Below are 56625 nucleotides of genomic sequence, written 5' to 3'. Positions count from 1 at the left end.
CGATATTGAGATCCGGATGTTGCGCTCCAGCGACGCCCGGAAAATGAAAGACGCCTATCTGCGGAACAGCGAGTACCTCACCCCGTGGGAGCCGGAACGCGCCGAGGATTTCTTTACCGTGGCCGGGCAGAATAAAACCATTGAAGCGCGCTTGGCCTCCTACACGGCCGGGTCTGAAGTGCCGTGGGTAATTCTTGATGGGGACCGCATTATTGGTGCCATAACGCTGACCGGAATTGTGCTCGGACCATTTTGCAGCGCCAATGTTGGTTACTGGGTAGACCACGAGTACTCCGGCAGGGGAATCGGCTCTGCTGCTCTCACCCATGTGCTGGGTTATGCCAAGCACATGATGGGGTTGCACCGCGTCCAGGCGGCAACCCTCCTGCACAACGCTGCGTCACAGAAGATTCTTCAACGTACCGGCTTCGAAATGATAGGAATGGCGCCGTCCTACCTGAAAATTGCCGGTGCGTGGCAGGACCACAACCTCTACCAGCGCATCCTCTACTAAAGGCTGAAGTGGTAGGCGTCAGTAACATTTGGTCGACACGCCGCTGGGCAGCCGGCCGGTTTAGGCTGGATCCACCACGCAGAGGTTCGCGTGACCTGGGAGCAGCGGGCAGGGTCGTAATGAGCTGGTTGGAACTGACCGCGACCGAAGGACATTGATGACAGCCTGCGAGCATACCCATGTCACGAAAGAGTTCCCGACGACGGGTGGCAGCGCCCGCACGTCCCGGCGGAAACGAAAACGGATCCGTCATCCCAAATTCACCATCGGTGAGCGTGTCCGTTTCGCTGACGGGACGTTTACCGGCACCGGCGTGGTGGATGCCGTCACAGCCGACTACGCGATCATCTGGCTCTGGACCGACGGCGGCACCGGCCGCAAAATGTTCCTCCAAGGTTCGGGAACCATCGTTAAGGCCATTGAGTCACCTGCAGAGGACACCGAGTGGTTACCGGTGCAAGCCACGCCTTCGCCGTTCTCACCCAATGGTCCGTGAGCGCGAAGTTGCCCAACGCTTTCGGTGAAGCGGGTCTGTCAGGACGAGGCACACAGATTTAGACTGGAGCATTCCGGGCGACCCCCACTGCTTCCGGTCCGCGTTGAGGGCCATCCAGCCAGGACAGGAGGAAACCTATAGAAGATCCGGGACAAGCTGATTCTCGCTGGCACCCAGGTCAGAGCAGACCTGCGGAAATTCAGGGACTTCATCGGACCAGGCGGCACAAAACCTGTCGCGGGGCGATGAAGTCCTAGGAACCCCCGGGACCGGGGAACTTCTCACGCCCGCTCGGGCGCAACCTAAGGAGAATGCCATGACCACAGCACGTGAAATTATGACCGGCGGCGTTGAATGCATCGGTGAAAATGAAACGCTGGAAGCAGCGGCGCGGAAGATGAAGGACCTGAACGTTGGCGCACTGCCGATTTGCGGTGAGGACAACCGGCTCAAGGGCATGATCACGGACCGGGACATCGTCATCAAGTGCTTCGCGGAAGGCGGCGATCCCCGTACTGCAAAGGCAGGGGATTTTGGCCAGGGCAAGCCGGTCACCATCGGTGCGGACGATTCCATCGAAGAAGCCATCAGCACAATGCAGGAGCATCAGGTGCGCCGGCTGCCGGTTATTGACGGCCATGATCTGGTGGGCATCCTTACCCAGGCAGACATCGCCCGCAACTACCCGGAGGACAGGGTCGGGGAACTCGTCGAGCTGATTTCCTTCTACTGAGGTTGACGACGCCAAGAAGCCCCGGAAAATCAGTGATTTTCCGGGGCTGTGGACCTGTGGCGTCGCTTCGGGCAGAAGACTGGTCCCGCTCGACCTGCAGGAAATGGCCCCATCCACGGTCCTTTGCAGCTCTTGACGGGAACCGCCATTGATGTGGTGTGTGGCCTGCCATCCTGAAGCTCTCCGAATTGTCCTAGTCCCCACCCGCACAATTGCGTACAATCCACAGTGTCCCTACCCGGATATACCGCGCTGTGGCATTGCTGGGGTGCAATGGCCAGGAATGACTAGCGGTCAGCGAAAGCGCCGAAACGCCCTGATCGCAGAATCAGGAGCGTGTGATGAACAAAGTTCGAAACATCACAGTCGGAGTGGCTATGGCCGTGGCCCTGGCGGGTGGCGGCGTTTATCTCGCCATGGCCGTTCCGGACGGTGCATCGACCTCCGCGGCAGTGTCTTCCACCGACCGCAAGGGGCCCCACCATGCCAACGGCATTACCGAGGAGCTTCTGACAGGTGACACTGCCGCCCGTGTCGAAGCGGCGGCGAAGGCCGCGCATCCAGGGGCCACGGTGTTCCGCGTCGAGACCGACGCTGACGGCGCTGTCTATGAGGCACATATAAGGAAAGTGGACGGAACGCATGTGACGCTGAAGTTCGACGCTTCGTTCAACATCACCGGGACTGAAGAAGGCAAGAGACGCTAAGAACCGGCTGGTCACCCGGAGAACCGACACAAAGAAGCCCCGGAAAATCAGTGATTTTCCGGGGCTTCCGTTTGTGCGCGGAGGGGGACTTGAACCCCCACCCCCTTTCGAGGACTAGCACCTCAAGCTAGCGCGTCTGCCATTCCGCCACCCGCGCAGGTGGTATTTCGGGAACCGTTTCCGCCTTTCGGCGTTTCGGGTTTCTCCGAAGCAGCGAGAAAAACTCTAACACGACTTTTCCCGAAACATCGAATCGGGCCAAGTGGGTAGGCTGAGGGCAGCAATCCAGCGCTGCAAACCCGTCATTCCCCAATGAGGAGCTCTCCATGCCTGATGTCCTGCCCGAGGATGAAGTTGTCCGTATCTGTCAGGAACTCATCCGGATTGATACTTCGAACTTTGGCGACGGATCCGGTCCGGGGGAGCGGGCTGCGGCAGAGTATGCCGCCGGCCTCATTGAGGAGGTCGGCATGGAGGCCGAAATCTTTGAGTCTGCTCCCGGGCGGGCAAACGTGGTCACCCGCATGGCAGGCGAGGACCCGTCCGCCAGCGCTCTGGTGGTGCACGGCCACCTCGACGTCGTACCGGCGCTGCGGGACCAGTGGTCGGTGGACCCGTTCGGCGCTGAACTGAAGGACGGGCTTATCTGGGGCCGCGGCGCCGTGGACATGAAGGACATGGATGCCATGATCCTGGCGGTCCTGAGGAGCTTCGCCCGCACGGGCAGGAAGCCCAAGCGGGACATCATCTTTGCCTTCTTCGCGGACGAGGAAGCCGGCGGCGCCTACGGAGCGCGTTACGCCGTGGACAAGCGCCCGGAACTCTTCGAGGGCGCCACCGAAGCCATCTCGGAGGTCGGCGGGTTCTCGGCAACCATCGGCGGGCAGCGCACCTACCTGCTGCAGACTGCCGAAAAAGGCATCTCCTGGCTGCGCCTGGTAGCCCATGGGAGGGCAGGCCATGGCTCACAGATCAACACCGACAACGCGGTAACCCGCCTCGCGGCGGCAGTGACCCGGATCGGCGAATACAAGTGGCCGATCGAACTGACGCCCACCACGAGGCAGTTCCTGGACGGTGTGACAGAACTCACCGGGGTTGAGTTCGACGCCGACAATCCCGACCTCCTGCTGAACCAACTGGGGACGGTGGCGCGGTTCGTGGGAGCAACCCTGCAGAACACCACGAATCCCACGCTCCTCAAGGGCGGCTACAAGCACAACGTCATCCCGGAATCCGCGGAGGCGCTCATCGACTGCCGCACGTTGCCCGGGCAGCAGGAGCACGTCCTGGAAATCGTCCGGGAACTGGCGGGAACAGGCGTGGACGTGAGCTACGTCCATAACGACGTGTCCCTTGAGGTGCCCTTCGCCGGCAATCTGGTGGATTCCATGATCGACGCCCTGCATTCCGAGGACCCCGGCGCGAAGGTGTTGCCGTACACATTGTCCGGCGGCACGGACAACAAGTCGCTCAGCAGGCTCGGCATCACCGGCTACGGCTTCGCGCCCCTGATGTTGCCCGATGAGCTGGACTTTACGGGGATGTTCCACGGCGTGGACGAGCGCGTTCCCGCCGACTCCCTCAAGTTCGGCGCCAGGGTGCTCAACACCCTCCTCACCAACTACTGAGCAGGATGCCATGACCCTCGAAGAAATCCTGCCGGACGCCCTCCTGGAACGGATCCGCGGCCGGGCCGCCGGATACGACACTGACAATTCGTTCTTTCATGAGGACCTGCAGGAACTCGCCGGGGCTGGTTACCTGAAGCTTTTTGTCCCCGCGGCCGACGGCGGGAAGGGACTCGGGCTGGAAGCGGCGGCACAGTGCCAGCGGAGGCTGGCAACGGCTGCGCCAGCCACCGCCCTGGCGGTCAACATGCACCTGGTGTGGACCGGCGTCGCGCACGTGCTTCAGGCAAGAGGGGACAACTCCCTGGATTTTGTCCTCAAGGAAGCCGCGCAGGGCGAAGTCTTTGCGTTCGGCAACTCCGAAGCAGGCAACGATTCAGTCCTGTTCGACTCCCGCACCGTGGCCGAGTCGCAGCAAGGCGGTGGATACACCTTCACCGGTACAAAAATCTTCACCAGCCTGTCGCCGGCGTGGACCAGGCTGGGCATCTTCGGTAAAGACCCGTCCGCAAGGGAAGGTGATGGTGAACTCGTCCACGGCTTCATCACACGGGAAACACCCGGCTACAGCATTCGGGACGACTGGAACACCCTGGGAATGCGCGCCAGCCAGTCCAACACCACGGTCCTCGAGGGCGTCCACGTCCCCGAAAACCGGATTTTCCGCAAACTCCCCGTGGGGCCCAGCCGCGATCCCCTGATCTTCGCCATCTTCGCGTGCTTCGAGACGCTGCTGGCCGCTGTCTACACGGGAGTGGGGGAGCGTGCGCTGGAGGTCGGCGTCGAAACCGTGAAACGCCGGACTTCCTTCAAAAACGGGGGACGGAGCTACGCCCAGGATCCGGACATCCGCTGGAAGGTGGCGGAGGCCGCGATGGCCATGGACAACCTGTACCCGCAACTGGCATCGGTTACGGCGGATGTCGACGCCCTCGCCGATCACGGCCCGCAGTGGTTCCCGAAACTCGTGGGCCTTAAGGTCAACGCCACGGAGACCGCACGCCGCGTTGTAGACCTCGCCATCCGCGTCAGCGGCGGATCGAGCTACTTCCGCGGATCGGAGCTTGAAAGGCTGTACCGGGACGTTCTGGCCGGGATGTTCCATCCGTCCGACGACGAATCCGCCCACAACACCGTAGCCAACGCCTGGCTGGGGCCCCTCGAGGATTAGACGGCCCCCTGGACCTGACTCTAGACGGTCCGCTGGACCTGCATCACCCGGCGGCGGAGCCAGAACCGCCTGCCGCCGCCGACGTACAGCTTGCTGCGCTCCAGCTCCCACTTGCCGTATTCGGAGTGTTCCACCAGGCGGCGCCGGGCTTCGTGCAGTGAATCGACAGGGCTGACTGTCAGTACAAGGTACTCGTACTGCTTCGCATAGTCCCGTCCCCGCTGGACCGAGCTGGTGAGAAATTGTTCCTTCATTTGCTCTCCATTTTCGTCCTTTTCCGGCTAACGTGAAGGCATGAGCATCGATCCGCGTGTCGCGCTTCAGTCCTTGACCACCGCTTTGGAAGAACACCTTATAGCAGCATCCAACCGCCGCGGAGATGGTGACCCCTCCGTGGAGGCGGCGTTTTTCGCAGTAGCCGATGCTTTTGAAGTCTACGAGGATGCACTCTACGAGGCCTACAACGAGGTCACGCCGCTTCAGGTCTTTGATGACGAGGATGACGAGGAAGAGGAAAGCGACGTGGATGACGAGGACCTCGAAATCGTCGAGGACCGTAACGTCTGACAGAAGGCGCCGCGGGCCTGCCCGCAGGGGAGGACGCTACTGGATGGCTGAAGCGTCTTCCAGGGCGCAGGCTATTTCCGGCGGCAGCGGCGTCAGTTGGGCGTCCACGATTTCCTTGAGCTGCACAGGCGTGCGCGGGCCGACTATCGCCGTGGCGACACCGTGCTGGGAAAGCAGCCAGCTCAGCGCCACGTCCTGTGGCGTCCGGCCCAGACCCTTGGCCGCCATGCACACGGCCTCGACCGTCCTGGAGGCTTTCCCGTCAAGGTAGGTTTCGACATACTTAGCTTCCGTGGCGGACGCTCCCCGTGAACCGGCAGGAATACTGCCCCGGTACTTCCCGGTCAACACCCCACGGCCCAGGGGTCCCCACGCCATCAGGCCCAGGCCCGCATCCTCAATTGCCGGAATGAGTTCCGCTTCCGGCCGCCGCTGCAGGAACGAGTACTCGGCCTGGGCGGCCACGAGGGGAAACCCGGCAATGGCCGCGGCCTTGGCCGTCTGCCAGCCGTTGAAGTTCGAGACCCCGGCGTACCGGGCCCTTCCGGTCCGTACGGCAAACTCCAGCGCGGACAGCGTTTCGTCCAGGGGCACGTTGCCATCCCAGGCCTGTGCAAACCAGATGTCCACGTAGTCGGTGCCCAGCCTGGCCAGGCTTGCCTCCAGGCCGGTGAGCATTGCGTTCCGTGACGTGTCCACACCCCGCCGGCCATCCGGCGTCGTCATGCCCGCCTTGGTGGAGATGGAGATCTCGGTGCGGGCAACCACGTCGCCCAGCATCGACCCAACCATGGCTTCCGACCGTCCATCTGCATAGGAGGCGGCCGTATCGACATGCCGCCCGCCGGCGTTCAGGAAGGTGCGCAGCAGCTCCGCGGCATCCTGCTCGTCAGTCTCGCCGGCCCACGACATGGTGCCTAGGGATAAAGCGGAAACTCGCAATCCACTGTTGCCGACGTAACGCTGCTGCATAGCAGCAAGCTTACGGGCAGAACCAGTACTGCCCATGCCGTAGGGTCTTAGCGTGAACTGGTTTGAGGCGGCCCTGCTGGGCCTTGTGCAGGGACTGACCGAATTTCTACCGATTTCATCAAGCGCCCATCTGCGGATTGTGGGGCAATTCCTGCCTAACGCCGCAGACCCCGGAGCCGCTTTCACCGCCATCACCCAGCTGGGTACCGAAACCGCTGTCCTGATCTATTTCTGGCGGGACATCGTGCGGATCGTGAAGGCGTGGACCGGTTCCCTTACCGGAAAAGTCTCCAGGCAGGACCCTGACGCCAGGATGGGCTGGCTTGTCATCCTGGGCAGCCTGCCCATCGTGGTGCTGGGCCTGCTGTTCCAGGACCAGATCGAGTCGGTGCTCCGCAGCATGTGGATCGTGGCCACCATGCTGATCGTGTTCGGCTTGTTCCTGGCCGTCGCGGACGCAGTGGGCAAGCAGGAACGGGACCTCAGCCGGCTGACGTACAAACACGGCATCCTCTTCGGCTTTGCCCAGGCCATGGCGCTCATCCCCGGCGTGTCCAGGTCCGGCGGCACCATCACCGCAGGCCTCCTGATGGGCTACACCCGCGAAGCGGCCGCACGGTACTCGTTCCTGCTGGCCATTCCCGCGGTGTTCGGCAGCGGGCTGTTCCAGCTCTACAAGACTGTGTCCAATGAGGGCATTACCGGCCCCTACGGACTCCCGGAAACAGCCCTGGCCACCGTGATCGCCCTGGTGGTGGGCTACATCATCATCGGCTGGTTCCTGAAGTTCGTCTCCACCCGGAGCTACCGCCTGTTCGTCTGGTACCGGATCTTCCTCGGCCTGGCCCTGTACCTCCTTCTCGGTTTCAATGTCATCAGCGCCTAGCACTAGGCTTGGCGTGTGAAATCCTGGATCTCCCGCCCTGTTCCCGACGTGCCCGGCAGCATGCCTGCCATCCGGTTGTTCGACACCGCTGTGGGCCGCGAGGTGGCCCTGGAAACAGATGGCCGGCCCTCCATGTACGTTTGCGGCATCACGCCCTACGACGCCACGCACATGGGCCATGCCGCGAGCTATGTTGCGTTCGACCTTCTCAACCGCGTTTGGCGCGATGCCGGCCATGAGGTGTCCTACGTCCAGAACGTGACGGACGTGGATGATCCGCTGCTGGAACGCGCCACAGCCACCGGCGTTGACTGGCGGGACCTGGCGGCAAGCCAGATCGAGCTGTTCCAGACAGACATGGAAGCACTCAACGTACTCGCGCCGGACCACTACGTGGGCGCCGTGGAATCCATCTCCCTGATCGTGCCCGAGGTGGAGCGGCTGGTCAGCCTGGGCCTTGCCTACACGGTGCAAGGCACCAACGGCGAGCCGGACGGGGACGTCTATTACGACGTCGAGGCCGCGGGAAAGCAGTCCACAGCGCCGGACGCCTGGTCCCTGGGGTCCATATCCGGTCTTGCCGAAAGCGAGATGCTGGAGCTCTTCGCCGAACGCGGCGGCGATCCCGGCCGGTCCGGAAAGCGCCAGGCGCTGGACCCGCTGCTGTGGCGGGTCGAGCGCGAAGGCGAGCCCAGCTGGCCCGGCGGAAGCCTCGGCCCCGGCCGGCCCGGCTGGCACATCGAGTGCACGGTCATCGCACAGAAATACCTGCCCTCGCCCTTCACCGTCCAGGGCGGCGGCTCGGACCTGATCTTCCCGCACCACGAGATGGGAGCCGGCCACGCATTCTCCCTGGCCGGTGTCCCGCTTGCCAAGCACTACGCCCACGCCGGAATGGTGGGACTGGACGGCGAAAAGATGAGCAAGTCCAAGGGCAACCTGGTGCTGGTGTCGAAGCTGCGCGCCGCGGGGGAGGACCCGGCAGCCATCCGGCTCGCCATCCTGGCACACCACTACCGGTCGGACTGGTCCTGGACGGACGAAGGATTCGAGGCCGCAAAGTCAGACCTTGCATCGTGGCGAAGTGCACTGGCGCACGCTCCCGCAGGTTCGGCCCCGGCCCTCATCGCAGAGATGCGAGCTGCGCTGGCTGCCGACCTTGACGCCCCCGCAGCCGTTATGGCGGTCTCCAGCTGGGCAATGCAGGCCAACGACGCCGGCGCTGCCGCCAGCCCTGCAGACCAGAGCCTGGTAAGGGACGCCTTGGACGCCCTGCTGGGCATCCGGCTCTGAACTGTCAGTCCCCGGCGTAACGCCGGGAACTGACACCTACATGGAACCCGCCGTTACGGCCTGTCCTGCCCGCGACGTTTAAGGTAACGCTCAAACTCGCGGGCAATGGACTCGCCCGTTGCTTCCGGAAGGTCCGCGGTGTCCTTTGCCTCCTCGAGCTGGCGGACATAAGCCGCGATTTCGGGGTCCTCAGTGGCCAGTTCGTCCACGCCCCGCTCCCAGGCATCTGCTTCCTCAGCCAGCTCATGGGTGTCCAGGGGAACCTGGAGCAGCTCTTCTATCCTGTGGAGGAGGGCCAGCTGTGCCTTCGGCGAAGGCGCCTGGGCCACGTAGTGGGGGACGGCGGCCCAGAGCGACACGGTGGGGATACCTGCCAGGAGCGCGACCTCGGAGAGTACTCCAACAATCCCCACCGGGCCTTCGTACTGCGAGGCTTCAAGGTTCATTCGCTCCCGCAACGGTGCGTCGTCCGAGGACGTGCTCACCGGGATGGGCCGGCTGTGCGGCACATCTGCCAGCAGGGCGCCCACCAGGACGACATAGTCAACATTCAGTGCTTCGGCATGTACCAGGAGTTCTGCCGTGTAGGCCCGCCATTTATAGGACGGCTCCGTGCCCTGGACAAAAATGACGTCCACGTTCGAGCCAGGTGCGCTGGCCTTGTAGATCCGCGTGGAGGGCCACTTGATCTTGCGTTCCCCGGCAGCATTCCTGCGCACGGTGGGCCTGGTGAACTGAAAATCGTAGTATTCGTCAGCATCTATGGACGCCACTTTCTTGCCGCCCCACAATTTGTTGAGATAGCGCAGCGAATCGCTTGCAGCCTCTCCGGCATCGTTCCAGCCCTCAAAGGCGGCCAGCATCACTGTGACACGCTGCCCGTCAGCCACAGGCTGCAGGAACCGCTCACGGGCGGGTCCGGCACCAGGTTCGGTGGTGTCTCCCTCGAAGCTATTCATTTCTTCACCCTACGTCCAAGGGGCGGGGTCATGCATTGAATGAAGCGCCGAAAAATGCCTCCCAATTTCCTCAAAAGGCAGTAAACCCGGCCTTATTCGCCAAGGGCGTAGCCACAGCCCCCGTCCAGACAGTCCCCGTAGACTGGGGACATGCGACTGCCAGCCACCAGTTCCCCGCTCAAAGCCGTCCTCTGGGATATGGACGGCACCATCGTGGATACGGAGCCCTACTGGATAGCTGCTGAACATGCGCTGGTGGCAGCCCACGGCGGAACGTGGTCCCATGAACAGGCCATGCAGCTCGTAGGACAGTCTTTGACGTTTTCCGCCGGCCTTCTCCAGCAGGCCGGCGTCGATCTTGAAGTCCGCGAGATCATTGACACCCTCACCGCCCAAGTGGTGGCCGGCGTAAGGCAGCGGGTGCCGTGGCGCCCCGGTGCGCGGGAGCTCCTGGAAAACCTCCACCGTGCCGGTGTGAGATGCGCCCTCGTAACCATGTCCGAGGGGCCGCTTGCCCGGGAGGTGGTGGCCAGCCTTCCACGCCCCTACTTTGAAGTGGTGGTTACCGGGGACACCGTGGCGCAGGGAAAGCCGCACCCGGAGGCTTACCTGAAAGCAGTGGAACTGCTCCAGGAAACGGACCCGGACCTTGCCATCCACCACTGCGTCGCGCTTGAAGACTCGGAACCGGGCGTGGCTGCGGCCGTGGCGTCCGGAGTGGCCACGGTTGCCATTCCCCATATCGTCCCGCTGCCTGAGGACGATGGTTACACGTTATGGGAGTCCCTGGCGGGACGCTCGCTGGCTGATCTTGAGGACCTGGTGGTGTCCCGGTCGGCAGTGCCGTCCGCTGCAATACCGACCGGACTCTTGGAGCTCCCATGACTGAGACAGCGGCCCCGGTCCGCCGCGAGGGAATTCCGCTGGGCCGGATCGCCGGTGTTCCCGTTGTCCTGGCCTACTCGTGGTTCCTCATCGCGGCCTTCACCGTGATTGTTTACGGGCCGGTGCTTGGCCGGAACAACCCTGCCCTCGGTGCCAGCGCCTACGTCATCGCTTTCGCCTACGCTGTCCTGCTGCTCGTCTCCGTCCTGGTCCACGAACTGGCCCATGCCCTGACGGCCAAGATCTATGGGTGGCCAACCCAAAAAATCGTACTCAACCTCTGGGGCGGGCATACGCAGTTCGAGAATTTCACTGCCACCCCGGGACGATCCGTGCTGGTGGCCCTTGCCGGCCCCGCCGCCAACTTTGTCCTGGCAGCAGGAGCCTGGCTCCTTCTGACCGGTGCAACTCTGGGCAGCGTCGCCGAAATCCTCACCAACATCTTTATGTGGGCAAACTTCCTGATTGCCGTCTTCAACGTCCTGCCGGGGCTACCGCTGGACGGAGGCCGGCTGGTGGAATCGGTCGTCTGGAAGGCCACGGGGAGCCAAGCCAAGGGGACGGTGGCGGCAGGTTGGGGCGGCCGCCTCATCGTGGTTGCGCTGGGCTACTGGTTCATCCTGCGTCCGCTGCTTGCCGGTGATTCGCCCGAGTTCAGCCTGCTTATGATTACGGTGCTGGTGGGCGGCTTCCTGTGGATGGGGGCCTCGGCCGCCATCCAGCAGGGGACGCTGCGCGGACGGCTTCATCTGGTCAGTGCTGCAGGGCTGTCGACGCCCGCCGTCGGCCTGCCTGCCACGGCATCCGTTCAGGACGCACTCCGGCTTGGCGCACCGGACAAAACGTCAGTCGTGGTTTACGGCCACGGCGGACGGCCCGAGGCCGTTGTTGATCCTGCAGCGCTGGTTTCGGTTCCGGCCGCTGCCGCAGGCGCAACTCCCATCACTGCTGTGTCCTATGCCCTTGCCGCCGGCGCCTACGTGCCGGAATGGTCAAAGGGCCAGGAACTTCTCCACTTCCTGTCCCAGCTCGAAGGACGGGACTACGCCGTAGTGGACCACAACGGCAAGGTGACCGGGCTGCTCTCACAGGACGCGGTGCTGTCCGCCATTACAGGCAGGCGCCAGCAATCGGGTAGGCACCCCCAGGGCAGGAACCGGTAGAGTTACCTGCCGGTCGTGCATTGCCGCCGCAGAAGCCACAATGTCTTTAAAGGACATTGGCGCGGGGGCACCACAGTTTTACAGGAGCGAGGAAAATCATGAGCAGCGAAACTGCCGTCAACGAAGCCACAGCAGCAGCCCAGCCGGGTGTTGCCGCCAGCGGCTCGCAGCCGGTGGGAGCTGCCCGTCGCCGCGGCCCCTTCCGCGAAGGTGAACGCGTCCAGCTGACCGACGAGCGGGGACGCATGAACACGATCACCCTCGAAAGCGGCGGCGCTTTCCATACCCACCGCGGTTTCCTGAACCACGATGACATCATCGGCAAGGTTGACGGCTCGGTAGTTGTCAACAACGTTGGCCAGCAATACCAGACCCTGCGCCCGCTGCTCTCCGACTTCGTCCTTTCCATGCCCCGCGGCGCTGCGGTGGTGTATCCCAAGGATGCCGGGCAGATCGTCACCATGGCTGACATCTTCCCGGGTGCGCGGGTAGTGGAAGCGGGAGTTGGCTCCGGTGCCCTCTCCATCTCGCTGCTCCGTGCCGTGGGAGACAACGGCTACCTGCACTCCTTTGAACGGCGTGAAGAATTTGCGGACATCGCCCGTGGCAACGTGGAGACGATCTTCGGCGGCCCGCACCCTGCCTGGCAGATCTCACTGGGCGACTTCCAGGAGGAAGTGGTACGCAGTGAGGCCCCGGGCTCTGTGGACCGCGTAGTCCTGGACATGCTTGCGCCCTGGGAGTGCCTCGACGCCGTAGCTACCGTCCTTGCCCCGGGCGGCGTATGGATCAACTACGTGGCAACGGTCACCCAGCTCTCGAGGACGGCAGAAGCCATCCGCGCCGACGGCCGGTTCACTGAACCAGACGCCTGGGAGTCCATGGTCCGGGGCTGGCACCTGGAGGGCCTCGCCGTCCGCCCCGACCACCGCATGGTGGCCCACACCGGCTTCCTGCTGGTCACCCGCCGGCTGGCTGACGGCGTCACAGGCATCTCCGTCAAGCGGCGCCCCTCAAAGACAGACTTCAATGAAGAGGACGTCAACGCCTGGACCCCGGGCGCGGTCGGGGAGCGGCTGGTCTCGGACAAAAAGCTTCGGCGCGCCGCCCGTGATGCCATCGCAGGCACGAACGTCAAGGACACACCGGACATCACGAACTAGTCCATATTTCGGGAGTCTCCCTCCCTACCTGCCATCTTGGGGCTAAGGTCTTAATAGAAGCGCAGGAAGGGGCTGATACATCATGGAGACGCCAAACCAGGACTCCGGACGTACACCGGCAGAGCAGTCTGCCGCCAACGACCTCTCGGTTGCCGACCGCCAGGTCAACATCCTCAGGGACAAGCTCAGGCACATCGACCGCCAGCTGGCTGCGGCAACGCAGAACAATACGAAGCTGGTCACGATGCTTGAGGCGGCGAAGGCCGAGATTCTCCGGCTGAAGAACGCGTTGGACCAGGAAGGACAACCTCCCTACAGCTTCGGCACCATTCTCCAGCTGAACCCGCGGAGGCAGCCTTCGCCGGGCAGCAGCGGGCAGGCGGCTACTGAAGAATCAGTGGACATCTTCAACGCCGGCAGGAAAATGCGTGTGGGCATCAGCCCGCTGGTAAACATCAACCAGCTGGCCGTGGGGCAGGAAGTCCTCCTTAACGAGGCACTCCTCGTCGTCGCCGGACTCGGTTACGAGCGGGCAGGCGAACTGGCCACGCTGAAGGAAATGCTTGGCTCCGACCGCGTTCTGGTGGTGGGGAGGGCCGATGAGGAGCGGGTGGTCCGGCTTTCCGGCGCGCTGCTCGCAGAGAAGCTCCGGGTGGGCGATGCCCTCTCCATCGACTCGCGGACAGGCTACGCTCTCGAGAAAGTGCCGCGGTCCGAGGTGGAGAACCTGGTCCTGGAAGAGGTCCCGGACATCACCTACGAAGACATCGGGGGATTGGGACCGCAGATCGAACAGATCCGCGACGCCGTCGAACTGCCTTTCCTGCACCCGGATCTTTACCGGGAACACGGCCTGAAGGCGCCCAAGGGCATCCTGCTTTACGGCCCTCCCGGCTGCGGTAAGACCCTGATCGCCAAGGCCGTGGCCAATTCACTTGCTGCCCGCGCCGCGGAACGTTCGGGGAACGTGGACCTGAAAAGCTACTTCCTGAACATCAAGGGCCCCGAGCTCCTGGACAAGTACGTAGGCGAAACGGAACGCCATATCCGGCTCATCTTCTCCCGTGCCCGCGAAAAGGCGTCGGACGGCAGCCCAGTCGTGGTGTTTTTCGATGAGATGGATTCGCTGTTCCGTACCCGCGGCACAGGAATCTCCTCCGACGTCGAAACAACCATCGTGCCCCAGCTGCTGAGCGAGATCGACGGCGTGGAGCGGCTGGACAACGTCATCGTGATCGGCGCATCCAACCGTGAGGACATGATCGACCCGGCGATCCTTCGGCCCGGCAGGCTTGACGTCAAAGTTAAGATCCACCGCCCGGATGCCGAGGCTGCTGCCGACATCTTCAACAAGTACATCACCACGGACCTGCCGTTCCACGAGTCCGACCTCGCCGAACACGACGGCGACGTCCAGGCCACGGTGGACGCCATGGTCCAGCGCACGGTGGAAGCCATGTACTCCACGGACAAGTCCAATGAGTTCCTGGAAGTCACCTACGCGAACGGTGACACCGAGATGCTGTACTTCAAGGACTTCAACTCCGGTGCTGTGGTGCAGAACGTGGTGGACCGGGCGAAAAAGTACGCCATCAAGGATTTGCTGACCACGCACCAGAAGGGGCTGCGGATCGAGCACCTGCTGCGGGCCGTGGTGGACGAGTTCCGCGAACACGAGGACATGCCCAACACCACCAATCCGGACGACTGGGCCCGGATCTCCGGCAAGAAGGGTGAGCGGATCACGTACATCCGCACCATCGTGCAGGGCAAGGCCGGCCAGGAGCCCGGAAAGTCGATCGAAACAATGCCGACCACAGGGCAGTATCTATGACGGCTTCGCAGGAACCCGCTGCCGGGGGAGCCCTCCCCGTGGGCGGGGCCTTGCGGGTCATGGGAGCAGAAACCGAATACGGCATCCATGCCCCGTCCGCCCCGTCGGCGAACGCCACCATGATGAGTGCAAGGGTGGTCCAGGCATATGCCCAAGTGACCCGTCAGCGCGCCGCGGGCGGGGCGGAAACGCGGTGGGACTACACCGACGAGGAACCCCTTCACGACGCACGGGGCTGGACGGTGGACAGGGCGTCCGCCCATCCCAGCCAGCTGACCGACCAGCCGCCGGTGCTGGACGCGGAAGCTGTTGCGCTGGCCTACGGCCGTGAGGAACTGGAACTCGACGGGCAGGATGAGTCCGGTACCCTGCTGATGAACATGGTCCTGGGCAACGGCGCAAGGTTGTACGTGGACCACGCCCATCCCGAGTATTCAAGCCCGGAGGTGACAAACCCGCGTGACGCCGTCAAGTGGGACGCCGCGGGTGACCTCGTGGCGTTGGCCACCGTACGCAGGCTGGCCGCTGACCCCGACCTGCCGCCGGTGAACCTGTACAAAAACAACACTGACAACAAATCGGTGTCCTACGGGTCCCACGAGAACTACCTCATGCCCCGCTCCGTTCCCTTCGGGGATATCGTCCGGGGTCTGACACCGTTTTTCATCAGCCGCCAGATCCTCTGCGGATCCGGCCGGGTGGGGATCGGTCAGGACGCTTCCACCCCCGGCTACCAGATCAGCCAGCGGGCTGATTTCTTCGAAGCCGAAGTGGGCCTCGAAACCACCATCCGGCGTCCCATCATCAACACCCGGGACGAGCCGCACTCCACGGCGGACAAATACCGGCGCCTCCACGTCATCATCGGTGATGCCAACCTCAGCCAGGTTTCCAACTACCTGAAGTTCGGAACCACGGCAATGGTCCTCAGCCTCATCGAGGCCGGGCTCGCACCAAAGATCGAGGTCTACGAACCCGTGGCCGCCCTCCAGGCAGTCAGCCACGACACCTCCCTCACCGCGACACTGCGGCTGCTGGACGGCAGGCGTGTCACCGCCCTTGACCTCCAGTGGATATATCACGAAGCCGCGGCCAAGCTGGCACAGGATACCGGCGTCGGTGATGCCGTGGACGGCGATGGGCACACCCATGACGTCCTGGACCGGTGGGCCACCGTCCTCACCCAGCTGGACAGTGACCGTGCTGCCGCTGCCCGCTCGGTGGAGTGGGTCGCCAAGCTCTCGCTCCTTGAGGGGTACCGCGAACGTGACGGGCTGGCGTGGAACGACGCCCGGCTTGGACTGGTTGACCTTCAGTGGGCCGACATCAGGCCGGAAAAGGGCCTCTACTACCGCTTCCTGGCCAGGAACCGCGTGGACAGGATTCTCGACGACGGCGCCATCGCGGCTGCCGTGGGCGAGCCGCCGCCGGACACCCGCGCGTTCTTCCGCGGCAAGTGCATCAGCAACTTCGGCAAGGACGTCGTAGGGGCCAGTTGGGACTCTGTCATTTTCGACGTCCCGGGCTACGGCAGGCTTCAGCGCGTCCCTACCCGGGAGCCCCTTCGGGGAACCAAAGCGCTGACCGGAGCGTTATTCGAGCGCTACCGGGAAGCGGGCCCATTCCTCGCGGAACTCCTGGGACACAACAGGACTCCGCCTGCGGCATAAACCGCGCCGGAAGGCCGGCATCGTGGCAGGATTGGCATATCGGAGGATCCGCCGGATCCGACGGCAGGAAGGGAGAGGTAACAATGGCAGGCCAGGAGCAGCAGCAGCCGCAATCGCGCGACAGCCAGGTCGACGAGGACATTCCCGAGGCCCCGCCCGCGCCCCCCGAAGCGCAGGCATCAGCATCAACCGAAGGCGTGGATGACCTCCTCGACGAGATCGACGGAGTGCTGGAATCCAACGCCGAGGAGTTCGTGCGCGCCTTCGTCCAAAAAGGCGGCCAGTAACCCGGACCCGATGGGTGGCGGAAGCCGCGGACGGCCGGAATCTGTACCGACGTTGAAGAACTACGTTCAAGGAGTGCATGAGTGCAGGAATCAACCGCCAACCAGGTAGCCGCCAACGCCACCTCGTCCTTTACGGAACATCTGCAGCGGGACCGGCCCGAACTCCTGCCGTACAACAGGGGAGTTCAGGCCGGTGCCCCCGGGGCCGCGCCGCTGCAGGTTCCGCACGCCACCACCATTGTGGCCATGAGCTACGCCGGTGGCGTCCTGATGGCGGGGGACCGGCGGGCCACCATGGGCAACGTGATAGCCAGCAGGCATATCGAAAAGGTCTTCCCTGCCGACCGCTTCTCCGTCCTGGGCATCGCCGGCACCGCCGGCATAGCGATTGACCTCACCCGGCTGTTCCAGGTGGAGCTGGAACACTACGAGAAGATTGAGGGCACCCTCCTCAGCCTGGAAGGCAAAGCCAACAGGCTGGGAGCGATGATCCGCGGCAACCTTCCCCTCGCCATGCAGGGACTCGCCGTGGTGCCGCTCTTCGCCGGCTTCGACACCAGCGCCGGGGTGGGAAGGCTGTTCTCCTACGACGTCACGGGCGGCCGGTACGAGGAACACGAACACCATACGGTCGGTTCCGGCTCGGTCTTTGCCCGGGGCGCCCTGAAAAAGCTGTGGCGTCCAAACCTGAACGAGGCTGAAGCAGTCTCGGTCGCCGTCGAAGCGCTCTACGACGCCGCGGACGACGACTCCGCTACCGGAGGACCGGATACCGTCCGCCAGCTTTGGCCGGTCATCTACACCGTGGACAGGTCCGGTGCACGGCGGGTAGCCGAGAACGTGCTCGCGGCGACCGCCGGAAACATCATCGAGGCCCGCACCAACGCCGGACGGGAGGCCTGAGATGACCCAGCAGTTTTACGTATCGCCAGAGCAGCTGATGAAGGACCGTGCGGATTTCGCACGGAAGGGAATAGCCCGGGGAAGGTCAGTTGCTGTCATCAGCTGCGCCGACGGAATCGCGCTGGTCGCTGAGAACCCGTCGCCGTCCCTGCATAAGATCGGCGAGATTTACGACAAAATCGCGTTCGCGGCCGTAGGGAAGTACAACGAATTCGAAAGTCTCCGGCAGGCCGGCGTCAGGTACGCGGACGTCCGCGGCTACTCCTACGATCGCGAGGACGTTACAGCCCGCGGCCTGGCCAGCGTCTATGCGCAAAGCCTCGGTGCGGTATTCACCGCCGAGCAAAAGCCCTTCGAGGTTGAACTTGCGGTTGCGGAGGTGGGGCCCACCCAGGCAGAGGACCACCTCTACCGCCTGACTTTTGACGGTTCCATTGCCGACGAACACCAGTTCGTCGTGATGGGCGGCCAGGCAGACAAGGTCTCCTCAGCAATCGAGGAGGGCTGGCGCAGTTCACTGAGCTTTGCGGACGCCCTGCGGCTTGCCATCGGAGCGCTGGTTCCGGCGACCGAGACAGGCGAACAGCCGAAGGCATTGCCGGTAAAGGCAGTGGAAGTTGCCGTCCTGGACAGGTCGTCAGAGAGCTCGCGGGGCTCGCGGCGCGCCTTCCGCCGGCTTGACGACGCGGATATCACTGCACTGCTGGCCTAGGAGGACACATGGACAAGAGAATCTTCGGTATCGAAACGGAATTCGGGATTTCGTATTCCAGCCCCGACTCGAGGCCTCTTGCCCCGGAGGAGGTGGCCCGGTACCTTTTCCGCAAGGTGGTCAGCTGGGGCCGTTCATCCAACGTCTTCCTCACCAACGGCTCGAGGCTGTACCTCGACGTGGGGTCCCATCCGGAATACGCCACGGCCGAGTGTGACGACCTCGCGCAGTTGATCGCCCACGACAGGGCCGGGGAGTTGATCCTCGACGACCTTGTGGACGAAGCGCAGGCCCGCCTGGCGGCCGAGGGCTTTAACGGCACTGTCTACCTGTTCAAGAACAACACCGATTCCGCCGGAAACTCCTACGGCAGCCACGAGAACTACCTGATTCCCCGGCGCGGTGAGTTTTCCCGGCTGGCCGAGATCCTGATTCCCTTCCTGGTCACCCGGCAACTCATCGCCGGCGCCGGGAAGATCCTGAAGACCCCACACGGGGCAACCTTCGCTTTCTCCCAACGGGCAGACCACATCTGGGAAGGGGTTTCCTCCGCCACCACCAGGTCCCGCCCCATCATCAACACCCGGGACGAACCGCACGCGGATGCTGAGTTCTACCGCCGGCTGCACGTCATCGTGGGCGATTCGAACATGTCCGAAGCCACGGCCCTGATGAAAGTGGGCACGGTCGACCTGGTCCTGAGAATGATCGAGGCAGGGGTGATCATGCGGGACATGCGGATGGAAAACCCCATCCGCAGCATCCGCGAGATCTCCCACGACCTCAGCGGCCGCGCTCTGGTCCGCCTCGCCAACGGGCGCCAGCTCACCGCATTGGAGATCCAGCAGGAGTACCTCACAAAAGTCACTGCCTTCGTCAAGGAGCACGGCGCCCACAATTCCCACGTCCCGGTGATCCTCGACCTTTGGGAACGTACGCTGAAAGCGATCGAAAGCGGTGACACCCGGGGCATCGACACCGAGATCGACTGGGCCATCAAGAAGAAGCTGATGGACAACTACCGCAAACGCCATGGGCTCGGCCTGGACGCCCCGCGGATAGCCCAGCTCGACCTGACCTACCACGACATCTCCCGAAGCCGCGGCCTCTACTACCTGCTGCAGGGCCGGGGGGCCGTCCGGCGGATTGTTGATGACACCGTGATCAAGGACGCCGTCGACGCGCCGCCGCAAACAACCCGCGCGAAGCTTCGCGGCGACTTTGTCCGGCGTGCCCAGGAGTTGGGCCGGGACTACACCGTGGACTGGGTGCACCTGAAACTGAACGACCGGGCGCACCAGACCATACTGTGCAAGGATCCGTTCCGGAGCGTCGATGACCGTGTGGATGCCCTTCTCGACTCTATGGGCTGACACCCAGCTTCAGGGGCTATTCTGGATAAGGTCCTTTAAAGGGCCTGTCGCGGTGCCGCCCGCCGAGTTGCGGACCACCGACTCCATCTTGCCCCGACGAAAGTTCTCTTACGTGCGCCGACTACTAGCAATCCTTCTTCCAGCCCTGCTGCTGTTGACCGCCTGCGGCGGATCAACCGCAGAGCCGGAACCCACCAGCAAGTCCGCTGGCGAGACTGCAAAGTTCGACTCCCTCAAACTGACCGACAACGGGGACAAAAAAGCTCCCAGTGTGGAGTTCGCCAAGCCGCTGGAAGTGGCGGAACCCACTATTAAAGTGGTTACCGAGGGCGACGGCGAAATAGTGAAGGCGAACCAGATTGCCAACATCTCCATCCTCGCCCTGAACGGTACGGACGGATCTACCCTTGAGGACACGTTCCCCAGTGAGCCAGAGCCCCTGGAACTCAACGAGGAATTGAAGACCGGCAGCGAGGTCATCTACAACGCGTTTGTGGGCGCCAAGGTGGGCTCCAGCCTTGCACTTGCCGTTCCCGGCCAGGCCGCTGCTGCCGGCGGCGAAGCCCAGCCTACCCAGCTGCTGGTGATCAAGGTCCTTTCCGCTTCCGACGTCACCCCTGTGCTGGAGAAGCCCGAAGGGGAGACGGTCACCCCGCCGGCCGGCCTGCCCACCGTTACCGAGAAAGACGGCATTCCCGAGATCTCCGTCGAAGGTGTTGCGGCTCCCACGGCGCTGGTGTCACAGGACCTCATCAAGGGCAACGGCGCCACCGTCAAGGAGACCGATACCCTCACCGTGAACTACGTGGGCGTCAACCTGGTGGGCGGAACCAAGTTCGACTCGAGCTTTGACCGTGGCGAGCCCGCCTCCTTCCCCCTTACCGGCGTCATCAAGGGCTGGACCCAGGGCCTGGCCGGCAAGACCGTAGGCTCACGCGTCCTGCTGGTGATCCCCAAGGACCTGGCCTACGGCGACGCCGGCCAGGGCGAAGCCAAGGGCGATCTTGTCTTCGTAGTGGACATCCTCGGAGCCAAGTAGCAACAATGGCAACAGGCCCGGCCCCCGCCGAGGCATCCAAGCAGCACACCATCTACAGGACACCAAGGAGCAACCATGTCTTTTGGACAGCGGGAATTTGACCGCCAGAAGCCCGAAATCGACTTCCCCGAGGGCGACGTCCCCACGGAACTCGTCATCACCGACCTCATCGAGGGGGACGGCCGCGAAGCCAAGGCCGGCGACACCGTTTCCACCCACTATGTCGGAGTTGCCTGGTCCACCGGCGAAGAATTTGATGCCTCGTGGGGCCGCGGCGCCCCGTTGGACTTCCGCGTGGGCGTCGGACAGGTCATCCAGGGCTGGGACCAGGGCCTCCTGGGCATGAAGGTAGGCGGCCGCCGCCGCCTCGAGATTCCCTCCGAGCTCGCCTACGGTTCCCGTGGCGCCGGTGGAGCCATTGCACCCAACGAAGCCCTGATCTTCGTGGTTGACCTCGTGGGCGTCCGCTGACCCCAGCCGTACCACATCCCGGCGAAGCGCGGCAGCAACAGGACCATCACATCCTGTCGCTGCCGCGCTTCCTGCGTTAGGGCACGGAGTTTAGTAACGTAGCGAGGGTGTCCGCATCCCGTACTGAACGCCTCCTGAATCTGTTGATCGCCCTGCTCAACACGAAGTACGGCCTGCGCCGGAACGAACTGCGCGAAACGATCTACCGCGACACCCCGGGCAACGAGGCGTCCTTCGGCCGCATGTTCGAACGGGACAAAAGCGATCTTCGCAAGTTCGGGTTCGATGTCGAAACGCTGACGGACCTGGGCTGGAGCGAGGACGATCCCGCCACCACACGCTATCGGATCGGCAAGGAATCCAACCGCCTCCCGGACGTCCAGCTCGGTCCGGAGGAGTGGACGGTACTTCTCCTGGCGTCCCAGCTGTGGGAGCGCGCAGCGCTCGGCACAGCCGCGCAGAGCGCACTGCGGAAGCTCCAGGCGTCCGGCGCAATGTCCGACGTCCAACTGCCCGCGGGTGTCCAGCCCAGGATCAAACCCGCGGGGCAGGCCTTCGACGACCTTGTTGCCGCGATGCACGCCAAGCACCCCGTCACGTTCACCTACCTTGCAGGCAGTACCGGAACGGAGGAACAACGGACGGTTGAGCCCTGGGGGCTGGGAAGCCGGTTCGGGCACTGGTACCTTGCAGGCTATGACAGGGCCCGGAAGGCACCCCGCCATTTCCGCCTCTCCCGCTTCACCAGTGCGGTGACCACCCTTGAGCGCGAGCAATTCACGCCGCCGCGCGACTTCAACATCAGGCAGGAACTGGACCGCCTGCCGGAGCTGCCGCTGCGCACCGCCGTCGTGGACGTCCGAAAAGGGCGGTTGTTGGCCCTCCGCCGCCGGGCTGTCGCCCAGGACTTTGCACTGGACCATGCACCCGGCAGCGGCGCTGCAGAACCACCCGAATCGGGCTATGAGCGGATCACTCTGGAGTACCGGGACCCCGAGGTCCTGGCCGAAGAGCTCGCTTCCTACGGGCCGGACGCTTTGGCAGTGGCACCCGCCGAGCTGGCCGACGCCGTCCGCCGCAGGCTTCGTGCCGCAGCAGAATTCAGCGCCACTCCCGTCCCCGCATTCCGCTTCGCCAGCGCTCCCTCGCGGCCCGCCCGCGCGCGCACCTCGGAGGACCAGCTCAAGCGGATGCTCCAGCTGGTGCCCTTCCTGGTGCACAACCAGGGCCTGCATATCCAGGACGTCGCAAACCGGTTCGGCATCAGCAGGAAGGAACTGGAGGACGATCTGCAGATCCTGATCTGTTCAGGGCTTCCGGAGGGTTACCCCGATGACCTCCTGGACATCCAATGGGAAGACGACCACGTCTACATCACCCAGGATCTTGACCTCACCAAACCGGTCCGCTTCACCGTGGAAGAAGCGTGCGCCCTCCTGACCGGGCTGGAGTCGCTCAACGGGCTGCCGGAGGTAGCAGAGGGCGGCGCCCTGGAATCAGTGACGCTCAAGCTCCTGGCGGCCGCCGGCGAGGAGGGGCTCCGGGCAGCTTCACTTGCCGGACCGGAAATGGCACCGGCAGATGCGGCGGCCCACGCCACGGTACGGCAAGCCATCGAGTCGGGATTCCAGCTGCGCCTGGCGTACCTGGCCCCGCAACGGGACAGCGTCTCGGAACGCGACGTTGACCCGCTCCGCCTCTATTCGCTGGACAACATCTGGTACTTCGAGGCCTACTGCCATTCGGTGGAAGGGCTGCGGAACTTCCGGCTGGACCGCGTCCAGGACCTCCGCCCGAACGGCCGTCCGGTGCCGGCCGGAACAACCCCGGCCGAGGGGGTTCCCGCGAAGCTCTTCACAGCCAGGGACGACGATACGATCGTCACCGTCCAGCTCACCCGGCAGGGCAGGGGGCTGGCCGACGACTATTACGCGGAACGTACGGCCGAGCTTGACGACGGCGGGCTGGTTGCTGAGATCCGGTTCGGGAATACCGCGTGGCTTCCGATGTTCGTGGCCCAGCACGGCGGTTCCGCCCGCATCCTGGCGCCGGCGGGGCTGGCCGACGCGGCCCGCACCTGGCTGGTGGCGTCCCTGGCCAGGTACGGCGGCTAGACTTCTCAGCATGCCTTGGTGGTCCTGGATCCTGATATGGGTAGCGCTCGTTGCGCTCTCGTTGCTCCTTTATGCCTTTTTGGGCTTCCGACTGTTCCGCCAAATCATGGCCACCCTCAAGGACCTGGGGGCAGCCGGTGAAAAACTGGGGCGATTGGGCCCCATGGAGCAGCCGGACGCATCCCCGGATCCGAGGAAGCCGCAGCCGGGTTCCGCAGTTTTTGCCTCCCCGACCGTCATGCGACATGATTACGAGGCATCCAAGTCGTCCCGACGGGAAGAACGCCGCCTCAAACGAGTGCAGCGCAAGACGGACCGGGGTCAGCCGCAGGCGCTCGGCGATCTGGACTTCACATAGAAGTAAAATGAATTGAGACGAAAGGATTTCCCGTGGGAAGACTGTTTGATGGCCCCTGGCCCATCGTAATTATCATCGTTGTTGCTTTGCTTCTGTTTGCCGCGCCCAAACTTCCGGCCATGGCGCGCAGCCTCGGTCAGTCCATGCGGATCATCAAATCCGAAGTCAAGGAAATGAAGAACGACGGCAAGACCGACACCACGGACGCTTCCGGTCCGGTGGAGGGCACCATCGTCAACCACCCTAAGGCGAAGCCCGGCGAGCCGACAGACGGCACTGACGTTCCGCCGTCGAACCGCGCCTGACCCCCAGTGGCACTATCGCGGGCCCGTAAAGCCAACCCCGAGGGGCGCATGGCTCTTTGGGACCACCTCAAAGAGCTGAAAAACCGGCTGATCAAGTCGGCTATCGGCGTCGTCATTGGCGGCATCGGAGGCTGGATACTTTACGATCCGCTGCTGAAGGCGCTGGCCGATCCGGTCAACCGTATCTCCCAGCAAACCGGCGGGCTCTCGGCGATCAACTTCGGAACCATCGCCTCCCCATTTGATTTCAAGCTCCAGATGTCGCTCCTCATCGGGGTGGTCATTTCCAGTCCTATCTGGATCTACCAGCTGTGGGCGTTCATCACCCCCGGCCTGACCTCCAAGGAACGTCGTTACACACTGGGCTACATGGCTGCTGCCGTCCCGTTGTTCCTTGCCGGTATCTGGGCGGGATGGCTCGTGGTGCCACAGGTGGTCCGGGCACTCACCCAGTTCACCCCTGACGGCTCCTCCAGCGTGATTGATGCGCGCACCTACATCGAGTTCGTCACGCGGATGGTCCTGGTGCTGGGAATCGCCTTCCTGGTCCCCGTGGTGCTGGTGGGTATCAACATGGCCGGTGTTATCTCCGGCCAAACCATCCTCAAGGCCTGGCGGATCACAGTGTTCCTGGTGTTTGTCCTGGCGGCCATAGCGGCCCCCGGCGCCGATGCCATCTCCATGTTCATGCTTGCCGGCCCGCTGCTGGTGCTCTTTTTCGCAGCCATCGGGATCTGCCTGATGAATGACAAGCGCAGGGAGCGCCGCCAGGCAAAGCGCCTGGCCGAAACTGATGCCACAGCAGACATCGCCACCCCGGGAAGTGAGCTGAAGAACCTCTAGGCTCCTATTAGGCTTGGTGTATGTCCTCCAACGACGGTTCGTTCCAGCCCAGGCCATTCTCTACCGGTCCCAGCGATCCCGAAGAGCTCTCCCCGGCCGAGAGGTATCGCGCCAGCGCTGAACGAAGGGCAGAGGCGGCCACCTACCTCGGTGCCTTCTCCCGAACCCTGGACTTTGAACTCGACGACTTCCAGCGGCAGGCCTGCCGCTCCCTGCAGGAGGGCAGGGGCGTGCTCGTTGCAGCCCCTACCGGGGCCGGAAAAACCATAGTTGGCGAATTCGCGATCTACCTTGCCCTCCAGCGCGGCCTGAAAGCCTTTTACACCACACCCATCAAGGCGTTGAGCAACCAGAAGTTCACCGAGCTCAGCGACAAGTATGGAGCAGACAGCGTGGGCCTGCTGACCGGTGACACCAGCATCAACGGTGATGCTCCCGTGGTGGTGATGACCACCGAAGTCCTGCGCAACATGCTCTACGCCGATTCGGCAACCCTTGGCGACCTGGGCTACGTGGTGATGGACGAGGTGCACTACCTTGCTGACCGCTTCCGCGGCGCCGTCTGGGAAGAGGTCATCATCCACCTCCCCAGCGAAGTGCAGGTGGCCTCCCTGAGCGCCACCGTCTCCAACGCCGAGGAATTCGGCGCGTGGCTTGATACCGTCCGTGGCGACACGGACATTATTGTGTCCGAGCACCGGCCGGTACCGCTGTGGCAGCACGTCATGGTGGGCCGCCAGATCATGGACCTCTTTGCCGGGGAAACCACTTTCGACGAGATCGCTCCACCTGTGGATTCCGACCAGGCTCAAGAGAATGGCAGCAAGGACAGGGCGAAGAGCCGGGCCTTCGACGTTAACCCCGACCTCCTCACCGTGGCCCGCAGCGAAAGCATGCAGAGCTTCCGCGCCAGGTCTGCCCCCAGCGGCCGGGGCCAGCGCGGCAGGCGCGGAAACGACCGGCCGGGCCGGGGCGGAGACGAACGGGGCGTGCGCCCTGCCAGCCGGCCTCAGGTGATCGCAAGCCTTGACCGCATGGACCTCCTGCCGGCCATTACCTTCATCTTCTCCCGCGCCGGTTGTGACGCTGCCGTTGCCCAATGCGTCGGTTCCGGGCTGTGGCTGACAACGGAGAAAGAGCAGCGGATCATCGCCGAGCGCGTGGACGAGGCCGGCCATGATATTCCACCGGACGATTTGGACGTGCTGGGCTTCTGGACCTGGCGGGACGGCCTGCTTCGGGGTTTCGCGGCGCACCATGCCGGCATGCTGCCCACCTTCAAGGAGGTGGTGGAGAAGCTCTTCGCGGACGGCCTGGTAAAGGCCGTTTTCGCCACCGAGACGCTTGCCCTCGGCGTCAACATGCCGGCCCGCTCCGTTGTGCTCGAAAAGCTGGACAAGTTCAACGGCGAAGCGCACGTGGACATCACCGCGGGGGAGTACACGCAGCTGACCGGACGAGCAGGCCGCCGCGGCATCGACGTCGAAGGCCATGCTGTGGTGCTGTGGCAGCCTGGTACGGACCCGACGGCGGTCGCCGGCCTCGCTTCACGGCGTACCTACCCCCTGAATTCCAGCTTCCGGCCCACGTACAACATGAGCATCAACCTCCTGGCCCAGTTCGGCCGGGTGAGGGCCCGCGAGATCCTGGAGTCCTCCTTCGCCCAGTTCCAGGCGGACCGCTCGGTGGTCGGACTGGCACGGCAGGTCCGGAGCCGCGAGGAATCGCTGGCCGGCTACGCGAAATCCATGACCTGCCACCTCGGGGACTTCACAGAGTACGCGCGGCTGCGCCGGGAGCTGTCCGACGCCGAAAACGCCACCTCCCGTACAAAGTCGCGGGCCCGGAAGTCGCTCAGCGATGATTCGCTGGCGCGCCTGCTTCCGGGCGACGTTGTGCACGTTCCGGGCGGGCGGGCCCCTGGCCCCGCGATTGTGCTGAGTTCGGACCACAGCAGCCGGGAGCCGCGTCCCGCCGTGCTGACGCTGGACAACCAGTTGCGCCGGATCGGGACCGACGACCTGGAAGGTCCCATCGCCCCGGTCACGCGCATCCGCATCCCCAAGTCGTTCAACGCCAAGGTTCCCAAGTCCCGGCGCGACCTCGCATCCTCGGCCCGGAACGCACTGCGGGAAAACCGCCCGCCTGCCCCCGGCAACAACCGCAACAACGACTTCGGCCTCGCTACCGCCTTACCGAACCAGGAAAAGCGCATCGCTGACCTCCGACGCGCACTCCGCGCCCACCCCTGCCACGGGTGCAGTGAACGGGAGGACCACGCGCGCTGGTCTGAACGCTGGTGGAAGCTCCGGCGGGAAACGGATGGGCTGGTCCGGCAGATCCAGGGCCGCACCAACACCATCGCCAAGACCTTTGACCGGGTCTGTGACGTCCTGTCCTCCTACGGCTACCTCGAACCGACCACCGACGGCAGGCTGGTCATCAGTCCAGACGGGCAGAGGCTGCGGAGGATTTACGGCGAGAAGGACCTGCTGATTTCCCAGTCGCTCCGGCTTGGCGCCTTCGAGGATCTTGACGCCGCGGAAGTTGCGGCCCTTGCCAGCGTCCTGGTGTACCAGGCCAAGCGCGAGGACCGGGGGCTGCGCCCGCGGATGCCCAGCGTCTCCCTGGAGACCTCGGTGGACATCGTAGTGCGCGAATGGTCCGCCCTGGAGGATACGGAAGAGGAATACAAGCTTCCGTTGACCGGCGAACCCGAACTGGGCCTGGTCTGGCCGATCTACAAGTGGGCGCGGGGCCGGCACCTGCAGGACGTCCTGAGCGGTACCGACCTCGCGGCGGGAGACTTTGTCCGCTGGGTGAAGCAGGTGGTTGACCTGCTGGACCAGCTCGCAAAGATTCCCGGCCTGGATCCCCGCCTCGCGCGCCTTTGCTCTGACGCCATCTCGCTGATCCGCCGCGGCGTTGTGGCCTACTCTTCCGTTCTCTGACCCACCGCCCGCTGCTGCCGGCCGTCCTATCTCCAGGAGTACTGCTTACCTATGCCCCGTCCCGAAGACCTGCCCGGATCCCGTGCCAAGACCAACCCGGTGCTCTACCGGAACGGCTCTGTCTACACAGCCGCTGACCCCTTTGCCACCGCCATGCTTGTGGACGGGGACACGGTGGCGTGGGTGGGATCCGAACAGGCAGCTACTTCCATCGCGGACAGGTCCATGGACATCATCGACCTCCGGGGCGCGCTGGTTGCCCCGGGTTTCGTGGACTCCCACATGCACCTGACGGAAACAGGAATAGCCTTGGACTCCCTGGCGCTGCAACATACCAGCTCGGCGCGTGAGCTTTTGGACGCCGTAGCCGCTGCGCCCGGTGACGGTCCGGTCCTGGGCCACGGCTGGGATGAGACCACCTGGGCCGATGCCACCCTGCCAAGCGCAGAGGAACTGGAACGGGCTTCGGGAGGCCGTCCGGTCTACCTGTCCCGTGTCGACGTCCACTCAGCCTTGGTCTCTGCGTCCCTGGCAGGCTCGGCCGGGCTTCGCGGCCTTGATGGTTTCGACGGCGGTCCCCGGGTGAGGCGGGCTGCGCACGCGGCAGCGCGGCAGGCGACCCGTCGGCTCCCCGACGAGGTGCTCAGGCGGCACCAGCGCCGGGCCCTCACGGAGGCAGCCGCCAACGGCTATGTGGCAGTGGCGGAGATCGGGGCTCCGCACATAGGCGGTACCGCCGATCTCAGGCTGGCAGGAAGCTGGAACAGCAACAACGGGGGAGTACCGGCGCCGGAAGTACTGCCCTATTGGGGCGAACTGGCGTCATCGGAAGATCACGCGCGCAGCATTCTCGGCCAACTGGGGGTTGGGGTCAGGGGCCTTGCCGGTGACCTGAACATCGACGGCTCCATAGGATCACGGACGGCGGCGCTGAGGTCAGATTACAGCGACGCCCCGGACGAGTCCGGCAGCCTGTACCTGAGCGTCGAGGAGGCGGCAGCCCATCTTGCAGCCTGTTCCCTGGTGGGGATCCAGGGCGGTTTCCACGTGATTGGGGACGCCGGACTGGACGCCGCCCTGGAGGCTTTGGAGCTGGCGGCCTCCGAGGTGGGAGAGCAGCGGGTCCGGGCGGCAGGCCACCGGTTTGAGCATGTGGAGATGGTGGATGCAGCAGCCATCGCAACACTGGCACGCTACTCCGTGACGGTGAGTGCCCAGCCCGCGTTCGATGCCGCCTGGGGAGGCCCCGGAGGACTGTATGAGAAGCGGCTGGGGGAGCGGAGCAGGCCCATGAATCCGTTTGCCAGCCTCTACTCTGCCGGAGTTCCCGTGTGCTTCGGCAGCGACAGCCCCGTGACACCGCTGCGCCCCTGGTCCAGCGTCCGGGCCTGCCTGGAGCACCACAATGAAGATGAGCGGATCTCGGCGCGCGCGGCTTTCCTGGGCCACACCCGGGCTGGATGGCGGGCAGCAAAGTATCACAATCCCATGGCGGGACAGCTCGTCCCCGGAGCTCCGGCCAGCTTCGCTGTCTGGGAAGTTGAGGAACTGATGGTCCAGGTGGCTGACGGCAGGGTTCAGTCATGGAGCACCGATCCGAGGGCACGGACGCCGTTACTGCCTGCGCTGGACACCGGGTCGGACCCGGTTTGCCTGCAGACGGTACGGGACGGTTCCGAGCTGTATGCCAGCCCCGCCCTGCGTTCCTGACCTGCGTTCCTGGCCCCCGCGCCGCCCGCCCTATAATGGGTAGCTGCGCCTGCCAGCGATTCGCTCGTCCGCGGGTGCACCGACCGTTCCCACCAGGAAGGCTCTCTGTGCGCGTCCTTACCATCATCCCTACCTACAACGAGCTGGAATCGCTGCCTATCACCCTGCAGCGGCTCCGCGCAGCCGTACCGGCCTCGGACGTGCTGGTAGTGGACGACAACAGCCCTGACGGCACCGGCCGGCTGGCCGACGGGATCGCGGCCGAGGACGCCCAGGTGCACGTCCTGCACCGCAAGGGCAAGGAAGGCCTGGGCGCGGCCTATATTGCCGGGTTCAAGTGGGGCCTGGACGCAGGTTACGACGTGCTGGTGGAGATGGACGCGGACGGTTCACACCAGCCCGAACAGCTTCCCCAGCTCCTTGAGGCCATCGACCAGGGTGCTGACCTTGCCATGGGTTCGCGCTGGGTCCCCGGCGGAAGCGTGGTGAACTGGCCGCTGTACCGGCAGGCCATCTCCCGGGTGGGAAGCACCTACGCCCGCCTCATGCTGGGCCTGAAGATCAAGGACGTCACCGGCGGCTACCGCGCGTTCCGCAGGACCACCCTTGAGAAGCTGAACCTGGACCAGGTGGATTCTGTGGGCTACGGCTTCCAGGTTGACCTCGCCTGGCGGGTTTCCCGTATGGGCCTGCGGATCGAGGAACGGCCCATCACTTTCGTGGAGCGCGAGCTGGGAGCCTCCAAAATGAGTGGCAACATCGTGGTGGAGGCAATGATCAACGTCACGAAGTGGGGGCTCCAGGCCCGCTGGAACACCCTCACCCGCAGGAAGTCGCCGGCTCAGCCGTAACTGCTTTAAGCGGGCCGTTTAGGAAGCGGCAGCGCGGCAAAAACAAGGGCCGTCCCCCACGGAATGGGGGACGGCCCTTGTTGCACATTCGGAGGTGCTAGGCGGAGCGGCGCTCTCCGCGGCGTTCGCGCAGGATGGTCAGCCGATCCTCGAGGATCTGCTCCAGCTCCGGAAGCGAGCGGCGTTCCAGCAGCATGTCCCAGTGCGTGCGGACGGCCTTGTCATTGCTGGTGTCCGGGCGTTCGCCGTCGACCAGGAGGGCTTCCTTGCCGGTCTTGGAAACCCAGACCGGAGGAATCTCCGCCTCGGAAGAGAACGTTACGAAGACCTGCTCGCCGTCCTCGCACCGGTACTCGACGCGCTGACGCGGAGCCGGCTCGACTCCGGACTCGGTCTCCATGCTCTGCGCACCAAGGCGCATGCCCCGCAGGCTGCGATCGCTCATGTTTTCTCCCTCTGATCGGTTCGCGGAGTAAAACCCCGCGCAAGCCGGTGGCTAAGAAGCACCTCCGGACTACTCTGTGCTCTGTGCTGCATCTTAAGATTCAACGCATCGCGAAGCTCGGTTGTTCCAGCGGATCTGCTCCTGCCGGACAAATACCCAATTATACGGGTGTCATGCCATCCGGGCCAAAATAGAGGGGATCCGCAATTACTGCGGATCCCCTCGAGGTGCCTTCCCAGTCTGGATTTAAGGCTCGGAGGTCTTGGCTCCCACTTCGTCGAACAACCCGGCCGCGGTGGGGTCGGGGTTGGTTCCCCCGAGCGCGTTGCCGATTCCCTTGAGGGCTTCGCCGACTTCGCTTGGGATGATCCACAGTTTGTTGGAGGAACCCTCCGCAAGCTTCGGAAGGGTCTGCAGGTATTGGTATGCCAGCAGTTTCTGGTCCGGGTTGCCCTTGTGGATTGCGTCAAAGACTTTTTGGATAGCCTGCGCTTCGCCGTCGGCGCGCAGGATGGCGGCTTTGGCATCGCCCTCGGCCGCCAGGATGGACGCCTGCCGCTGGCCTTCGGCAGTCAGGATGGCTGACTGCTTGGTGCCTTCGGCCGTGAGGATGGCGGCACGCCGGTCCCGCTCCGCGCGCATCTGCTTCTCCATGGAGTCCTGGATGGAGTGGGGCGGATCGATCGCCTTGAGCTCCACGCGGGAAACACGGATGCCCCAGCGGCCGGTTGCTTCGTCCAGGACGCCGCGCAGCTGGCCGTTGATCTGGTCGCGGGAGGTGAGTGCTTCTTCAAGGTTCAGGCCACCCACGACGTTGCGCAGCGTGGTGGTGGTCAGCTGCTCGACTGCCTGGATGTAATTGGCGATCTCGTAGGTGGCAGCCCTCGGATCAGTGACTTGGAAGTAAACCACGGTGTCGATGGAGACCACCAGGTTGTCCTCGGTAATAACCGGCTGCGGAGGGAACGACACCACCTGTTCGCGGAGGTCGAGCAACGGCAGGAGCCGGTCCACGAACGGGATCAGGATGGTCAGCCCTGGATTAAGCGTCCGCTGGTACTTGCCCAGCCGTTCGACCACGCCTGCGCGGGCCTGCGGAATAATCCGCACCGACCGGACCAGCACGATTATCACAAACACGATCAGGACCACCAGCACAATGGCCAATGCAGTTCCTCCTGCGTTATCCATACATCTCCTTGTTCCCCATTTGTTCAGGCTGTATCAGGACTGGCCAGCTGCTTCCGGCGGCGCTGACACCACGGCCGTAGCCCCATCGATGGCGGAAACCACTACTTTTTGGCCGGCGGTAAGGACGCCCCCTGCAGAACGGGCTGTCCAGATGTCTCCGCCGATCTTGACCAGGCCGCCGTCGGATGTCACCGGTTCCATTACAACGGCCTGCTCACCAATGAGCCGGTCGATGTTGGTGCGCTGCTCTGACGGACCGTTCTTCAGGTGGGCCAGGGCCACGGGCCGGACAAAGGCAATCATGAGCAGTGACACCACGCAGAAGACCACGATCTGGAGCCAGAGGTCGGCTCCTGCGAAGTCCGCGACCAGTGCGGCGAGGGTGCCTCCGCCGAGCATGATGAAAAACAGGTCAAGGGTGATCATCTCGATCACTGCAAACGCCAGGAAGGCCGTGAGCCACAACGCCCACCAGTTTTCCCCAAGCCATTCGAACAACGTTCTCCCCCTTCGCTACGGGGAGCACGCACGCGCGCACCCGCCAGTAACTTTGTTTCAATCTTAGTGCTGGCCCGTCCGCTGTGGGCAGGCTCACGCCAGTCGTGCAGGGATAGTGGCCAAGTCGTTACGTCGCAGCTGGTTCCTTGGGCCGGAACACCATCAGCCGGAAGTTCGCTTCGGCCCGGACCGGCTCGGGCATAGCGAGCAGCCGTTCACACAGGTCCAGCCGGTTGAGGTGGTGGCCCGCCGGGCCCATATAGGCGAGGTCCGCGGCTTCCTTGCGGGTCAGTGCCAGGGGAATTTCAACGCCGGTACTTGTCCCGGCGTCGAAATGGCTGCCCATTGCTTCGGCCAGCCGGGCTTCCTTGCCTTCCTCGATGCCAAGCATCCCGGTAGCGGCGGCGATGGCAGCCAGGTGCCCGCTCCCGGGCGTGACCACCACCAGCCGCCCGCCCGGCCGCAGGACGCGGGCAAACTCGGCGGCATTGCGCGGCGCAAAGATGACTGTGATGGCGTTCACCGAGTTATCTGCCAACGGCAGTGGCTGCCAGACATCGCACGCCAGGTTCACGGCCTCGGGGTTGAGCCGCGCGGCCCGGCGCAAGGCAAATTTGGAAATGTCCAGGCCCAGCGCAGCCACGTGGCGGCGGTTCTGCGCCGCAGCCTGATCGAGCACCGCCCTGAGGTAATGGCCCGTTCCCGTCCCGATGTCAAGGACGGCGCTGCGCTCTTCAGGCAGGCAGGGCACGACGGCGGCTGCCACCGCAGCTGCCAGCGGCCGGTAATGCCCGGCCGCCAGGAAGTCGGAGCGTGCCTGGACCATGTCCGCCGTGTCGGCCTCGAAGGCAGTGCCCTTCCCGACCAGCAGGTTGAAGTAGCCCTGGCGGGCGGCGTCAAAGCTATGCCCGCCAAGGCACACCAGGTGGCCCTGGTCCAAAGGGGCGGCCGCCCGGAGTTCCAACGGATTCCGGCACACCGGGCACAACAGCGGGAGGTCAGTCGTGGAGGGCATGGGAACCATCCTATGGCTCCGGCATCCGGTTCTTCCTTGGATGGGAAGTGGCGCCGGAAGGTCAGAGGCTGATACCGGCTGGTCCGGCGCCGAAACCGAGCCCCTGCTGCGCCTTGCCAATGCCTGGCTCTACCCAGTTCGCGGCGTATTCGGCGTTGCTGCTCAGGGACCTGAGCTGGGCCCGGTCCACATACAGCACACCGTTCAAGTGGTCGGTCTCATGCTGCATAATCCTGGCCTGCCAGCCGGAAAACTCCCGCTGGATCCTGGCGCCATCCGGTGTCTGGAACTCAAGAAGCACGTTCTCATGCCGGGCCACCACAGCCTGGAGGCCGTTGAGGGAAAGGCAGCCCTCATAGAAAGACGCCAAGCCATGACCCAGAGGCGTGTAGCCGGGGTTCAGGACCGCAAGGAAATCCAGGGGGCTCCGGTGACGCAGGGCAGCGGCCTCAGGATCGACGTCGAACTGGTCCTCAACAACGGCCAGCTGCAGCGGTATGCCGAGTTGGGGCGCGGCCAGCCCCACGCCCGGAGCTTCATGCATCACCTGGCGCATGAGGGTTATCAGGCGCCCGAGCTGGTCGTCGGACAATTGGCCGTCAAAAGCGGCGGCGCGCTGCCTGAGCGCGGGGTGACCTGCCTGCACGATGGGCGGGAGCGCGCCTGCTTCAAGGATCCGCTCCACAGTGTCACGGATTTGCTCTGCGGTGTGTGCGGTTTCCGGCGCGCCTTGGTTCATGGGGAAAGCCTAGCGGCCGGGCGGCGGGGCGGCCCTCGGCTCGGCTAGTGTCTATCCCGTGCCTCAATACTCCTCCTTGCAGACCCCGCCGCTGGACCGTGTCCTTGATTTCATCCGCGTGCTGGAGGCCGGTGGGGGAGCGGCAGCCATCAGGCCTTTCCTCGCTGACTCCTTTGTCCTGGTGGAGGCCCCGCACCTGCTGGCCCCGGAAGGCTCCACACGCACCCTGGCGGAGGTCCTGGCCGGCGCGGACCAAAGCCCGGAAGTGGTGGCCGACCAGAAGTTTGTGGTCAGGCGGACCACCTGTGAGGGCGGTCGGGTGGCGGTGGAAGCGGATTGGTCCGCGACTGTCCTGATGGACCTGCGTTACTGGGACAGAGGGGAGACTATCCGGGCCAGGACGTCGTCCGTGTTTGAAGTCACCAAGGGGCTGATCGTCAGCCAGGACAGCTACGACTGCTACTTCAGGTAAGCCTGCTAGGTCAGGTAAGCCGACGCGCCGCCCATGCTGGCTGCGTGTCCAGCTCCTGCATGGTGAAGCGCCGTGCCACCCACTGGTTCACTGACGGGGTGGCAGCTGCCGCGCTGATCCCCAGGTTTCGAAGGTCCAGCAAGGGCCGGAGCAACGGCCGCCCCAGCAGCATGTTGATTTCGGACTGCCGCTGAGCCAGCCTCGCGGCACGTTGCCGGTTGGCCTGGAACTCCATGAACCGCAGGTCCACCTGGTCCTGGTCTGCGGCAGCCAGGGCCAACTGAAGGAGGGGAGAGAGGGCCCGGGCGTCCAGCCACCCAAGGTTCATGCCCTGGCCGCCGATGGGGCTGATCTCGTGGGCCGCATCGCCAAGCAGGATCACCCTTCCGGCCACCATCCGCCGCGCCATGGTGGACCGGACGCTGAACGCGCTCATCATGGTGTTGGTGCCGGCGTCAGGACGGATTCCGGTACGCCCCAGGACCAGCTGGGCCAGCTCAGGGGGCGTGGCGGCACCGGCAGGCCGGCCAAGCCGCACCACCCAGCGCCGGACCGCACCGGGCAGCGGAAAAGACTCAACGATACCGCCCGGTTCAAGGAACAGGACCGCCCGTTCTCCGTAAAACCCTGCGTCCTGGAAATCGCCCATCAGGTAGTGGTCCGGATATTTCTTTCGGCGCACGGGCACACCCAGGAGGTCGCGCATCCGGGACCGCGCGCCGTCGGCCGCAACAACGAAGGATGCCGTCCAGGTGGATTCCCGGCCGTTGCCTTCCCCGGCAGGTCCGGCAGCAACGGTGACCCGGCCGCCGTCGTCCTTCACCCTCCTGACGTGCACACCCCTGACCAGGGCGGCGCTGTCCAGTTGGCGGACGCGCTCTTCCAGGAGCTCTTCGGTGCGGAACTGGGGCAGGGCCAGCACGAAGGGGAAAGCGTCCGAGACTCCGGCGAATGACATGGTGCCCACAGTCTTTCCGCCACTGACTGCCAGCCCTTCCCGGATGTGTACGCCTTCCTGCACCGCTGATGACGCGATGCCGATCTGCTGCAGAGCCTCAAGGGCGGGGGGATGGATGCCGATGGCCCGTGAATGCAGGTTCCTTGCTTGCCTCTGTTCCAGGACTTTGACGCTGACGCCGTCCTGAAGCAACAGGGCGGCAAGGTACAGGCCCACCGGGCCCGCGCCGATAATCAGGACATCTGTCTCCGCTGCCATGTCAGTTCCTCCGCAGGGCGAGAACCTGATGGAACGTGGCGGTGGTTTCGGCGTTCCAGCCCGGGGGAGCGAGGGCTGCCAATTCGGCCGGGGTGTAGCTCCTGCGGATGGACGTCAGCCCGTCCGCCCGGATGAAGGAACGGCGGAACGGCAGGGCGGCCGCGGAGAACAGGGCGTAGGCGGCGGGGCTTCGCCTCAGGTCGTTGTGCAGGGCTATTTTGGTGCTGAGAGCCGCTGAATCGGCGAGCAGCTGCTGGAGTTCGTTCGCCGAAAGGTGGTGCAGGACGTGGTTTGAAATGACGAAGTCGAAGCGCCTTCCTTCCCGGACAAGATCGGCGCTGTGCGCCTGCCGGAACTCCACGCCAGGCATGGGCGGACGCCCCCGTGCGTAGGCGGCGGCCCTGGGATCGGGGTCTATTCCGGTAATCCGCAGCGGAAGACTGTCACGGCGGGCCCAGCCTGCCAGCGAATACGCGAGGTCGCCTCCACCGGAGCCGATGTCCAGCAAGGTGGCCGGGGCGTTGTTCGCGGCCAGGGAGGGACGGAGCTCCCTGATGTAGAGCCTCCGCCACCCGGCAAGCGCGCGGTTGACCACTGTGAACTGGCGGTACGTGTTCTGGAGGAGCCGGGTGTCGCAGTCAGGCTGGTCCATGAGTTCGACGGCGTCCACGGCGCGCTGCCGCATCAGCAGGTCCAAGGGGCTCAGGATACGGGGACTTCTGCCGCTGCATGGCGCGGCACCTGGCCCGCGGCCCCGGTGACGGGAGCCTGGCGCAGTTTGGTGAACAGTGCGGTCTCCACCGTGAGTCCCGGGCCGAAGGCCATGGAGCAGATGCGTTCGTCCCCATCCTCCGGGTCCTGTTCCAGGATGTGCTTGAGGACAAAAAGTACTGTGGCGCTGCTCATGTTGCCGTAGTTCCGGAGCGTCTCCCGGGCGGGCACCAGTTGCTCGTCGGTGAGGCCCAGGCGGGACTGCACTTTGTCCAGGATGCTCCGGCCGCCCGGGTGGATGGCCCAGTGCCGGATGGAGGTGTAGGGGAGTGCCTCCAGCTCCGGGTCCCGGGCCAGGAGGGGCTGCAGGGCACCCACAATATGGTCATCGATGATGTGCGGCACGTAGTTCCCCAGCACCATTTCGAATCCGTGGTCCCCGATGTTCCACGCCATGGAGTCCTCGCCAACCGGCGTGAGGACTGTTTCGAAGTGGTCAAGCTGGAGAAGCGAGGTTTCTGCAGACCCGCTGCGGGCAGTGACGACGGCGGCAGCCGCACCGTCGGCGAACAAGGCTGAGCCCATGATCGTGTCCGGATCATTTGAAGTGCGGACGTGCAGGGAGCACAGCTCGGCGCACACCACCAGGACAACGGCCTGCGGATCTGCCTCACAAAACAGCTTTGCGGCGCGCAGTGCAGGGAAAGCTGCGTAGCAGCCCATAAACCCGAGGTGGTAACGCTGGACAGCCGGATCAAGGCCCAGTTCCCGGACGATCTTGTAGTCGGGGCCCGGATTGAAGAACCCGGTGCAGGAAACGGTGACGAGATGAGTTATGTCAAGTAAATCGAGTTCAGGGGCAGCATTAACGGCGGAACGGGCAGCTTCCACAAAGAGCTTGGTTGCCTCGCGGCCGAAGATATCGTTGCGGACCTTTGTGCTGGGGTTCAGCAGCAGGCCGGTCTGCGGATCGAAGAACTGCGGATTCTCGGAACGATGGTCCATGGTGAGTTCTTCCACGGCGGTGAAGCGCGTATCAATGGCAGCCGAGTCAAAACAGGTATTCACCAGCCGCGAGCCAAGCCTGGACAACCCGGGTTGGGCCCCAAACACGTCGCGGGCTTCTGTCTGAATCAGCATCGTTTGTGGGACTGCAGTTTCAAGTGATCGCACGTAGACCGTCATTGACTCATTCTTAACGAGCGCCCGGAATAAGACAATGCTGACCTGCGGATTCATCATGATGCGCCTGCCGCGCACAGGCTCCAGATGTGCCGGTTTCCCCGCTCCTTCCGGGCCCTCCCAAAACGCCGATAATCTACATTATGTCAAGTAGAAGCGAACATGGCCCTCCCCAGCCCGGTGACAAACGACTCGCAGCCGTCACCGGCCCACCCGGCTTATGCCCCGGCAAACCAGTCACCCCGGGGCGAAGGCTCTTTATGGTGCCGCAAAGCTTTCGCCAGGAGAAACGGCCGGGAAAAATCGGATCGTACTCGGTGCGCCAATAACAGTGCCGCACCACAGGCAGCGGGTAAAGTGCACGCAATGACAACTACGTGCCCAAGACTTCAGCCGTCCTGTCGCTTCGGGTACGTGCCGGAAAGCCTGCGTCCCTGACATGACGGCCAACGACCTTTACTACAGCTCCCCCGCCCTGGCGTGGCTGGACGGGCTTCCCCTGGGCAACGGCCGGCTCGGCGCCATGGTGCTCGCAGCTCAAGACCAGGTCAGGCTGCAGGTCAATGACAGTACGGCATGGTCCGGTAGCCCGGCCAGCGAGCACCGTTGCGGAGCGGTCAGCCCGGAGGCTGCGGCCTCCGCCCTTGCGGACGCCCGGGCAGCCATCGCCTCGGGCAGGCCTGTTGACGCGGAACGTCACCTCGAGGCACTGCAGGGCCGGTACTCCCAGGCATACCTGCCCTTCGCGAACGTGTTCGTCGAAACCCCACAATCGCGCCGGTTGGTCGAACGGGGCCTGTCGCTCCGCACGGCGACGCACAGCAGCCTGCAGGAGGCGCCGGGCACCAGCATCCGGCAGGAAACCTTCATCAGCGCTCCGGCACAGGTACTTGTGCACCGGCTCCGCTCGGTATCCCCCACAGAAGTCATCCTGCGCCTCCAGACTCCCCTCCGGCAGACGTACTGCACGTCCGGATCCACGGAACTGGCCCTGCAGCTTCATCTTCCCGCGGACGCCGCTCCCGGCCATGAACCGGACGAACCGCCCCTGACCTGGGAATTGCCGGGCATCACCCCCGTGGCCGGCGCAGCGGTTCTGGCGCTGGCCCATGATGGACAAATTGGCGCTGCAGAAAGCGCTGGCGGAGATGCGACGGTAGTCCTTACCGGCGTCACCGAACTGGTCTTGGTCCTGGCCACCAGCACCACCTTCACGGCAGCCGGCCACCCGCCGCAGGGCAGTGCGCACGATTGCGCCATAGAGGCATCCAGCCGGGCCCATGCAGCACTGGAACGGGGCTTTGACCTGCTGTGGAAGGACCATGTTGAAGCCCACAGGTACCTCTTTGACCGGGTGAGCCTGGTCCTGGAGCCGGGCCACGATGCGCAGGCAATTCCCGCCAACCTGCCCACAGACCAGCGGATCCGGGCCGCCGCCCACCAGCCAGGCGGTGCCCCGGGTGCGGATCCTGGCCTGGTGGCGCTGCTCTTCAATTACGGGCGGTACCTGCTCATCTCGTCGTCCCGGCCCGGCACCTTGCCGGCAACCCTGCAGGGAATCTGGAATGACGAACTGCAGCCGCCGTGGTCCTCCAACTACACCCTGAACATCAACACTGAAATGAACTACTGGGGGGCAGAGGCAGCCAACCTTGGCGAGTGCCATGAGCCACTGCTGGAGCTGGTGGAGGCACTGGCGGAACGGGGCCGCGCCACCGCTCGAACCCTCTACGGAACCCGCGGCTGGGCGGCCCACCACAACAGTGATGCATGGGCGTTCACGTCCCCCACGTCCGGACATGCCAGCTGGTCCCAGTGGGCAATGGCCGGCGTGTGGCTGGTCTGCCACCTGGACGAGCGGCGACGCTACGGCTCAGCCACTCCAGACGAACGGCGGCGCTTGTGGGAGCTGGCCGCCGGAGCGGCCGAGTTCGCGTGCGACTGGCTGCAGGACGACGGCGGCAACAGCTTGGAGACGCGCCCGTCCACGTCCCCCGAAAACTGCTACCTGAGTGGACAAGGCCGGGCCGCAGTTACCACCTCCACGGGAATGGACCGGGCACTGCTGAGCTGGCTTTTTGACACGGTGCTTGCCCTGGCTGAAGAAACAGGTGAAGCGGACCACCCTATTGTTCGTGAGTCCGCCGCCGCACGGGCGAGGATCGCTCCCCCGGCCATCAGCGGCGGCACTCTCCTCGAATGGGGCGCAGCCCACCTTGAGACGGAACCGGATCACCGGCACGTTTCGCACCTCGTTTTTGCCTATCCGGGAGCCACTCCCCTGACCCATGACGTGCGCACGGCGGTTGGGGCAACGCTGGACCGCAGGGGCGACGACTCCACCGGCTGGTCACTGATCTGGAAGCTGTGCCTCCGTGCCCGGCTCCAGGAACCGGACAGGGTAGCCGCGCTGCTGCGCCTTATTTTCAGGCCCGTTGCCACCACGGCCGTGGATCATTCCGGCGGCCTCTACCCCAATCTGTTCGCCGCGCACCCGCCCTTCCAGGTGGACGGAAACCTCGGGTTCATCGCAGCCGTCACGGAGATGCTCCTGCAGAGCCACGCGGAAGAAATCCGCGTGCTGCCTGCGCTCCCGGCGGAGCTCGCGGCCGGCAGCGTCAGCGGACTGGTTGCCCGGCCAGGCATCATCGTGGACATTCGCTGGGAGCAAAGAGCCGCCGTCGAACTTTCATTGACACCGCGGAATGCTGCGGCTTCCGGCCCCCATACGGTACGCATCGGCGCCTGGACCCGTTCAGTGGAGCTGCGGTACGGCTATTGCACGCGGCTGATCGCCGCCGGCACGGGGTTTCACGTGTCCTACACCAGCGCACCCGCCGAGGCTTCCCTGGTATAGGTCTCCTGTGCGGATGGCAGCAAGGATCAGCGCCGCGGCCCGATTCCGGCCCCGACGACAGCTCCGACGCCCAATCCCACGGCGAAGCCGATAAACGGGCTGTCAAAGACTGCCAGGCCCAGGGTAATTCCGACGGCTGCGCCTACCAGGCAGCAGATCCAAAGCGGTTTATTCATTAGAGCTGATGCTACCTGCAGGACTGCCGGGAGTACCGCGCCTGGAGGCACGAGTATCCAAACAGGTACGCCGAGGCGGAGAACTCGAGTACAAGCTACGCATGTGCGCCGACAGATGCGCTCATAGTCTTCTTGACATGGTGACACTCCGGGAATTGCTGGGCCGGAGCACACAGTGGGCAGATCACACCCCGAATTGCTTCCACTTTCCTTGTCACCCGTCCGCGCCCCTGTAAAGACACCTGCAGGCACGCTTCCCGCACGAGGAAATCATGACGAAACCAGTCGCTCCCCATTCATTCGGCAGGGCCCCGGTCTTTTTTGATGCCACCGGCTACCGGTGGCAAAGAGTCCTGAGCCTTCTTCTTGCCGCCGTGCTGCTAGTGGTCCTGTCGGCGGTGGGGATACTCCCTGCCGCGACCGCCCCGCTGCGGGTTGGACAACAAAATCAAGCCTCGGACTACCCGCGGAATCTATTGGCGCTGCAGAACCTGGAACAGATCCCCAGAATCGGCTACCAGGAGCGCACCTCCGTCTATCACCGCATCGCACTGGTGGACCACAGGGACGGCAAAACGCTGCTCAAGGACCCCTTCAGCGACACGGTCTGGAGGGAAGCGACGCCGGAAGAAATTGGACTGATCGGCGACAGCCCTTACGTCATGGAAGCCTACGGCGAGCCGATGGCGAAGACCCTCATGCTGACCTTCGACGACGGGCCGGATCCGCGCTACACGCCTGAAATCCTGGATCTGTTGTCCAAGGAGGGAGTGCCGGCAACCTTTTTCCCCGTTGGGGACAACATCGTCAAATACCCGGAAATCTTCAAGCGCACCATCCGTGAAGGGCACATGGTGGGCAACCACACGATGTCCCACATCGACTTCTGGGCGCACGATGACGCCTTCAACCGGCAGCAGATCATTGGAGCGGACCGCGTGATGCGGGCCGTGGACCACTACGACACGAGGCTGTTCCGGATTCCCACCGGCAACCCGGAAAACAATGCGCTTGCCCTCCTGCAGGCCCAGCAACTGGGGTACCTGCACGTCAATATGGACATTGATACGCGTGACTGGGAGTACGCACCCGGAGTTCCCATCCAGGCCCCGGAGCTCGACGGCCAGGGCCATGTCGTATTGATCCACGATGCAGGCGGCGACCGCACCGCAACAATCAACATGCTCAAGGAGTTTATTCCGCGGGCCAAGGCACAGGGCTATACCTTCACTACCGTCCAGCCGCTGCTGCCCACAGACTATGTCCCGCAGCGCACGGCGCCAGTCACCCTGGAAGACAACCTCACGCTGGCAGCGGTGACGTCGTACCTGGTCACCCCGAACGTGGTACTCAACTGGCTGTTCTGGTTCGGGATCGGGTCCCTGACCATCCTGACGTTCCTGTTCGTTGTCCTGGCACTGATCAACAATGCACGGCAGAAAAAGCGCCGCTGGGAAACCATCAAAGACAAGGACTGGCCCTTCGTCAGCGTGGTGCTGCCTGTGTTCAACGAAGAAGTCGTGGTGGCGAAAACCCTTGATGCCCTCAGAGCCAGCGACTACCCCCTCATGGAAGTCGTGGCAGTCAACGACGGGTCAACTGACGGCACCCTCGCTGTCCTGACCGAGTACGCCAAAACCTGGCCCCAGCTGCGCGTCATCAACCAGCCCAACGGCGGCAAGTCAGTGGCGAGCAACCACGGCATCAACGAGTCCTGGGGCGAGATCGTCATTACGCTGGACGGCGATACGTTGTTTGAGCCGCAGACGATCAAGATGTTTGCCCGCCACTTCATAGCGCCACGGAACGGCAAGGAGGTGGGCGCTGTTGCCGGGCACGTCAAGGTGGGGAACCGGCGGAACCTCATCACAGCCTGGCAAAGCCTTGAATACCTCTCCGGCATTTGTGTTACCCGCATGGCAGAGGGCCTTATGGGCGCCATTTCGATTGTTCCCGGTGCCTGCGCCGCATGGCGCAGGGAGGCCCTGATCAAGGCCGGCGGCTACTCCCATGACACCCTGGCAGAGGACGCGGACCTCACGCTTTCCCTGCAGCGCCTGGGGTACAGCATCGTCCAGGAGAATGAGGCCGTGGCCTGGACCGAGGCCCCCATGACGGTGAGGGGCCTGTTCAAGCAGCGGCTCCGCTGGACATACGGCAACATCCAGACCCTCTACAAGCACCGCGGCATGCTCTTCAACCCCAAGTACGGGGCGCTCGGCCTGCTCACCATGCCCTATGCGCTGATCTCGGTGCTGGTCCCGCTGGTCTTTATGCCACTGACGATCGTTGTCGCGGGCATCAGCCTGAGCCGGGGCGAGTGGCAGGCCATCGCGATCTTCTCCGCCTTCGTTGCAGCCACCCACATGCTGATCTCGGTAGTGGCGGTCCTGATGGTGCGTGAGAATCTCCTGCACCTGCTGATGGTGCCCATCTACCGGCTCATCTACGAGCCCCTCCGTGCGTACGTGGTGTTCGGATCGGCCATCCAGGCTCTTCGCGGCTCCGCCGTGGGATGGTACAAACCCGAACGCACCAACAGCGTCGAACTCGCCGCCCTTCCGGCCAATTCCGCCCTTCCGGACACGTTCGAGCCGCTCACTCCCAGTTCCGCCTGACGCAGGCGCCGGCTCGGGTGTGGCCCAAGAGTGGCGCCTGGAATATAGTGATCCCCCTGATATCCACGCTTCAAACGACCAGGAGGTGGCATCGGCACATGCCTGTACCCACTTGGCCCGCCAGGAGCCTGGCCATCTTTGCGGCATTATTGCCCCTTGCTGCCTGCGGTTCCGGCGCCCAGGACGGAGGCAGCCCCGGGGCGGAGGTGAGCCAGACCGGGCTGCACCCCAAGTGGTTCGGCGGGTATCTCGATGTGACACTTGTTCCGGGCCTTCGACTGCAGGACTCTCCCCCGCAAGGCGCAGTGACGGCGGTCCTTTCCTTCGTCACCGCCCATCCAGACCGGCCCTGCGAACCGTCCTGGGGAGGTTCCTATGACCTTGAGCAAGCCAAGGGCAGGCTGGACCTCGACGCACAGGTGGACGCCTTCCGCAAGGCAGGCAACGACGTCGCCGTCTCTTTCGGCGGGCAAAGCGGCACGGAACTCGCAGTGTCCTGTGCCGACACTGACGCCCTGGTGGATGCGTATGCAGCGGTCATCACCAGGTATGGGCTGGACATTGTGGACCTCGACGTCGAAGGGAACGGTGCCGCCGACCCTGCCGCTGCGCAGCGGCGTGCTGCCGCCATGGCGCGCCTGCAATCCGAGCGTCCGGCTGACAACCCCCTGAAGGTCTGGCTGACCCTTCCCGTCTCCGCGTCGGGGCTCACGCCTGCAGCCGAAGTCTCCGTTGAAACGATGCTCAGGGCTGGGGTGGAACTCGCCGGTGTCAACATCATGACCATGAACTTCGGTCCGCTCCGGCAGGGGCAGACCATGCTCGCTGCATCGGTCAGCGCAGCGGAGGGGACTCATGGGACCTTGAAGCGGCTCTATGAGCAGGCGGGCAAACCGCTGGATGATGCAGCCTTGTGGAACAGGATTGGGCTCACACCAATGATCGGGCGCAATGATGTACAGGGCCAGGTTTTCTCGCAGGAGGATGCCCACGGGCTGAACACGTTCGCATTGGAGCGTGGCGTGGGGCGGATGTCCATGTGGTCGCTGAACCGCGACAGCGCCTGCCAGCCGGATAACCAGGGGCAGTCCAGTGAAGTTTCCAGCAACTGCAGCGGCCTTGAACAGGAACCAGGCATGTTTGCGAAGGTACTGGGGAATTCGTTCACGGACGCCGGGTCTGCGGGAGCCGGGTAGGAATGCGCTGGAAAGCCCTGCCGGCAGCCGCATTGCTGTCCGCCGTCCTGACAGCGGCGGCCTGCGGAGGCGCTCCTCCCCTCGCACCTGGTGAGGTGGTGGTGCCCAAGGTGTTCGTCACTGCCTACTCCTGGTACGACAACACCCCCGCGGGTTCCCGCACCATCAGCCACCCGGTGCTGCACAGGACCGCCGGCGGAACCGGAACCTACGAGGACCCGGTGACCATCGCCGTCGGCCATTCCCGTGAGACGGGCGAACATGTCCTCGACATTCCGGCCGGCACCCGCATCTATCTGCCGGACGTTCGGCGGTACTTCATCGTGGAGGACACATGCGGAGACGGGCCGACTCCGGAGGATGGCCCGTGCCACTCCGGGGCAGAGGCATACGATGGCGCGTCCCTGTGGCTTGACATGTGGATTGGCGGTGAGGGGGAGAGTTCCTCGTTCGTCCACCGCTGCGCCGCCGATTCAACAGGAGTGCAGCCGGCAGTCCTCAATCCCGGCCCGGATTATGCCGTGGCTTCGGGACACGGGGTTCTGCACGACGGCAAGTGCGATGCGGGCTACGGCAACGAATTGACCGGCCGCTGAAGCTGCTGAGCCGGGTCAGCCGTCGTACGCTTTCTGCAGTTCAGCGATGTCCAGCTTCCGCATTCCGAGCATGCACTGCATTGCCCGCTGCGAACCCTGCGGATCGGGCCCGGCAATCAGGGAGCTCAGGACAGACGGAACGATCTGCCAGGAAACTCCGAAACGGTCCTTGAGCCAGCCGCACTGGCTTTCGCTGCCACCGTCAGTCAGTGCCGTCCAGTAGCGGTCCACGGCTTCCTGGTCCTCACAATCCACCACGAACGAAACGGCCTCGGTGAAACCGGACACGCGTGCCCCATTAAGTGCAGTGAATCCGCGGCCCTCCAGCTCGAACTCGACGGCGATCGCCTGGCCCGCCGGACCGGGCGCACCTTCGCCGAAGCGCGAGACGCTGAGGATCTTCGAGTCGTCAAAAACCGACGTGTAGAACTCTGCGGCCTCTTCCGCCTCATTCTCGAACCAGAGGCATGTTCCGATGGTGCGTGGCATGGTTGCTCCCTTCCGGCTTGAGCCTAATGTGGAAGCCACTGCCGGACAACGGTCCCAAATGCGGGGCGGTTTCAGGCGCCTGGCGGTCCGGGGGTTGATGGTGCCGCGGCCGGCCGGCTAACGAGTCCCACCGTATTGCCCTCGCTGTCCCGGATAAAGGCCAGCCACTCGTCAGTGCCTGCCGGACCGAGGAGCCCGTCAGTATGGCTATAAATGATGTGCGGGGCCGCCACTATCTCCACTCCCCTGCCGGCAAGCTCATCCACGGACTTCCTCACATCGGGAACCTCAAGGTACAGCAGAGCCCGCGGGGCGCCTGATTCCAGCAGCAGCCGCACGCCCTCCAGGTCGAAGAACACAAGGCCGGGCGGGTCGAACACCGCCGTTGGTTGAACCGCCAGCAGATCGGAGTAAAACGACGTCGCCCGCCGGAGATCACCGGCGTACTGTGCAACCTGAATCAGCCGCATGGCTTCAGCCTTCCTTGGTCCGGCCTGCCTGGTTTGGTCCATCCTGCCCATGGGAAGGGGGTTGGGCAAGGGCTGCCAGGGCGGCGGCTGGGAACAACTGGCAATTGCTAGGCTCGTAGCCATGACGCCTTCGATTCGCCCGGCCGGCACTTCGCCCTCGGGGCGGCAGGCAGCGGCCGCAGCCGTTGCCGACGCCGTCCTGATCCTGGTGTTCGCCGCCGTCGGCCGTGACGCCCACCAACGCGGCGACGTTGTTGCCGGCGTCCTGCTGACTGCCTGGCCGTTTCTGGCCGGGGCGGCCCTGGGGTGGCTGGCGGCAAGGGCATGGCGAAACCCCCTCTCGGTACGCTGGACGGGCATAGCGGTCTGGCTTGCGGCCCTCGCAGGCGGCATGCTGCTCCGGCTGCTGACCGACCAGACGGTTGTACTGCCGTTCATCATCGTGGCGTTGCTGAGCCTGGGGCTGCTGTTGGTGGGGTGGCGGCTGGCGTGGGCAGGGGCCCGGCGGTTCCGCCGGGCCTGAGAGAAGGAGGCCGGGTGGCTGGAGGTCCGCCGGCAGCCACCCCTGATGTAATAGGCTGGCAGCACTGAAAGCTTGCCGGGCCATGCTACGGCGCAACAGATCCGGAAGGATTTATCGTGATCACCGCATTCGTTCTGATCAAGACCGACGCTGCCCGCATTCCTGAGACGGCCGAGGAGATCTCAGCGATCGAGGGCATCAGCGAGGTGTACTCGGTTACCGGCGAATGGGACCTGATTGCGGTGGCAAGGGTGCCCCGGCACGAGGACCTGGCCGACGTCATCGCAGACCGCCTGTCCAAGGTTCCTGCCGTTGTCCACACAACAACGCACATTGCATTCCGTGCCTACTCCCAGCATGACCTGGACGCTGCTTTCGCCCTCGGCTTCGAGCAGTAGCCGGGCCAGCGGGATCACTGGCGGCTCAGCGAGACCCAATTCTCCAGGACAGCAGCGGCAGCGCCCGAGCCAACGGATTCGGCTGCGCGGCTGTACGCCTGCTGCATCCGGTCGAGGAACGGGGCGTCCGCACTCCTGTCAAACGCCACCAGGCCGGCTGCCGCATTAAGGAGAACGGCGTCCCGGGCCGCACCTTCCTTGCCCGCAAGGACCTCGCGGACCACGGCGGCATTGGCTTGTGCATCTCCCCCTCGGAGCTGCTCAACGGTGGCCGGTTTGATGCCCAGGTCTGTCGGGGAGAACGTCAGTTCCGTCACACCGCCATCGCGGATCTCCCAGACGGTCGAGGGACCCGTGGTGGTCAGTTCGTCGAGCCCGTCGTTTCCGCGGAACACCAGACCACGGCTGCCGCGCTGGGCCAGCACGCCTGCCACCAGCGGCGCCATCCTTGCGTTCGCGACGCCCACTGCTGAAGCCTGGACTTTGGCAGGGTTGGTCAGCGGCCCAAGGAAGTTGAAGGCCGTGGGGATGGCCAGTTCACGCCGGGGCACGGCCGTGTGGCGGAACGACGGGTGGAAGACCTGGGCAAAGCAGAAGGTAATGCCGGCCTCCTCCGCGTTGTGCGCCACCTGTTCAATGGACAGGTCAAGGCGGACGCCCAGAGCCTCCAGTACGTCTGCGGATCCGGAGGACGACGACGCCGCCCGGTTGCCGTGCTTAACAACCTTCGCGCCCGCTCCGGCAGCCACCAGGGCGGCCATGGTGGAGATGTTTACGGTGTTCAGTTGGTCACCGCCCGTCCCGACGATATCCAGCTTCTCGCCCGATATCGAGACTGGTTTGGCATGGGCCAGCATGGCGTCCACGAGGCCGGAGAGTTCGTCGACGGTTTCACCCTTGGCACTGAGGGCCACCAGGAATCCGGCGATCTGGGCGGGCGTTGCTTCCCCGGACATGATGGTGTCCATCGCCCAGGCAGTGCTTTCCGCCGTAAGGTCCTTGCCATTGATCAGTGCCGAGATCAGCCGCGGCCAGGTGTTGCCCGCCGGTGTTGCAGATGCCTGTGAAGTCACCTCCTGATGCTATCGAGGGATGGCCGGGACTGACCAATATGAACGGGCTGGAGAACATTTTGGTGCGATTTCGCGTCTTTGTAGAAAAAGTCCCCCGAAAAGGCGGTTTGCGTTGGGCAGCACGGACTTTTACAGACATAATGTCTATGTGACATCTGCGACCCATGCCCCCAGTACCCCGGCGCACCCCACGCTGAACCGCCCCAATATGGTTTCCGTCGGAACCGTTGTGTGGCTGTCCAGCGAGTTGATGTTCTTCGCCGGTCTCTTCGCCATGTACTTCACCCTGCGCTCCACGAGCGCAGAGATGTGGGCGGATGAGACGGCCAAGCTCAACTTCCCCTTTGCGCTCGCCAACACGATCGTCCTCGTGGCAAGTTCGTTCACTTGCCAGATGGGCGTTTTCGCCGCCGAGCGGCTGCAGCCGCGCCGCACCGGAGGGGCCTTCCAGTTCGCCCGCTGGGGCATGAATGAATGGTTCACCCTGACCTTCCTTATGGGTGCGTTCTTCGTTGCCGGCCAGGCCACGGAATACGCGATGCTGGTTTCCGAGCACGTCTCGCTCTCCTCCAACGCCTACGGCTCGGCCTTCTACATGACCACCGGCTTCCACGGCCTGCACGTGATCGGCGGCCTGGTCGCCTTCCTCCTGATCATGGGCCGTTCCTTTGCCGCGAAGAAGTTCGGGCACTTCGAAGCAACGTCTGCGATCGTCACCTCGTACTACTGGCACTTTGTGGATGTCGTCTGGATCGGCCTCTTCCTGGTCATCTACGTACTCAAGTAGCCAGCTTTGATTCTTTTTCTACAAGAGGCAGAATTTCAGGTAGCGGCTCCCGGAGCCGGCGCAGGATCGAATAAAGGAACCACCACGTGAAGGCACTCTCGCAAAAGCGGCGTCACCCACTGGCAGCAATCGCGCTGCTTCTGATGGGACTCCTCATCACTGGCGGGCTGTACGCCGTGGCCACCACCGTCAACGAGGCCAAGGCTTCCACCACCACCTTCAGTGCCAATGACGCCGAAGAAGGCGGCAAGCTCTTCGCCGCCAACTGCGCCACATGCCACGGCATGGGAGGGAGTGGCTCACAGGACGGCCCTTCCCTCGTGGGTGTAGGCGCCGCATCGGTTGACTTCCAGGTGGGAACCGGCCGCATGCCCATGCAGATGAATGGCCCCCAGGCGCTGGAGAAGCCCGTCCAGTTCAACGACCAGCAGACCCACCAGCTTGCAGCGTATGTTGCTTCCCTGGGCGCCGGCCCGGCAATCCCTGAGCAGAGCCTGCTTGAAGGCGGCAATGCAGCCGTCGGTGGCGAGCTCTTCCGCACCAACTGCGCCATGTGCCACAACGCTGCTGCTGCCGGCGGTGCATTGACCCGCGGTAAGTTCGCGCCAGCGCTGGAGGACACGTCAGGCAAGCACATTTACGAGGCCATGGTCACCGGCCCGCAGAACATGCCCGTCTTCAGCGATTCCAACATCACCCCTGAAGGCAAACGCGACATCATCACGTTCCTGAAGCAGATCGAAACCAACGGTTCGCCCGGCGGCGCTGAGCTGGGATCCCTGGGTCCCGTGGCAGAAGGCCTGTTCGTTTGGGTCGCAGGTCTCGGCGTCATCATCGCCTTCACCATCTGGCTGACTTCGCGGACGTCCTAGGGCCTCCGCGAAGCCCTGCACAACTTCTGCTGATCCGTCAGCAGCTTGATATTGGAAACTAACCCGGCACCCGCCGGGACGAGAGAAGGATGAGGCGAATTATGGGCAACCATAGTGACGGCAGTCCGAACCACTCGGGCACCGTAGCTACGGCTGGTCAGAATGAGGTGGAGAAGTTCCAGGACCCTGGAATTCCTCCGCACCGTTTGCGCCTGGCTGACACGGACCCGAAGGCCGCAAAGCGGGCAGAACGGCAGGTCGCCTTACTATTTGGCATCTCTGTTGTTGGAACCCTGATCTTCCTGGTGGCGTACTTCGCCATTGATCTGGGGGCCGGTGAATCAACAATCGGCAACATCCGGCTCCAGAACATGCTCCTGGGTCTTGGAACGGCCTTCGCGATGCTCGGCATCGGTACCGGCATCGTGCACTGGGCCAAGGCCCTGATGCCCGACCACGAAGTCTCCGAAGAGCGCCACGCCATCCGCTACGAAGAGGACCGCCAGGCTGCGGTCCGCATCGTTGACGACATCGTGGAAGAGACGGGCATCAAGCGCCGTCCGCTGATCCGGAACACCCTGCTCGGCGCAGTTGCACTTGCCCCGCTGCCCGCGGTTGCCATCTTTGGTGACCTCGGACCGCGCCCGGACGACAAGCTCGCCCACACCATGTGGGCACCCACGGACGGCAAGCTCAAGCGCCTCGCCCGTGACCCTGACGGAACGCCCATTAAGGCCTCCGACGTCACCATCGGTTCAGCCTTCCACGTCATCCCGGAGGGCCTGAACGAACTTCACGAGGGCAAGCTCAACGAGAAGGCCAAGGCCGTTGTGCTGCTTATGCGCCTGGATCCCGAATCGCTGAACCCGTCCGCGGGCCGCGAGGACTGGGGTTACAACGGCATCGTTGCCTACTCCAAGATCTGCACCCACGTCGGTTGCCCCGTTGCTCTCTACGAGCAGCAGACGCACCACCTGCTGTGCCCGTGCCACCAGTCCACCTTTGACCTCACGCAAGAGTGCAAGGTGATCTTCGGCCCCGCCAGCCGGCCCCTCCCCCAGCTGCCCATCGCAGTTGACGACGAGGGCTACCTGGTCGCTACCAGCGACTTCAAAGAACCTGTAGGACCAAGTTACTGGGAGCGTGATATGCATGAGCGCAGCATCAACAGCTGAGCCCGCTTTCGTCGCCAAAACCAAGACAGGCCGGTTTACCGACTTTGTCGACGCCCGTGTGGGCGGTTCCGGAATCCTCCGCGAATTCGGCCGCAAGGTCTTCCCGGATCACTGGTCCTTCATGTTTGGCGAAGTGGCACTGTACTCTTTCGTCATCCTGCTGCTCTCCGGCACGTTCCTGACGTTCTTCTTTGATCCGTCCATGGCGGAGACCCACTACGACGGCTCGTACGTTCCCCTCAAGGGCGTCGAAATGTCGGTGGCGTACAACTCGTCGCTGGATATCTCCTTCGACGTCCGTGGCGGCCTCTTTATGCGCCAGGTCCACCACTGGGCAGCACTGCTGTTCGTGGCCTCCATTGCCGTGCACATGCTGAGGGTCTTCTTCACCGGAGCCTTCCGCAAGCCCCGCGAAATGAACTGGGTTGTCGGTGGCGTCCTCCTGATCCTGGCCATGGCGGCAGGTTTCACCGGCTACTCGCTCCCCGACGACCTGCTCTCAGGCAACGGCCTGCGCATCATCGACGGCGTGATCAAGTCCATCCCGATTGTTGGCACGTATATCTCGTTCTTCCTCTTCGGTGGGGAATTCCCGGGCACTGCCATCATCGGACGCCTGTACATGCTGCACATCCTGCTGGTACCGGCACTGATCCTGCTGATGATCGTCCTCCACCTCTTTATGGTGGTCGTGCACAAGCACACTCAGTACCCTGGTCCGGGCCGCAATGACAATAACGTTGTGGGCTACCCGCTGGGTCCTGTCTACGCCGCCAAGGCCGGTGGATTCTTCTTCATCGTCTTCGGCGTCCTGGCCCTCATGGCCGGTTTCTTCACCATCAACCCGATCTGGAACTACGGTCCTTACGATCCCTCCCCCGTCTCCGCCGGTACCCAGCCTGACTGGTACATCGGATTCGTTGACGGCGCGCTGCGCCTGATGCCCGGTACCTTGGGAGACTGGCAGGTAGAGCAGGACTGGTTCGGTTACGTGTTCAGCTTCAACGTCCTGCTCCCGGCCCTTGTACCCGCGGGCATTCTGTTCACGGTGATGTTTATGTACCCGTGGATTGAGCGTTGGGTTACCAAGGACGACCGCGAGCACCACGTACTCGACCGTCCCCGCAACGCCCCCACCCGCACCGCTATCGGCATGGCAGGCTTCGTCTGGTACTGCGTGATGTGGGCAGCGGCAGGTTCCGACCTCATCGCCACGCACTTCGGTGTCTCCCTGAACGACGTCACCTACTGGTTGCGCACTCTGTTCATCATTGGCCCGATCATTGCGTTCATCGTCACCAAGCGTGTGGCCCTGGCCCTTCAGCGCAAGGACCGCGAGATCGCCCTCCATGGACGCGAGACCGGACGTATCGTCCGCCTCCCCCATGGCGAGTTCATCGAGGTGCACGCACCGCTGGACGAGTACAAGCGCTACAAGCTCGTGGGCTTTGAGTCGCCTGAGGTTCTGCCGGCAGTTCCGAACGAGCACGGTGTGGTGACCCGCAAGGAGAAGCGCCGCGCGTTCCTCTCCAAGTGGTTCTTCGAGGACCGCGTTGCTCCCGCTACTCCTGCTGAGCTGGAAGCCGCGCACGGCCATGGCCACGCGGCAGTTGAAGCACCCGAGGAAGCGAAGAGCCTGAGCCACTAGGCAGGCAGTTCCCATTCCAAACATTGAAGGCCCGGTCCAATAGGACCGGGCCTTCAATGTTTCCACCCTTGCCGGCTGAGGCTGTTGCAGTGCACCACCAGGGCGAGGGACCCGTAAACCGTGTGCGGTCCTAGTGGTTGCGGGACCGCCGCGCTCCGGGGCGCTGCAGCGGGACCCATAGCTTGTACCGGTCGGCGCGGTAGTACGAGACGGAATAGTCCACCATGGTGCGGGAAACAAAGGCGTGGCGCTGGATCTTGAGTAACGGCGAGCCGACTTCGACGTTGAGCAGCCTGGCAGTTGACGGCGATGCCGCGGTCGCCTCAATCATGTCCTCACCCCACTCCATCACGAGGCCAAATTGTTCGCTCAACACGTTGTACAGCGAGGTGGGCGGCTCTCCGTCCAAGAGGCCGGGAACGCGGTGGGCCGGAATGAAGTTCTCATCCACGCTCATGGGCTCCCCATCCGCCAACAGGAGGCGCCGGAAGCGGACCAGCGGCGTTCCCTCGTCCAGCTGGAGCTCACGGGCCAGGAAGGCGCTGGCGCCGATTTGTTCGAAGCTCAGTACCTTGGCCGCGGGAACCATGCCGCGGCGCTGCATCTCCTCGCTGTACGAGGTGAGCTTCACTTGGAGGTCAAGCTTGGGCCTGCGAACGAACGTGCCGAGCCCCACTACGCGCTCGATGACTTCCTCGCCTACCAGCGCGTCGATCGCCTGCCGCACAGTCATCCTCGCCAGCCCAAAGCGCTCCGCCAGGTCGCGTTCCGAGGGCAGCGCGGATCCCGGGCGGCACTGCTCTGCAATGTAGGTGCGAAGGATTTCACGCAGCTGGACATAGATCGCGGTCCCACTGGTCCGGTCGATGTCGCCAGCTATCGCCCCTGCGCTAGATGCCACGATAGGTCTCCCCTGGGTTTGTGTTCACCTAGCCATTTTAGGGCAGGTCTAGACCACCATTGCCGCACGGCGGCCGCATTTCGCACGACCGGTCCACGGGCCGCTATATTTGGACAGGAAAAATTTCACCACGCGACGGATGGGGCCGTCATGAACAAGGAGTCCCGTTGCCAACACAGAAAGCCGTGGTTACGGCTCCGATCGGACTGCATGCGCGTCCGGCCGCTGTATTTGTCAGGGCAGTAACTGAAACAGGGCTTCCTGTAACCATCACCAGGGCCGGCATCAGGAGGGTGGACGCACGGTCGCTTCTGCAGGTGATGACCGCAGATTTTCCCTACGGTTGCGAAGTGGAACTTGGCATCGAGGATTCGGCCTTGAACGGTTCCCTGAGCCGCGAGAAGGCCGAGGACGCCCTCCGGACGCTGGGAGAACTGCTGGAGTCGCAGGGCCCGGAATAAGGCCCCTACAAAGGGGGCGGGAATGGCGCGGCGATCCCAGACCGGCCGGAAGTAAAAGTGCAAACAAATGACGGCGGGCCCCACCAAAGGTGGGGCCCGCCGTCATTGCTCTTTGAGCCTAGTGGGCGTGGTCGCCGCGGCTGTACTCGTAGACCCAGCCAACAAGGGCCACAACGGCCAGGCCGGCTGCGATGTAGACGATCCAGAAGCCTACCGCCAGGCCCAGGAAGCCCGTAGCGCATGCCAGGCCGAGGACCAGCGGCCACCAGCTCCAGGGGCTGAAGTGCCCCTGCTCGCCGGCGCCCTCGTGGATCTCGGCATCGCTGCGGTCTTCAGGGCGAAGGCCGACGCGTTTGCCTGTGAACCCGAGGTATCCGCCGATCATGCCGGCGAGGCCGCCGACCAGGAGGATTCCGAGGATACCGACCCACTCACCCCAGTCGGTGAGGAAACCGTAAATCACCGAAACCGGTACGAAGAAGAAGACTCCGGAACCAAAGATCCATGACTCAATTTTCACTGTGCAGTGTCCTTCTGGTCGGCGTTACCGAGCGTCTGGGCTGCGGGAGCCGGTGACTCGACAGTCTGGACCTGTCGAAGCTCGGGGTGGTGCAGGTCGAGGGCTGGACGCTCGGAGCGGATCCGGGGCAGCGAGGTGAAGTTGTGCCGCGGCGGCGGGCAAGACGTCGCCCACTCCAGCGAGGCACCGAAGCCCCAGGGGTCATCAACCTGCACCTTTTCGGCGCTGCGCCACGTGATGTACACGTTCCAGAAGAACGGGATCAGGGATGCGCCGAGGACAAACGAGGCCACCGTGGAGAACTGGTTCATCCAGGTGAAGTTATCCTCCACCAGGTAGTCCGCGTAACGGCGCGGCATGCCTTCAACACCGAGCCAGTGCTGGATGAGGAAGGTGCCGTGGAAACCGAGGAACAGGAGCCAGAAGTGGATCTTGCCCAGGCGCTCGTTGAGCATCTTGCCGGTCCACTTGGGCCACCAGAAGTAGAACCCGGCGAACATCGCGAACACCACGGTGCCGAACACCACGTAGTGGAAGTGCGCCACCACGAAGTAGGAGTCAGAAACGTGGAAGTCCAGCGGCGGGGAAGCCAGGATGATGCCGGTGAGGCCGCCGAACAGGAACGTGATCAGGAAGCCGATGCTCCACAGCATCGGGGTCTCGAACGTCAGGGAGCCGCGCCACATGGTGCCGATCCAGTTGAAGAACTTCACGCCCGTGGGAACCGCGATGAGCATGGTCATGAAAGCGAAGAACGGCAGCAGCACCGCGCCGGTGACGTACATGTGGTGTGCCCACACGGTCACGGACAGGGCAGCAATGGCGATCGTCGCGTAAACCAGGCCCTTGTAGCCGAAGATGGGCTTACGGCTGAAGACCGGGAAGATTTCCGAGACAATGCCGAAGAACGGCAGCGCGATGATGTACACCTCGGGGTGGCCGAAGAACCAGAACAGGTGCTGCCAGAGCACTGCACCGCCATTCTCCGGATCAAAGATGTGTGCACCGAAACGGCGGTCTGCACCCAGTGCGAACAGCGCGGCGGCCAGTGGCGGGAAGGCCATCAGCACCAGGATGGCGGTGACCAGGGTGTTCCAGGTGAAGATCGGCATCCGCCACATCGTCATGCCAGGGGCACGCATGCAGATGATGGTGGTGATGAAGTTGACAGCACCCAGGATGGTGCCGAAGCCGGACAGCGCCAGGCCGAACACCCACAGGTCCCCACCAATGCCGGGGCTAAAGGTGGTGTTCGACAGCGGAGCGTAGGCAAACCAACCGAAGGACGCGGCGCCCTGGGGGGTGATGAAGCCGGACACCGCGATGGTGGAGCCGAACAGGAAGAACCAGAAGGCCAGCGCGTTCAACCGCGGGAAGGCAACGTCCGGTGCGCCGATCTGCAGCGGCATGATCACATTCGCGAACCCTGCGAACAACGGGGTGGCGAACATCAGCAGCATCACGGTGCCGTGCATCGTGAACAGCTGGTTGTACTGCTCCTTGGTCTGCAGGATCTGCATACCGGGCTCGAACAGTTCGGCGCGGATCAGCAGCGCCATAACGCCACCAAGGCAGAAGAACACGAACGACGCAATCAGGTACATGTACCCGATGGTCTTGTGGTCGGTGGAGGTGATCCAGTTGACGACGATGCGCCCCTTGGATTTGGGAACCACGGGAGCCGTAAGAACCCCGGTGGGTGCGGATTGAGTGTACGTAGCCACGTCGCTCCCCTTACTTAATTTCGTTCAGGTTCGGGTTGCGGTCGTATTCCACACCGAGGAGGCCTGTGTTGCCGGCGGCCTTGAGCTCTTCGAGGTGCGCCTGGAATTCAG

The 56625-nt window shown here is 63.9% G+C and carries 58 protein-coding genes and 1 tRNA gene (2 of these 59 running past the window's edge); 39 read left to right on the top strand and 20 right to left on the bottom strand.

The window, feature by feature from the left end; genetic code table 11:
* From M1D32_RS10055 to M1D32_RS10040, 4 genes are all read left to right on the top strand, one after another.
* Nucleotides 1-514: the 3' portion of a GNAT family N-acetyltransferase gene (locus tag M1D32_RS10055; protein ID WP_458782043.1), read on the top strand. It extends 8 nt beyond the left edge of the window; the window shows 514 of its 522 coding nt (coding positions 9-522); the start codon falls outside the window, past its left edge; the stop codon is at nucleotides 512-514.
* A 157-nt stretch (nucleotides 515-671) separates the two neighbouring features.
* Nucleotides 672-1010 (top strand): hypothetical protein, encoded by a 339-nt coding sequence (locus M1D32_RS10050; RefSeq protein WP_458782042.1) that lies wholly within the window; start codon nucleotides 672-674, stop codon nucleotides 1008-1010.
* Nucleotides 1011-1326: 316 nt separating this feature from the next.
* On the top strand, nucleotides 1327-1743 hold the full coding sequence (locus tag M1D32_RS10045) for a CBS domain-containing protein (protein ID WP_163163707.1): 417 nt from the start codon (nucleotides 1327-1329) through the stop codon (nucleotides 1741-1743).
* Nucleotides 1744-2084: 341 nt separating this feature from the next.
* Nucleotides 2085-2450 (top strand): hypothetical protein, encoded by a 366-nt coding sequence (locus M1D32_RS10040; RefSeq protein ID WP_458782041.1) that lies wholly within the window; start codon nucleotides 2085-2087, stop codon nucleotides 2448-2450.
* Nucleotides 2451-2524: 74 nt separating this feature from the next.
* Here the strand turns inward: M1D32_RS10040 and M1D32_RS10035 are convergent.
* Nucleotides 2525-2607: transfer RNA gene (locus M1D32_RS10035), tRNA-Leu, on the bottom strand.
* A gap of 169 nt (nucleotides 2608-2776) precedes the next feature.
* Here M1D32_RS10035 and M1D32_RS10030 point away from each other — a divergent pair.
* Nucleotides 2777-4081: a M20/M25/M40 family metallo-hydrolase gene (locus M1D32_RS10030; protein WP_458782040.1), complete on the top strand. Its 1305-nt coding sequence runs from the start codon at nucleotides 2777-2779 to the stop codon at nucleotides 4079-4081.
* A 10-nt stretch (nucleotides 4082-4091) separates the two neighbouring features.
* Nucleotides 4092-5252 carry an acyl-CoA dehydrogenase family protein gene (locus M1D32_RS10025; protein ID WP_458782039.1) on the top strand — a complete coding sequence of 387 codons (1161 nt, stop codon included), beginning with the start codon at nucleotides 4092-4094 and terminating at the stop codon, nucleotides 5250-5252.
* A 20-nt stretch (nucleotides 5253-5272) separates the two neighbouring features.
* Here M1D32_RS10025 and M1D32_RS10020 read toward each other — a convergent pair whose 3' ends face one another.
* On the bottom strand, nucleotides 5273-5506 hold the full coding sequence (locus M1D32_RS10020) for a DUF5703 family protein (RefSeq protein ID WP_458782038.1): 234 nt from the start codon (nucleotides 5504-5506) through the stop codon (nucleotides 5273-5275).
* 40 nt (nucleotides 5507-5546) lie between these two features.
* On the opposite strand from M1D32_RS10020, the gene M1D32_RS10015 reads away from it, so the two are divergent.
* Complete coding sequence (locus tag M1D32_RS10015; protein WP_104043962.1) at nucleotides 5547-5819, top strand: hypothetical protein; 273 nt, start codon at nucleotides 5547-5549, stop codon at nucleotides 5817-5819.
* A 36-nt stretch (nucleotides 5820-5855) separates the two neighbouring features.
* Here the strand turns inward: M1D32_RS10015 and M1D32_RS10010 are convergent, their stop codons facing one another.
* Nucleotides 5856-6791, bottom strand: a complete 936-nt coding sequence (locus M1D32_RS10010) for an aldo/keto reductase (protein ID WP_458782037.1) — start codon at nucleotides 6789-6791, stop codon at nucleotides 5856-5858.
* 52 nt (nucleotides 6792-6843) lie between these two features.
* On the opposite strand from M1D32_RS10010, the gene M1D32_RS10005 reads away from it, so the two are divergent.
* Together M1D32_RS10005 and mshC are read left to right on the top strand one after the other, a co-directional pair.
* Nucleotides 6844-7677, top strand: a complete 834-nt coding sequence (locus M1D32_RS10005) for an undecaprenyl-diphosphate phosphatase (RefSeq protein ID WP_458782036.1) — start codon at nucleotides 6844-6846, stop codon at nucleotides 7675-7677.
* Nucleotides 7678-7692: 15 nt separating this feature from the next.
* Complete coding sequence (mshC, locus tag M1D32_RS10000; protein WP_458782035.1) at nucleotides 7693-8970, top strand: cysteine--1-D-myo-inosityl 2-amino-2-deoxy-alpha-D-glucopyranoside ligase; 1278 nt, start codon at nucleotides 7693-7695, stop codon at nucleotides 8968-8970.
* A gap of 53 nt (nucleotides 8971-9023) precedes the next feature.
* On the opposite strand, the gene M1D32_RS09995 is transcribed toward mshC, so the two are convergent.
* Nucleotides 9024-9929 (bottom strand): PAC2 family protein, encoded by a 906-nt coding sequence (locus M1D32_RS09995; protein ID WP_458782034.1) that lies wholly within the window; start codon nucleotides 9927-9929, stop codon nucleotides 9024-9026.
* A 150-nt stretch (nucleotides 9930-10079) separates the two neighbouring features.
* On the opposite strand from M1D32_RS09995, the gene M1D32_RS09990 reads away from it, so the two are divergent.
* From M1D32_RS09990 to M1D32_RS09905, 18 genes are all read left to right on the top strand, one after another.
* Nucleotides 10080-10814 carry an HAD family hydrolase gene (locus tag M1D32_RS09990; protein ID WP_458782033.1) on the top strand — a complete coding sequence of 245 codons (735 nt, stop codon included), beginning with the start codon at nucleotides 10080-10082 and terminating at the stop codon, nucleotides 10812-10814.
* The gene (locus M1D32_RS09985) at nucleotides 10811-11977 is read left to right on the top strand and encodes a site-2 protease family protein (protein WP_458782032.1); all 1167 of its coding nucleotides are present in this window, start codon (nucleotides 10811-10813) and stop codon (nucleotides 11975-11977) included. The genes M1D32_RS09990 and M1D32_RS09985 overlap by 4 nt, the downstream gene beginning before the upstream one ends.
* Before the next feature lie 98 nt (nucleotides 11978-12075).
* Nucleotides 12076-13140, top strand: coding sequence for a tRNA (adenine-N1)-methyltransferase (locus M1D32_RS09980; protein ID WP_458782031.1), 1065 nt, complete (start codon nucleotides 12076-12078; stop codon nucleotides 13138-13140).
* A gap of 82 nt (nucleotides 13141-13222) precedes the next feature.
* Nucleotides 13223-14974, top strand: a complete 1752-nt coding sequence (gene arc, locus M1D32_RS09975; protein WP_458782030.1) for a proteasome ATPase — start codon at nucleotides 13223-13225, stop codon at nucleotides 14972-14974.
* Nucleotides 14971-16644 (top strand): depupylase/deamidase Dop, encoded by a 1674-nt coding sequence (gene dop / locus M1D32_RS09970; protein ID WP_458782029.1) that lies wholly within the window; start codon nucleotides 14971-14973, stop codon nucleotides 16642-16644. The genes arc and dop overlap by 4 nt, the downstream gene beginning before the upstream one ends.
* Before the next feature lie 83 nt (nucleotides 16645-16727).
* On the top strand, nucleotides 16728-16931 hold the full coding sequence (locus tag M1D32_RS09965) for a ubiquitin-like protein Pup (RefSeq protein ID WP_015937113.1): 204 nt from the start codon (nucleotides 16728-16730) through the stop codon (nucleotides 16929-16931).
* Nucleotides 16932-17012: 81 nt separating this feature from the next.
* Nucleotides 17013-17834 (top strand): proteasome subunit beta, encoded by an 822-nt coding sequence (gene prcB / locus M1D32_RS09960; protein ID WP_458782028.1) that lies wholly within the window; start codon nucleotides 17013-17015, stop codon nucleotides 17832-17834.
* A 1-nt stretch (nucleotide 17835) separates the two neighbouring features.
* Nucleotides 17836-18546: a proteasome subunit alpha gene (prcA, locus tag M1D32_RS09955; RefSeq protein WP_458782027.1), complete on the top strand. Its 711-nt coding sequence runs from the start codon at nucleotides 17836-17838 to the stop codon at nucleotides 18544-18546.
* 8 nt (nucleotides 18547-18554) lie between these two features.
* On the top strand, nucleotides 18555-19919 hold the full coding sequence (pafA, locus tag M1D32_RS09950; protein WP_458782026.1) for a Pup--protein ligase: 1365 nt from the start codon (nucleotides 18555-18557) through the stop codon (nucleotides 19917-19919).
* A gap of 112 nt (nucleotides 19920-20031) precedes the next feature.
* Entirely contained in the window at nucleotides 20032-20958 is a 927-nt protein-coding gene (locus tag M1D32_RS09945; RefSeq protein ID WP_458782025.1) for an FKBP-type peptidyl-prolyl cis-trans isomerase, read from the top strand.
* A 75-nt stretch (nucleotides 20959-21033) separates the two neighbouring features.
* A complete protein-coding gene (locus M1D32_RS09940; RefSeq protein WP_066275847.1) occupies nucleotides 21034-21429 on the top strand; it encodes an FKBP-type peptidyl-prolyl cis-trans isomerase in 396 nt (131 codons plus the stop codon).
* Between the two features lie 107 nt (nucleotides 21430-21536).
* On the top strand, nucleotides 21537-23543 hold the full coding sequence (locus M1D32_RS09935) for a helix-turn-helix transcriptional regulator (RefSeq protein WP_458782024.1): 2007 nt from the start codon (nucleotides 21537-21539) through the stop codon (nucleotides 23541-23543).
* Between the two features lie 10 nt (nucleotides 23544-23553).
* Entirely contained in the window at nucleotides 23554-23901 is a 348-nt protein-coding gene (locus M1D32_RS09930) for a hypothetical protein (RefSeq protein WP_458782023.1), read from the top strand.
* A 32-nt stretch (nucleotides 23902-23933) separates the two neighbouring features.
* Nucleotides 23934-24206, top strand: coding sequence for a Sec-independent protein translocase subunit TatA (gene tatA, locus M1D32_RS09925; protein ID WP_009358592.1), 273 nt, complete (start codon nucleotides 23934-23936; stop codon nucleotides 24204-24206).
* A 48-nt stretch (nucleotides 24207-24254) separates the two neighbouring features.
* Nucleotides 24255-25049: a twin-arginine translocase subunit TatC gene (gene tatC, locus M1D32_RS09920; protein WP_256247847.1), complete on the top strand. Its 795-nt coding sequence runs from the start codon at nucleotides 24255-24257 to the stop codon at nucleotides 25047-25049.
* Between the two features lie 20 nt (nucleotides 25050-25069).
* Nucleotides 25070-28000 carry a DEAD/DEAH box helicase gene (locus M1D32_RS09915; protein WP_458782022.1) on the top strand — a complete coding sequence of 977 codons (2931 nt, stop codon included), beginning with the start codon at nucleotides 25070-25072 and terminating at the stop codon, nucleotides 27998-28000.
* A 51-nt stretch (nucleotides 28001-28051) separates the two neighbouring features.
* Complete coding sequence (locus M1D32_RS09910; RefSeq protein ID WP_458782021.1) at nucleotides 28052-29710, top strand: amidohydrolase; 1659 nt, start codon at nucleotides 28052-28054, stop codon at nucleotides 29708-29710.
* A 107-nt stretch (nucleotides 29711-29817) separates the two neighbouring features.
* Nucleotides 29818-30561, top strand: a complete 744-nt coding sequence (locus M1D32_RS09905) for a polyprenol monophosphomannose synthase (RefSeq protein WP_458782020.1) — start codon at nucleotides 29818-29820, stop codon at nucleotides 30559-30561.
* Between the two features lie 97 nt (nucleotides 30562-30658).
* Here the strand turns inward: M1D32_RS09905 and M1D32_RS09900 are convergent, their stop codons facing one another.
* From M1D32_RS09900 to M1D32_RS09880, 5 genes are all read right to left on the bottom strand, one after another.
* Nucleotides 30659-31006, bottom strand: coding sequence for an RNA polymerase-binding protein RbpA (locus tag M1D32_RS09900; RefSeq protein ID WP_013600997.1), 348 nt, complete (start codon nucleotides 31004-31006; stop codon nucleotides 30659-30661).
* A 246-nt stretch (nucleotides 31007-31252) separates the two neighbouring features.
* Complete coding sequence (locus M1D32_RS09895; RefSeq protein WP_458782019.1) at nucleotides 31253-32197, bottom strand: SPFH domain-containing protein; 945 nt, start codon at nucleotides 32195-32197, stop codon at nucleotides 31253-31255.
* A gap of 33 nt (nucleotides 32198-32230) precedes the next feature.
* Complete coding sequence (locus M1D32_RS09890) at nucleotides 32231-32695, bottom strand: NfeD family protein (protein ID WP_458782018.1); 465 nt, start codon at nucleotides 32693-32695, stop codon at nucleotides 32231-32233.
* Nucleotides 32696-32822: 127 nt separating this feature from the next.
* A complete protein-coding gene (locus M1D32_RS09885; protein WP_458782017.1) occupies nucleotides 32823-33710 on the bottom strand; it encodes a methyltransferase domain-containing protein in 888 nt (295 codons plus the stop codon).
* Between the two features lie 61 nt (nucleotides 33711-33771).
* Nucleotides 33772-34449 (bottom strand): peptide deformylase, encoded by a 678-nt coding sequence (locus M1D32_RS09880; RefSeq protein ID WP_458782016.1) that lies wholly within the window; start codon nucleotides 34447-34449, stop codon nucleotides 33772-33774.
* Nucleotides 34450-34507: 58 nt separating this feature from the next.
* Here M1D32_RS09880 and M1D32_RS09875 point away from each other — a divergent pair, with 58 nt between their 5' ends.
* Nucleotides 34508-34921 carry a nuclear transport factor 2 family protein gene (locus M1D32_RS09875; RefSeq protein WP_458782015.1) on the top strand — a complete coding sequence of 138 codons (414 nt, stop codon included), beginning with the start codon at nucleotides 34508-34510 and terminating at the stop codon, nucleotides 34919-34921.
* Between the two features lie 10 nt (nucleotides 34922-34931).
* On the opposite strand, the gene M1D32_RS09870 is transcribed toward M1D32_RS09875, so the two are convergent.
* From M1D32_RS09870 to M1D32_RS09860, 3 genes are read right to left on the bottom strand one after another with little or no spacing between them, the layout of a single operon-like run.
* Nucleotides 34932-36137, bottom strand: coding sequence for an FAD-dependent oxidoreductase (locus M1D32_RS09870; protein ID WP_458782014.1), 1206 nt, complete (start codon nucleotides 36135-36137; stop codon nucleotides 34932-34934).
* Nucleotide 36138: 1 nt separating this feature from the next.
* Nucleotides 36139-36822, bottom strand: coding sequence for a class I SAM-dependent methyltransferase (locus M1D32_RS09865; RefSeq protein WP_458782156.1), 684 nt, complete (start codon nucleotides 36820-36822; stop codon nucleotides 36139-36141).
* Nucleotides 36823-36839: 17 nt separating this feature from the next.
* Entirely contained in the window at nucleotides 36840-38033 is a 1194-nt protein-coding gene (locus M1D32_RS09860) for a type III polyketide synthase (protein WP_458782013.1), read from the bottom strand.
* 436 nt (nucleotides 38034-38469) lie between these two features.
* Here M1D32_RS09860 and M1D32_RS09855 point away from each other — a divergent pair, with 436 nt between their 5' ends.
* Nucleotides 38470-40887 carry a glycosyl hydrolase family 95 catalytic domain-containing protein gene (locus M1D32_RS09855; RefSeq protein ID WP_458782012.1) on the top strand — a complete coding sequence of 806 codons (2418 nt, stop codon included), beginning with the start codon at nucleotides 38470-38472 and terminating at the stop codon, nucleotides 40885-40887.
* Nucleotides 40888-40913: 26 nt separating this feature from the next.
* On the opposite strand, the gene M1D32_RS09850 is transcribed toward M1D32_RS09855, so the two are convergent.
* Entirely contained in the window at nucleotides 40914-41063 is a 150-nt protein-coding gene (locus M1D32_RS09850; RefSeq protein WP_387552618.1) for a hypothetical protein, read from the bottom strand.
* A 272-nt stretch (nucleotides 41064-41335) separates the two neighbouring features.
* Here M1D32_RS09850 and M1D32_RS09845 point away from each other — a divergent pair, with 272 nt between their 5' ends.
* The 3 genes from M1D32_RS09845 to M1D32_RS09835 all read left to right on the top strand — a co-directional run bounded on the left by M1D32_RS09845 (nucleotide 41336) and on the right by M1D32_RS09835 (nucleotide 45473).
* Nucleotides 41336-43681, top strand: coding sequence for a bifunctional polysaccharide deacetylase/glycosyltransferase family 2 protein (locus M1D32_RS09845; protein WP_458782011.1), 2346 nt, complete (start codon nucleotides 41336-41338; stop codon nucleotides 43679-43681).
* 98 nt (nucleotides 43682-43779) lie between these two features.
* On the top strand, nucleotides 43780-44877 hold the full coding sequence (locus tag M1D32_RS09840; RefSeq protein WP_458782010.1) for a chitinase: 1098 nt from the start codon (nucleotides 43780-43782) through the stop codon (nucleotides 44875-44877).
* Between the two features lie 2 nt (nucleotides 44878-44879).
* Nucleotides 44880-45473, top strand: a complete 594-nt coding sequence (locus M1D32_RS09835; protein WP_458782009.1) for a hypothetical protein — start codon at nucleotides 44880-44882, stop codon at nucleotides 45471-45473.
* 15 nt (nucleotides 45474-45488) lie between these two features.
* Here the strand turns inward: M1D32_RS09835 and M1D32_RS09830 are convergent, their stop codons facing one another.
* Entirely contained in the window at nucleotides 45489-45962 is a 474-nt protein-coding gene (locus M1D32_RS09830) for a VOC family protein (protein ID WP_458782008.1), read from the bottom strand.
* Nucleotides 45963-46033: 71 nt separating this feature from the next.
* Nucleotides 46034-46432 carry a VOC family protein gene (locus tag M1D32_RS09825; RefSeq protein WP_458782007.1) on the bottom strand — a complete coding sequence of 133 codons (399 nt, stop codon included), beginning with the start codon at nucleotides 46430-46432 and terminating at the stop codon, nucleotides 46034-46036.
* A gap of 121 nt (nucleotides 46433-46553) precedes the next feature.
* Here M1D32_RS09825 and M1D32_RS09820 point away from each other — a divergent pair, with 121 nt between their 5' ends.
* Nucleotides 46554-46955, top strand: coding sequence for a DUF3054 domain-containing protein (locus M1D32_RS09820; protein ID WP_458782006.1), 402 nt, complete (start codon nucleotides 46554-46556; stop codon nucleotides 46953-46955).
* A gap of 116 nt (nucleotides 46956-47071) precedes the next feature.
* The gene (locus M1D32_RS09815; RefSeq protein ID WP_139029459.1) at nucleotides 47072-47353 is read left to right on the top strand and encodes an Lrp/AsnC family transcriptional regulator; all 282 of its coding nucleotides are present in this window, start codon (nucleotides 47072-47074) and stop codon (nucleotides 47351-47353) included.
* Between the two features lie 14 nt (nucleotides 47354-47367).
* Here M1D32_RS09815 and trpD read toward each other — a convergent pair whose 3' ends face one another.
* Complete coding sequence (gene trpD / locus M1D32_RS09810) at nucleotides 47368-48426, bottom strand: anthranilate phosphoribosyltransferase (protein WP_458782005.1); 1059 nt, start codon at nucleotides 48424-48426, stop codon at nucleotides 47368-47370.
* Between the two features lie 112 nt (nucleotides 48427-48538).
* Between trpD and ctaE the strand changes: the two genes are divergently transcribed.
* The 4 genes from ctaE to qcrB all read left to right on the top strand — a co-directional run bounded on the left by ctaE (nucleotide 48539) and on the right by qcrB (nucleotide 52908).
* Complete coding sequence (gene ctaE / locus M1D32_RS09805) at nucleotides 48539-49213, top strand: aa3-type cytochrome oxidase subunit III (RefSeq protein WP_458782004.1); 675 nt, start codon at nucleotides 48539-48541, stop codon at nucleotides 49211-49213.
* An 86-nt stretch (nucleotides 49214-49299) separates the two neighbouring features.
* Nucleotides 49300-50085: a cytochrome bc1 complex diheme cytochrome c subunit gene (gene qcrC / locus M1D32_RS09800; RefSeq protein ID WP_458782003.1), complete on the top strand. Its 786-nt coding sequence runs from the start codon at nucleotides 49300-49302 to the stop codon at nucleotides 50083-50085.
* A 101-nt stretch (nucleotides 50086-50186) separates the two neighbouring features.
* On the top strand, nucleotides 50187-51260 hold the full coding sequence (gene qcrA / locus M1D32_RS09795; protein ID WP_458782002.1) for a cytochrome bc1 complex Rieske iron-sulfur subunit: 1074 nt from the start codon (nucleotides 50187-50189) through the stop codon (nucleotides 51258-51260).
* Complete coding sequence (qcrB, locus tag M1D32_RS09790) at nucleotides 51238-52908, top strand: cytochrome bc1 complex cytochrome b subunit (RefSeq protein ID WP_458782001.1); 1671 nt, start codon at nucleotides 51238-51240, stop codon at nucleotides 52906-52908. The genes qcrA and qcrB overlap by 23 nt, the downstream gene beginning before the upstream one ends.
* A gap of 130 nt (nucleotides 52909-53038) precedes the next feature.
* Here qcrB and M1D32_RS09785 read toward each other — a convergent pair whose 3' ends face one another.
* Complete coding sequence (locus tag M1D32_RS09785; protein WP_458782000.1) at nucleotides 53039-53809, bottom strand: GntR family transcriptional regulator; 771 nt, start codon at nucleotides 53807-53809, stop codon at nucleotides 53039-53041.
* A gap of 167 nt (nucleotides 53810-53976) precedes the next feature.
* On the opposite strand from M1D32_RS09785, the gene M1D32_RS09780 reads away from it, so the two are divergent.
* The gene (locus M1D32_RS09780) at nucleotides 53977-54270 is read left to right on the top strand and encodes an HPr family phosphocarrier protein (RefSeq protein WP_458781999.1); all 294 of its coding nucleotides are present in this window, start codon (nucleotides 53977-53979) and stop codon (nucleotides 54268-54270) included.
* A 118-nt stretch (nucleotides 54271-54388) separates the two neighbouring features.
* On the opposite strand, the gene M1D32_RS09775 is transcribed toward M1D32_RS09780, so the two are convergent.
* The 3 genes in view from M1D32_RS09775 to ctaC are tightly spaced (at most 10 nt apart) and all read right to left on the bottom strand, a layout consistent with a single transcriptional unit that may run on beyond the window.
* On the bottom strand, nucleotides 54389-54790 hold the full coding sequence (locus M1D32_RS09775) for a cytochrome c oxidase subunit 4 (RefSeq protein ID WP_163163794.1): 402 nt from the start codon (nucleotides 54788-54790) through the stop codon (nucleotides 54389-54391).
* On the bottom strand, nucleotides 54787-56514 hold the full coding sequence (gene ctaD / locus M1D32_RS09770) for an aa3-type cytochrome oxidase subunit I (RefSeq protein ID WP_458781998.1): 1728 nt from the start codon (nucleotides 56512-56514) through the stop codon (nucleotides 54787-54789). Before ctaD ends, M1D32_RS09775 begins: the two co-directional genes overlap by 4 nt.
* Before the next feature lie 10 nt (nucleotides 56515-56524).
* On the bottom strand, nucleotides 56525-56625 hold the final stretch of the coding sequence (gene ctaC / locus M1D32_RS09765; protein WP_163163798.1) for an aa3-type cytochrome oxidase subunit II. It continues 772 nt past the right edge of the window; 101 of the gene's 873 nt are visible here — the last part of the coding sequence; its start codon lies beyond the right edge, outside the window; it ends in the stop codon at nucleotides 56525-56527.

This window comes from Arthrobacter sp. D3-16, assembly GCF_054408515.1.
The sequence above is the reverse complement of the archived record's forward strand: the minus strand, read 5'-3'. Positions and strand labels throughout refer to the sequence as shown.

Coding starts and splice junctions, on each gene's coding strand:
- M1D32_RS10050 (WP_458782042.1), top strand. CDS start 672: ATGACAGCCTGCGAGCATACCCATGTCACGAAAGAGTTCCCGACGACG.
- M1D32_RS10045 (WP_163163707.1), top strand. CDS start 1,327: ATGACCACAGCACGTGAAATTATGACCGGCGGCGTTGAATGCATCGGT.
- M1D32_RS10040 (WP_458782041.1), top strand. CDS start 2,085: ATGAACAAAGTTCGAAACATCACAGTCGGAGTGGCTATGGCCGTGGCC.
- M1D32_RS10030 (WP_458782040.1), top strand. CDS start 2,777: ATGCCTGATGTCCTGCCCGAGGATGAAGTTGTCCGTATCTGTCAGGAA.
- M1D32_RS10025 (WP_458782039.1), top strand. CDS start 4,092: ATGACCCTCGAAGAAATCCTGCCGGACGCCCTCCTGGAACGGATCCGC.
- M1D32_RS10020 (WP_458782038.1), bottom strand. CDS start 5,506: ATGAAGGAACAATTTCTCACCAGCTCGGTCCAGCGGGGACGGGACTAT.
- M1D32_RS10015 (WP_104043962.1), top strand. CDS start 5,547: ATGAGCATCGATCCGCGTGTCGCGCTTCAGTCCTTGACCACCGCTTTG.
- M1D32_RS10010 (WP_458782037.1), bottom strand. CDS start 6,791: ATGCAGCAGCGTTACGTCGGCAACAGTGGATTGCGAGTTTCCGCTTTA.
- M1D32_RS09995 (WP_458782034.1), bottom strand. CDS start 9,929: ATGAATAGCTTCGAGGGAGACACCACCGAACCTGGTGCCGGACCCGCC.
- M1D32_RS09990 (WP_458782033.1), top strand. CDS start 10,080: ATGCGACTGCCAGCCACCAGTTCCCCGCTCAAAGCCGTCCTCTGGGAT.
- M1D32_RS09985 (WP_458782032.1), top strand. CDS start 10,811: ATGACTGAGACAGCGGCCCCGGTCCGCCGCGAGGGAATTCCGCTGGGC.
- M1D32_RS09980 (WP_458782031.1), top strand. CDS start 12,076: ATGAGCAGCGAAACTGCCGTCAACGAAGCCACAGCAGCAGCCCAGCCG.
- arc (WP_458782030.1), top strand. CDS start 13,223: ATGGAGACGCCAAACCAGGACTCCGGACGTACACCGGCAGAGCAGTCT.
- dop (WP_458782029.1), top strand. CDS start 14,971: ATGACGGCTTCGCAGGAACCCGCTGCCGGGGGAGCCCTCCCCGTGGGC.
- M1D32_RS09965 (WP_015937113.1), top strand. CDS start 16,728: ATGGCAGGCCAGGAGCAGCAGCAGCCGCAATCGCGCGACAGCCAGGTC.
- prcA (WP_458782027.1), top strand. CDS start 17,836: ATGACCCAGCAGTTTTACGTATCGCCAGAGCAGCTGATGAAGGACCGT.
- pafA (WP_458782026.1), top strand. CDS start 18,555: ATGGACAAGAGAATCTTCGGTATCGAAACGGAATTCGGGATTTCGTAT.
- M1D32_RS09940 (WP_066275847.1), top strand. CDS start 21,034: ATGTCTTTTGGACAGCGGGAATTTGACCGCCAGAAGCCCGAAATCGAC.
- M1D32_RS09930 (WP_458782023.1), top strand. CDS start 23,554: ATGCCTTGGTGGTCCTGGATCCTGATATGGGTAGCGCTCGTTGCGCTC.
- tatC (WP_256247847.1), top strand. CDS start 24,255: ATGGCTCTTTGGGACCACCTCAAAGAGCTGAAAAACCGGCTGATCAAG.
- M1D32_RS09915 (WP_458782022.1), top strand. CDS start 25,070: ATGTCCTCCAACGACGGTTCGTTCCAGCCCAGGCCATTCTCTACCGGT.
- M1D32_RS09910 (WP_458782021.1), top strand. CDS start 28,052: ATGCCCCGTCCCGAAGACCTGCCCGGATCCCGTGCCAAGACCAACCCG.
- M1D32_RS09900 (WP_013600997.1), bottom strand. CDS start 31,006: ATGAGCGATCGCAGCCTGCGGGGCATGCGCCTTGGTGCGCAGAGCATG.
- M1D32_RS09895 (WP_458782019.1), bottom strand. CDS start 32,197: ATGGATAACGCAGGAGGAACTGCATTGGCCATTGTGCTGGTGGTCCTG.
- M1D32_RS09885 (WP_458782017.1), bottom strand. CDS start 33,710: ATGCCCTCCACGACTGACCTCCCGCTGTTGTGCCCGGTGTGCCGGAAT.
- M1D32_RS09880 (WP_458782016.1), bottom strand. CDS start 34,449: ATGAACCAAGGCGCGCCGGAAACCGCACACACCGCAGAGCAAATCCGT.
- M1D32_RS09870 (WP_458782014.1), bottom strand. CDS start 36,137: ATGGCAGCGGAGACAGATGTCCTGATTATCGGCGCGGGCCCGGTGGGC.
- M1D32_RS09865 (WP_458782156.1), bottom strand. CDS start 36,822: ATGCGGCAGCGCGCCGTGGACGCCGTCGAACTCATGGACCAGCCTGAC.
- M1D32_RS09860 (WP_458782013.1), bottom strand. CDS start 38,033: ATGACGGTCTACGTGCGATCACTTGAAACTGCAGTCCCACAAACGATG.
- M1D32_RS09855 (WP_458782012.1), top strand. CDS start 38,470: ATGACGGCCAACGACCTTTACTACAGCTCCCCCGCCCTGGCGTGGCTG.
- M1D32_RS09850 (WP_387552618.1), bottom strand. CDS start 41,063: ATGAATAAACCGCTTTGGATCTGCTGCCTGGTAGGCGCAGCCGTCGGA.
- M1D32_RS09845 (WP_458782011.1), top strand. CDS start 41,336: ATGACGAAACCAGTCGCTCCCCATTCATTCGGCAGGGCCCCGGTCTTT.
- M1D32_RS09840 (WP_458782010.1), top strand. CDS start 43,780: ATGCCTGTACCCACTTGGCCCGCCAGGAGCCTGGCCATCTTTGCGGCA.
- M1D32_RS09835 (WP_458782009.1), top strand. CDS start 44,880: ATGCGCTGGAAAGCCCTGCCGGCAGCCGCATTGCTGTCCGCCGTCCTG.
- M1D32_RS09830 (WP_458782008.1), bottom strand. CDS start 45,962: ATGCCACGCACCATCGGAACATGCCTCTGGTTCGAGAATGAGGCGGAA.
- M1D32_RS09825 (WP_458782007.1), bottom strand. CDS start 46,432: ATGCGGCTGATTCAGGTTGCACAGTACGCCGGTGATCTCCGGCGGGCG.
- M1D32_RS09820 (WP_458782006.1), top strand. CDS start 46,554: ATGACGCCTTCGATTCGCCCGGCCGGCACTTCGCCCTCGGGGCGGCAG.
- qcrA (WP_458782002.1), top strand. CDS start 50,187: ATGGGCAACCATAGTGACGGCAGTCCGAACCACTCGGGCACCGTAGCT.
- qcrB (WP_458782001.1), top strand. CDS start 51,238: ATGAGCGCAGCATCAACAGCTGAGCCCGCTTTCGTCGCCAAAACCAAG.